This is a genomic window from Arthrobacter sp. P1_C12_2 (assembly GCF_056406415.1).
Genome location: NZ_JBFUAF010000009.1, coordinates 1 through 57671 on the forward strand (window position 1 = coordinate 1; position 57671 = coordinate 57671).

At 67.8% G+C, this 57671-nt stretch carries 46 protein-coding genes, 3 tRNA genes and 1 pseudogene (1 of these 50 running past the window's edge); 23 read left to right on the top strand and 27 right to left on the bottom strand.

The window, feature by feature from the left end; translation table 11 throughout:
* Nucleotides 1–612: 612 nt before the first annotated feature.
* The 6 genes from rlmB to AC1DZQ_RS11270 form a co-directional block, all read right to left on the bottom strand.
* Nucleotides 613–1614: a 23S rRNA (guanosine(2251)-2'-O)-methyltransferase RlmB gene (gene rlmB, locus AC1DZQ_RS11245; RefSeq protein ID WP_091562466.1), complete on the bottom strand. Its 1002-nt coding sequence runs from the start codon at nt 1612–1614 to the stop codon at nt 613–615.
* 122 nt (nt 1615–1736) lie between these two features.
* Nucleotides 1737–3185, bottom strand: a complete 1449-nt coding sequence (cysS, locus tag AC1DZQ_RS11250; RefSeq protein WP_476963593.1) for a cysteine--tRNA ligase — start codon at nt 3183–3185, stop codon at nt 1737–1739.
* A gap of 92 nt (nt 3186–3277) precedes the next feature.
* On the bottom strand, nt 3278–3637 hold the full coding sequence (locus AC1DZQ_RS11255) for a hypothetical protein (protein WP_476963594.1): 360 nt from the start codon (nt 3635–3637) through the stop codon (nt 3278–3280).
* A gap of 93 nt (nt 3638–3730) precedes the next feature.
* Nucleotides 3731–4231, bottom strand: coding sequence for a 2-C-methyl-D-erythritol 2,4-cyclodiphosphate synthase (ispF, locus tag AC1DZQ_RS11260; protein WP_476963742.1), 501 nt, complete (start codon nt 4229–4231; stop codon nt 3731–3733).
* Nucleotides 4232–4233: 2 nt separating this feature from the next.
* Complete coding sequence (gene ispD / locus AC1DZQ_RS11265; protein ID WP_476963595.1) at nt 4234–5064, bottom strand: 2-C-methyl-D-erythritol 4-phosphate cytidylyltransferase; 831 nt, start codon at nt 5062–5064, stop codon at nt 4234–4236.
* 221 nt (nt 5065–5285) lie between these two features.
* On the bottom strand, nt 5286–5768 hold the full coding sequence (locus AC1DZQ_RS11270) for a CarD family transcriptional regulator (protein WP_026266570.1): 483 nt from the start codon (nt 5766–5768) through the stop codon (nt 5286–5288).
* A gap of 326 nt (nt 5769–6094) precedes the next feature.
* On the opposite strand from AC1DZQ_RS11270, the gene AC1DZQ_RS11275 reads away from it, so the two are divergent.
* Nucleotides 6095–6661, top strand: coding sequence for a hypothetical protein (locus tag AC1DZQ_RS11275; protein WP_476963743.1), 567 nt, complete (start codon nt 6095–6097; stop codon nt 6659–6661).
* A 125-nt stretch (nt 6662–6786) separates the two neighbouring features.
* On the opposite strand, the gene AC1DZQ_RS11280 is transcribed toward AC1DZQ_RS11275, so the two are convergent.
* Nucleotides 6787–7467, bottom strand: a complete 681-nt coding sequence (locus AC1DZQ_RS11280) for a response regulator transcription factor (RefSeq protein ID WP_028276348.1) — start codon at nt 7465–7467, stop codon at nt 6787–6789.
* A gap of 11 nt (nt 7468–7478) precedes the next feature.
* Nucleotides 7479–8696 (bottom strand): sensor histidine kinase, encoded by a 1218-nt coding sequence (locus AC1DZQ_RS11285; protein ID WP_476963744.1) that lies wholly within the window; start codon nt 8694–8696, stop codon nt 7479–7481.
* A 207-nt stretch (nt 8697–8903) separates the two neighbouring features.
* On the opposite strand from AC1DZQ_RS11285, the gene phoU reads away from it, so the two are divergent.
* Entirely contained in the window at nt 8904–9566 is a 663-nt protein-coding gene (gene phoU / locus AC1DZQ_RS11290; RefSeq protein WP_476963596.1) for a phosphate signaling complex protein PhoU, read from the top strand.
* 139 nt (nt 9567–9705) lie between these two features.
* On the opposite strand, the gene AC1DZQ_RS11295 is transcribed toward phoU, so the two are convergent.
* Nucleotides 9706–10452 (bottom strand): phosphoglyceromutase, encoded by a 747-nt coding sequence (locus AC1DZQ_RS11295; RefSeq protein WP_476963597.1) that lies wholly within the window; start codon nt 10450–10452, stop codon nt 9706–9708.
* 155 nt (nt 10453–10607) lie between these two features.
* Between AC1DZQ_RS11295 and AC1DZQ_RS11300 the strand changes: the two genes are divergently transcribed.
* Complete coding sequence (locus AC1DZQ_RS11300; protein ID WP_476963598.1) at nt 10608–11456, top strand: class I SAM-dependent methyltransferase; 849 nt, start codon at nt 10608–10610, stop codon at nt 11454–11456.
* 87 nt (nt 11457–11543) lie between these two features.
* Here AC1DZQ_RS11300 and AC1DZQ_RS11305 read toward each other — a convergent pair whose 3' ends face one another.
* A complete protein-coding gene (locus AC1DZQ_RS11305) occupies nt 11544–11903 on the bottom strand; it encodes a DUF2516 family protein (protein ID WP_476963599.1) in 360 nt (119 codons plus the stop codon).
* 131 nt (nt 11904–12034) lie between these two features.
* Complete coding sequence (locus tag AC1DZQ_RS11310; protein WP_476963600.1) at nt 12035–13042, bottom strand: Lrp/AsnC family transcriptional regulator; 1008 nt, start codon at nt 13040–13042, stop codon at nt 12035–12037.
* A 126-nt stretch (nt 13043–13168) separates the two neighbouring features.
* Here AC1DZQ_RS11310 and AC1DZQ_RS11315 point away from each other — a divergent pair, with 126 nt between their 5' ends.
* Both AC1DZQ_RS11315 and AC1DZQ_RS11320 read left to right on the top strand, forming a co-directional pair.
* Nucleotides 13169–14590 carry an MFS transporter gene (locus AC1DZQ_RS11315; RefSeq protein ID WP_476963601.1) on the top strand — a complete coding sequence of 474 codons (1422 nt, stop codon included), beginning with the start codon at nt 13169–13171 and terminating at the stop codon, nt 14588–14590.
* Nucleotides 14587–15786: an amidohydrolase gene (locus AC1DZQ_RS11320; RefSeq protein ID WP_476963602.1), complete on the top strand. Its 1200-nt coding sequence runs from the start codon at nt 14587–14589 to the stop codon at nt 15784–15786. The genes AC1DZQ_RS11315 and AC1DZQ_RS11320 overlap by 4 nt, the downstream gene beginning before the upstream one ends.
* 100 nt (nt 15787–15886) lie before the next feature.
* On the opposite strand, the gene AC1DZQ_RS11325 is transcribed toward AC1DZQ_RS11320, so the two are convergent.
* Nucleotides 15887–17071 carry a trans-sulfuration enzyme family protein gene (locus AC1DZQ_RS11325; RefSeq protein WP_476963603.1) on the bottom strand — a complete coding sequence of 395 codons (1185 nt, stop codon included), beginning with the start codon at nt 17069–17071 and terminating at the stop codon, nt 15887–15889.
* An 87-nt stretch (nt 17072–17158) separates the two neighbouring features.
* Between AC1DZQ_RS11325 and tmk the strand changes: the two genes are divergently transcribed.
* The 4 genes from tmk (at nt 17159) to AC1DZQ_RS11345 (ending at nt 20819) form a co-directional block, all read left to right on the top strand.
* Nucleotides 17159–17839 carry a dTMP kinase gene (gene tmk, locus AC1DZQ_RS11330; RefSeq protein WP_476963604.1) on the top strand — a complete coding sequence of 227 codons (681 nt, stop codon included), beginning with the start codon at nt 17159–17161 and terminating at the stop codon, nt 17837–17839.
* The gene (locus AC1DZQ_RS11335) at nt 17836–18978 is read left to right on the top strand and encodes a DNA polymerase III subunit delta' (protein WP_476963605.1); all 1143 of its coding nucleotides are present in this window, start codon (nt 17836–17838) and stop codon (nt 18976–18978) included. Before tmk ends, AC1DZQ_RS11335 begins: the two co-directional genes overlap by 4 nt.
* Before the next feature lie 70 nt (nt 18979–19048).
* Nucleotides 19049–20632 (top strand): alpha/beta hydrolase, encoded by a 1584-nt coding sequence (locus AC1DZQ_RS11340; protein ID WP_476963606.1) that lies wholly within the window; start codon nt 19049–19051, stop codon nt 20630–20632.
* Between the two features lie 114 nt (nt 20633–20746).
* Nucleotides 20747–20819 (top strand) — tRNA-Thr (locus AC1DZQ_RS11345).
* 203 nt (nt 20820–21022) lie between these two features.
* Here the strand turns inward: AC1DZQ_RS11345 and AC1DZQ_RS11350 are convergent.
* From AC1DZQ_RS11350 to AC1DZQ_RS11370, 5 genes are all read right to left on the bottom strand, one after another.
* On the bottom strand, nt 21023–21838 hold the full coding sequence (locus tag AC1DZQ_RS11350) for a hypothetical protein (protein ID WP_476963607.1): 816 nt from the start codon (nt 21836–21838) through the stop codon (nt 21023–21025).
* 747 nt (nt 21839–22585) lie between these two features.
* Nucleotides 22586–23329 carry an HNH endonuclease family protein gene (locus tag AC1DZQ_RS11355; protein ID WP_476963608.1) on the bottom strand — a complete coding sequence of 248 codons (744 nt, stop codon included), beginning with the start codon at nt 23327–23329 and terminating at the stop codon, nt 22586–22588.
* Nucleotides 23330–23409: 80 nt separating this feature from the next.
* Entirely contained in the window at nt 23410–23589 is a 180-nt protein-coding gene (locus AC1DZQ_RS11360; protein ID WP_476963609.1) for a hypothetical protein, read from the bottom strand.
* Nucleotides 23590–23676: 87 nt separating this feature from the next.
* Nucleotides 23677–23973 carry a hypothetical protein gene (locus AC1DZQ_RS11365; protein ID WP_476963610.1) on the bottom strand — a complete coding sequence of 99 codons (297 nt, stop codon included), beginning with the start codon at nt 23971–23973 and terminating at the stop codon, nt 23677–23679.
* Nucleotides 23974–24191: 218 nt separating this feature from the next.
* On the bottom strand, nt 24192–25808 hold the full coding sequence (locus AC1DZQ_RS11370; protein WP_476963611.1) for a cellulase family glycosylhydrolase: 1617 nt from the start codon (nt 25806–25808) through the stop codon (nt 24192–24194).
* 364 nt (nt 25809–26172) lie between these two features.
* On the opposite strand from AC1DZQ_RS11370, the gene AC1DZQ_RS11375 reads away from it, so the two are divergent.
* From AC1DZQ_RS11375 to AC1DZQ_RS11385, 3 genes are read left to right on the top strand one after another with little or no spacing between them, the layout of a single operon-like run.
* Complete coding sequence (locus AC1DZQ_RS11375; protein WP_476963612.1) at nt 26173–27489, top strand: MFS transporter; 1317 nt, start codon at nt 26173–26175, stop codon at nt 27487–27489.
* Nucleotides 27490–27536: 47 nt separating this feature from the next.
* Nucleotides 27537–28571, top strand: a complete 1035-nt coding sequence (locus AC1DZQ_RS11380) for a hypothetical protein (protein WP_476963613.1) — start codon at nt 27537–27539, stop codon at nt 28569–28571.
* A gap of 36 nt (nt 28572–28607) precedes the next feature.
* Nucleotides 28608–28865 (top strand): hypothetical protein, encoded by a 258-nt coding sequence (locus AC1DZQ_RS11385; protein ID WP_476963614.1) that lies wholly within the window; start codon nt 28608–28610, stop codon nt 28863–28865.
* Between the two features lie 148 nt (nt 28866–29013).
* On the opposite strand, the gene AC1DZQ_RS11390 is transcribed toward AC1DZQ_RS11385, so the two are convergent.
* From AC1DZQ_RS11390 to AC1DZQ_RS11420, 7 genes are all read right to left on the bottom strand, one after another.
* Nucleotides 29014–29859 (bottom strand): aldo/keto reductase, encoded by an 846-nt coding sequence (locus AC1DZQ_RS11390; protein WP_476963615.1) that lies wholly within the window; start codon nt 29857–29859, stop codon nt 29014–29016.
* Between the two features lie 152 nt (nt 29860–30011).
* Nucleotides 30012–30479 carry a hypothetical protein gene (locus AC1DZQ_RS11395; protein WP_476963616.1) on the bottom strand — a complete coding sequence of 156 codons (468 nt, stop codon included), beginning with the start codon at nt 30477–30479 and terminating at the stop codon, nt 30012–30014.
* Between the two features lie 7 nt (nt 30480–30486).
* Nucleotides 30487–31164: a bacterial proteasome activator family protein gene (locus AC1DZQ_RS11400; protein ID WP_476963617.1), complete on the bottom strand. Its 678-nt coding sequence runs from the start codon at nt 31162–31164 to the stop codon at nt 30487–30489.
* A 146-nt stretch (nt 31165–31310) separates the two neighbouring features.
* Nucleotides 31311–31502: a YbdD/YjiX family protein gene (locus AC1DZQ_RS11405; RefSeq protein WP_476963745.1), complete on the bottom strand. Its 192-nt coding sequence runs from the start codon at nt 31500–31502 to the stop codon at nt 31311–31313.
* A gap of 13 nt (nt 31503–31515) precedes the next feature.
* The gene (locus AC1DZQ_RS11410; protein WP_476963746.1) at nt 31516–33810 is read right to left on the bottom strand and encodes a carbon starvation CstA family protein; all 2295 of its coding nucleotides are present in this window, start codon (nt 33808–33810) and stop codon (nt 31516–31518) included.
* 193 nt (nt 33811–34003) lie between these two features.
* Nucleotides 34004–34540, bottom strand: a complete 537-nt coding sequence (locus tag AC1DZQ_RS11415) for a PadR family transcriptional regulator (RefSeq protein ID WP_476963618.1) — start codon at nt 34538–34540, stop codon at nt 34004–34006.
* A 176-nt stretch (nt 34541–34716) separates the two neighbouring features.
* Nucleotides 34717–35700, bottom strand: a complete 984-nt coding sequence (locus AC1DZQ_RS11420; RefSeq protein ID WP_476963619.1) for an NAD(P)H-quinone oxidoreductase — start codon at nt 35698–35700, stop codon at nt 34717–34719.
* A 163-nt stretch (nt 35701–35863) separates the two neighbouring features.
* Between AC1DZQ_RS11420 and AC1DZQ_RS11425 the strand changes: the two genes are divergently transcribed.
* From AC1DZQ_RS11425 to AC1DZQ_RS11435, 3 genes are all read left to right on the top strand, one after another.
* Nucleotides 35864–35951, top strand: a tRNA-Ser gene (locus AC1DZQ_RS11425).
* A 235-nt stretch (nt 35952–36186) separates the two neighbouring features.
* On the top strand, nt 36187–36990 hold the full coding sequence (locus AC1DZQ_RS11430; RefSeq protein WP_476963620.1) for a VOC family protein: 804 nt from the start codon (nt 36187–36189) through the stop codon (nt 36988–36990).
* 374 nt (nt 36991–37364) lie between these two features.
* Entirely contained in the window at nt 37365–41924 is a 4560-nt protein-coding gene (locus AC1DZQ_RS11435; protein ID WP_476963621.1) for an ExeM/NucH family extracellular endonuclease, read from the top strand.
* Nucleotides 41925–42316: 392 nt separating this feature from the next.
* Here the strand turns inward: AC1DZQ_RS11435 and AC1DZQ_RS11440 are convergent, their stop codons facing one another.
* Nucleotides 42317–44470: an FAD/NAD(P)-binding protein gene (locus AC1DZQ_RS11440; protein ID WP_476963622.1), complete on the bottom strand. Its 2154-nt coding sequence runs from the start codon at nt 44468–44470 to the stop codon at nt 42317–42319.
* Nucleotides 44471–44554: 84 nt separating this feature from the next.
* On the opposite strand from AC1DZQ_RS11440, the gene AC1DZQ_RS11445 reads away from it, so the two are divergent.
* The 4 genes from AC1DZQ_RS11445 (at nt 44555) to AC1DZQ_RS11460 (ending at nt 50400) form a co-directional block, all read left to right on the top strand.
* On the top strand, nt 44555–46834 hold the full coding sequence (locus tag AC1DZQ_RS11445; protein ID WP_476963623.1) for a prolyl oligopeptidase family serine peptidase: 2280 nt from the start codon (nt 44555–44557) through the stop codon (nt 46832–46834).
* A gap of 155 nt (nt 46835–46989) precedes the next feature.
* A tRNA-Ser gene (locus AC1DZQ_RS11450) sits at nt 46990–47077 on the top strand.
* Between the two features lie 143 nt (nt 47078–47220).
* Nucleotides 47221–48891, top strand: coding sequence for a phytoene desaturase family protein (locus tag AC1DZQ_RS11455; RefSeq protein WP_476963624.1), 1671 nt, complete (start codon nt 47221–47223; stop codon nt 48889–48891).
* Between the two features lie 39 nt (nt 48892–48930).
* Nucleotides 48931–50400: an MFS transporter gene (locus tag AC1DZQ_RS11460; protein WP_476963625.1), complete on the top strand. Its 1470-nt coding sequence runs from the start codon at nt 48931–48933 to the stop codon at nt 50398–50400.
* On the opposite strand, the gene AC1DZQ_RS11465 is transcribed toward AC1DZQ_RS11460, so the two are convergent.
* Nucleotides 50345–52525, bottom strand: coding sequence for a RecQ family ATP-dependent DNA helicase (locus tag AC1DZQ_RS11465; protein WP_476963626.1), 2181 nt, complete (start codon nt 52523–52525; stop codon nt 50345–50347). The genes AC1DZQ_RS11460 and AC1DZQ_RS11465 overlap by 56 nt on opposite strands.
* 114 nt (nt 52526–52639) lie before the next feature.
* Here AC1DZQ_RS11465 and AC1DZQ_RS11470 point away from each other — a divergent pair, with 114 nt between their 5' ends.
* The 4 genes and pseudogenes from AC1DZQ_RS11470 to AC1DZQ_RS11485 all read left to right on the top strand — a co-directional run bounded on the left by AC1DZQ_RS11470 (nt 52640) and on the right by AC1DZQ_RS11485 (nt 56357).
* Complete coding sequence (locus tag AC1DZQ_RS11470; RefSeq protein WP_476963627.1) at nt 52640–54058, top strand: phosphomannomutase/phosphoglucomutase; 1419 nt, start codon at nt 52640–52642, stop codon at nt 54056–54058.
* A gap of 2 nt (nt 54059–54060) precedes the next feature.
* Complete coding sequence (locus AC1DZQ_RS11475; RefSeq protein ID WP_476963628.1) at nt 54061–54546, top strand: hypothetical protein; 486 nt, start codon at nt 54061–54063, stop codon at nt 54544–54546.
* 20 nt (nt 54547–54566) lie between these two features.
* Nucleotides 54567–55013 (top strand): annotated as a pseudogene (locus AC1DZQ_RS11480) (RrF2 family transcriptional regulator); the annotation flags it as partial.
* A 183-nt stretch (nt 55014–55196) separates the two neighbouring features.
* Entirely contained in the window at nt 55197–56357 is a 1161-nt protein-coding gene (locus AC1DZQ_RS11485) for a globin domain-containing protein (protein ID WP_476963629.1), read from the top strand.
* 118 nt (nt 56358–56475) lie between these two features.
* Here AC1DZQ_RS11485 and AC1DZQ_RS11490 read toward each other — a convergent pair whose 3' ends face one another.
* Nucleotides 56476–57671 carry the 3' portion of an FAD-binding oxidoreductase gene (locus AC1DZQ_RS11490; protein ID WP_476963630.1) on the bottom strand. Its footprint extends 214 nt past the window's final position, so only the last 1196 of its 1410 coding nucleotides appear in the window; its start codon lies off the right edge, out of view — the gene reads right to left on this strand; the stop codon is at nt 56476–56478.

A 57671-nucleotide genomic window follows, 5' to 3' on the forward strand; every position in this document is an offset into this window, starting at 1 on the left:
CATCATGATCCCGAGCGTAAGCCCAAATCCCGACCGCATGCCCCGAAATCCCATACTCACGCAACACCGCACCCTTTTGACCACGCGGGGCAGCCTCGTACTTCTCCAGGATCGAAAGCTTCTCCTCAAGAGTCCGGAACGGCACCTTCCCAGTCGACTTCGTCATGCCCAACCCGCCCGCCTGTCGCGAAGACAATCTGTCTCACGACAGGCTGACAGAGAGGGTATTCGGGTCGCGCGAAGACGTCTGCGCGTCGCAGGAAGAGTTGCGCGTCGTGCGTCGGGGTACTTCCGAGAAACATCTGGACTAGGGGTGCCCCGACTCTGAGCATTAAAGGCAAACGCTCCCCCACGAGATGTGAGGGAGCGTTTGCCATCCACCCGAAAAGGTGAGGGAGACTCATCGCCGGAACCGGAGTTTTGCTTAGGAGCGCATCGCCGACCAGAGACGGTGTAGGCCGCCCGCGGCCGAAAGCGTCGACGGGAGGTGTCTAAGCGACGGCAAAACTTCGGTGCCGGCGGAACCCGACCCCGACGGCGGCAAAACTGCCGTTCCGGCGGACCCAACCACGGCTCAGGTGACGACGAACTGAACCGCCGCCGAAGCGCGGACTACTTAGCGGCGCGCTGGCGGGAGATTTCGTAGAGGGAGATGCCGACGGCCATGGAGGCGTTGAGGGATTCCATGGCGGAGTCGATCGGGATGGAGACGATCTGGTCGCAGTTTTCGCGGACCAGGCGGCTCAGGCCCTTGCCCTCGGAACCGACGACGATGCACACCGGCTCGGTGGCCAAGGCGAGCTCGGGCAGCGAGACATCGCCGTCGCCGTCGAGCCCCAGGACGTAGATGCCCATGTTCTTGAACGCCTTGAGCGTGTTGTTCAAGTTGGCCGCGCGTGCGACGGGGACTCGGACGGCCGCGCCGGCGCTGGTCTTCCAGGCCGAGGCGGTGACGCCCACGGAGCGGCGCTCCGGGACGACGACGCCGTGGCCGCTGAAGGCCGAGACGGAGCGGATGATCGCGCCGAGGTTGCGGGGATCGGTGATGCCGTCGAGCGCAACGAAGAGCGGGGCGTTGGCTACGTGGCCCTTCTTCCAGGCCTCGAGGGTTTCTTCGGCGAGCTCGTAAGCGTCCTGGTATTCGTACGGCGGGATCTGCAGCACGAGGCCCTGGTGGATGGCGTCGTCGGTCATCCGGTCGAGCTCGGGCTTGCCGGTTTCCATCAGCGGGATGCCGCGTTCGGCGGCCAGCTTTAGGGATTCCTTGACGCGGTCGTCCATTTCGATGCGGACGGCGACGTGCAGGGCCTTGGCCGGGATGCCGGCGCGCAAGGCTTCGACGACGGAGTTGCGGCCGGTGACGACCTCTTCGGTGGCGCGGCCCTTGGGGCCGGAGCGTCCGGTGCGGGCGGCGGCGCTGGTGGTGCGGCTTCCGCTGGCGCGCTTGGCTTCGGAGCGTTCCGAGAGCTGCTTGTTCTTGAACGCCTTGTGGTAAGGGCGGTCCTCCGCCTTCGGCGTGGGGCCCTTGCCCTCAAGTGCCTTGCGGCCGTGACCGCCGGTTCCGACGGAGGGGCCCTTCTTCAATTTGACCGAGCGGCGACCGTTGTTGGCCATGAGTTTCACCCTTTAAATACGCGATTCGTTGATAAGTCTGACCTCCAGTCTACTGACTCGAGTTAAATCCTCGACCGGAAGGGACGACGACGGCCCACTTCACCGGCCGCCGTGAACGAGGTTCAGCCGCGCTTGAGGCTCCAGCTCGCCCCGTCCGGGCCGTCCTCGACGACGACGCCGGCTGCGGTCAGGGTGTCCCGGATGGCGTCCGACGCCGCCCAGTCCTTGGCGGCCCGGGCGTGGGCCCGCGCCTCCAGCTGCGCCTCGACCAGGACGCCAAGGGCGGTGTTGGCTTGTTCGTCGGCCGCCGGCGTCGCGGTGGCGTTGAGCCCGAGGACATCCAGCATGGCGGTGACGCTGGCCAACGCCCGACCCGCGGCGTCGAGGTCCCCGTCGGTGAGGGCCGTGTTGCCGGCCCGGACGGTCTCGTGGAGCACCGCCAGTGCCTGCGGGACGTTGAGGTCGTCGTCCATGGCCGAGGCAAAAGCCTCCGGGACAGAACCGGCCGACGCATCCGGCCCCGGGTCAGGGAGGACCCGGCTTGCGCGGCTGAGGAAGCCGTCGATCCGCTCGACGGCGGCGGCGGCTTCCTGCAACGACGTCGGCTGGTAGTCCAGCACCGAGCGGTACTGCGCCTGGCCGAGGTAGTACCGGACAACGCGCGGCGGGGCGATTTCGAGCATTTCCGTCGGGCTGACGGTGTTGCCGATGGACTTGGACATCTTCTCGCCGGCGTAGGTGACCATGCCGTTGTGCATCCAGAAGTTGGCGAAGCCGTGGCCTGCCGCCTGGGACTGCGCCATTTCGTTTTCGTGGTGCGGGAAGCGCAGGTCCAGGCCGCCGCCGTGGATGTCGAACTCGGTGCCGAGGTACTTGGTGACCATCGCGGAGCATTCGAGGTGCCAGCCCGGGCGCCCGTCGCCCCACGGGGAGGCCCAGCTCGCCGTCGTCGGCTCCCCGTCCTTGTAGCCCTTCCACAGCGCGAAGTCGCGGGGGTCCTTCTTGCCGCGCGGGTCGGCGTCCGCGGCACCCTGCATGTCGTCGAGTCGTTGGCGCGTCAGGGTGCCGTACTTGGACCAGGAGCGCACGTCGAAATAAACGTCGCCGGAGTCGTCGAGGGCCGGGTAGGCGTGGCCGCGGTCGATCAGCTGCTGGATGAGGGCGTGCATTTCCGGGATGTGGCCGGTGGCGCGGGGCTCATAGGTGGGGCGGGAGACGCCCAGGGTGTCGTAGGCCTTGAGGAATTCCTGCTCGTAGCGGTAGGCCAGGGCCCACCATTCCTCGTTGCGCTGGGCCCCCGGCTCGTCTTCAAAGTCGGCGCCGAAGGACGCTGCGGACTTGGCGAGGATCTTGTCGTCGATGTCGGTGACGTTGCGGACTGCCGTCACACGGAAGCCGCGGTACTGCAGCCAGCGGGTCAGCTGGTCGAACGCGATGGCCGAGCGGATGTGGCCGACGTGGGGCATGCCCTGCACGGTGGCTCCGCAGTAGTACAGGCTCACGTGGCCAGGTACCAGGGGGACGAAGTCGCGGACTTCGGCGGATGCAGTGTCGTAAAAGCGCAGGGTCACCGCTCCAGATTAGCCGATGGCGCCCCGCGGCCTGACCCGTGGCTTTGCCGGCGGGAGGCAGACCGGCATTCCGGGGCCACCGGCACGGCAACCTACTTGCAGTATTGCCCGATCTTGTTGATCTGCTCCGTGAGCTGGGCGGTCTGTTGGTCGGTCTTGGTTCCGGTGGGGCTCGCCGCAACCTGCTTCATGATCTCGGCCATCTGCTGGATGGGGGCGCCCACCTCCGGGGCAACCTTGTCCGCAACTTCCTGGTAGTGCTGGCCAATCTGCCCGGCCTGCTCCTTCGCGCTCCCGGAGGGCACGAAGGTGTCCTTGTTGAGGAACGTGCAGCTTTCCTCGACGCTGAGCTTCGGCGCGGCGCTTGGCGTCTGGGGCGTCGTCGCCGAGCCGGCACAGCCGCTCAGCATGGTTCCTGCCACGAGTACGACGGCGGTCAGCAGCTTCTTCACGACAGTTCTCCTGGCAGTTCGGAACGGGAAGTCCCGGTTGGGTCCTTCCCTCAAGCGTAGGGGAACGGGGCCGGCGGTGTTTAACCTGCGGTGTTAGCCGGCCGGATAGACGAGCGCCGTTGCCACGGCCGAGATCCCTTCACCGCGGCCGGTGAACCCGAGCCCGTCGCTCGTGGTGGCTGTGACGCTGACCGGCGCTGCGGCAGCGGCGCTGAGGACCCGCTGGGATTCGTCCCGCCGCGGGCCGAACTTTGGCCGGTTGGCCACGAACTGAACGGCGATGTTGCCGATTTCGAATCCGTGGGCGCGGACAATCCGGGCGGCCTCGGCCAGCAGGGTCACGCCGGACGCCCCCGCATATTCGGGCCGGTCCGTACCGAAGTGGGTGCCCAGATCCCCGATTCCGCAGGCGGAGAAGAGCGCGTCGGCGGCGGCGTGCGCCACAGGGTCGCCGTCGGAGTGGCCGGACAGGCCCCGCTCCCCCTCCCAGAAGAGTCCGCCGAGCCACAGCGGCTGCGGCTTGTCTTCGGCGGCGAAGGCGTGGACGTCGATTCCGATCCCGGTCCTGGGGATCAGCGGCGGGTTGGTGGGCATGCTCATCCCTCCACCCAGCGCACGCCCAGGGGCCCTTCGAGGAGGCCTTCGGCCAGGATCAGGTCCAGGGGCGTGGTGATCTTCAGGGACTGGCTGGCGCCGCGCACGGCGTGGACGGGGACGCCGATAAGCTCCACGAGCATCGCGTCGTCCGTGACGAGGGCGGCCTGGCCGGCGTCGAACGCGGCGGCAGCCTCGTGGGCGCGCTGGAGAGTGCTGAAGGCGAATCCCTGCGGCGTCTGCACGGCGCGGAGCGACTCCCGGGGCGCTGTCCCGGTGACCAGCTCGGGGGCCACCGCGGCGCCGTCGCCGGTGGTAGGTTCGACGGTCTTGACGGTGTCGACGACAGGAATCACCGGAATGACGGCCGAGGCTCCGGCGCCGAGCGCCGCTGCCACACGGTGAAAGACGGCCTCCGGCGCCAGTGCCCGGGCGGCATCGTGGACCAGCACGGATTCGGTACCGGGCAGGAGCGCCGCCATCGCGGCGCGGACTGAATCGGCGCGGTTCGCACCGCCGTCGACCACCGTCACGACCGGAACCTGGACGCGCCGGCCCGACGCGGCGCCGCCGTCCCCGGCCGCAAGCTCCTGCGTGAAGGCTTCGCACAGCGCCCGCAGCTCGGTGTCTCCCGGGGGGATCGCAATGCAGATCTGCCGTGCGATCCCGGCGGCCGCCACGCCGCGCAGGGCGTGGGTGAGAATGCTGTCCCCGCCGAGGGGCACTTTTGCTTTCGGCATGCCATAGCCCAGGCGCTGGCCGGAGCCGGCGGCCACAACAATCACCGCTGTGGCGGGACCGGCCGGTGACGTGTTCGTCGGTGCTGTATCCATGGGCACAAGACTACGTCCCCGCGCCTTGGAGCATCCGGTTGCGCTATCAGTTGTGGCTGCGACCCTATGACTTTGCCGCGCCCCGAGGGACCACAAGTGATAGCGCAACCGAGGGGCGGCGGCTGAAAGGCGGCTGAAAAAGGGCAAAAAGAAGCCCCGGCGGCTGACGCCACCGGGGTTCGATTCTTATCTGCGCCGGCCCTGCTTGGGCCGGCCCTGTGCTAGGAAGCCAGAACCTCGTCGAGAACGCTCGCGGCCTTCTCTTCATCGGTCTTTTCAGCCAGTGCCAGTTCCGAAATAAGGATCTGACGGGCCTTGGCCAGCATGCGCTTCTCTCCCGCGGAGAGACCCCGGTCGTGATCACGGCGCCAGAGGTCGCGGACGACCTCGGCCACCTTGATGACGTCACCGGAAGCAAGCTTTTCCAGGTTTGCCTTGTAGCGACGCGACCAGTTGGTGGGTTCCTCAGTGAACTCGGCCCGTAGCACGTCAAACACGTGCTCCAGGCCTTCCTTGCCCACTACGTCCCGAACCCCTACCAGGTCAACGTTTTCTGCTGGAACTTCAATGGTCAGATCACCCTGAGCCACCTTGAGCTTGAGATACATCTTCTCTTCGCCCTTGACAGTGCGCATCTTGATTTCTTCAATTTTGGCTGCACCGTGGTGAGGGTAAACTACTGTCTCGCCGACCTCAAAAACCATGTGGACATTCCCCTTTCCCGCAGACCAGTTTATCACGATTAAGGCATACAACTGGCATCAAAAGGTGCCGGGAACCGCATGAATCCGGGGAAAATGGCCTCAATCCACCCCCTCAAACCCCTTGACGAATGCGGATAATAGTGCCTCCGGCCCTAACTGCCAAGAGGTTTCCGGCCCCCGCCAAGCCGCATCCCGACGCCGGAGACTCACACCTGCGCGCGCTTATGTGTAGGCGCCGAGTCCTTGTTTGAGGCCGATAGCGGATAGGCTATGGCTGAATAATGTTCCAAGACTCTCAAGGAGTGCGTGACGTGCGTTTCACTGCGATGAACCGGGGCCAGCGCGGCAAGCTGGCAATGGCTACGGCTGCACTTGGCATTGGCCTGCTGTCCGTGACCGGCTGTGGCTACATCAACCCCCAGCAGACCTCGGAGCAGTACTCGGCGTCCGACGGAACCCGCACTGATCTCGGAGCGCTGCAGCTGCGCAACTTCATCATCGTCTCCGATGGCGAGGACAAGCCGGGCCGCGTGATCGGCGCCGTGTACAACACCTCCTCCAAGGACGTTGTGCTGACCATCAAGGGCGCGGAAGGCTCGCAGACCCAGGTTCCGGTCAAGCAGAACTCCCACACCCTGCTCAACGACTCCACCGCCCCGGCGATCCTGAGCACCGCCGGCGCCAAGCCGGGGGCCGTGGCCGAGGTGACCATCTCCGAGGACGGCACCAACAAGGACGCCATGTTCAAGGTTCCCGTCATGGACGGCACGATCGTCGACTACAAGACCTACCTGCCGACGGAGCCCACCGCCTCCAGCACGGCTTCGTCGTCCGAGACGGCAACCTCGACCGAGACGGCCACGCCGACGCCGAGCAGCACCGCCGGCCACTAGCTTCAACGGCTGGACCTATCGCAAAAGGAGGGGCACCTGCAGGTGCCCCTCCTTTTGCGTCCCCTGATATTCAACTGCCCTGGACTTCCAGCTGCCCGGCCAGGCCGCCGGCAGCTTCGGCCGCCTTAGGGTTCGAACTTGTAGCCCAGCCCGCGGACGGTGATCAGGTAACGCGGCGCGGAGGCATCCGGCTCGATCTTGCTGCGCAGCCGCTTGACGTGGACGTCGAGGGTCTTGGTGTCGCCCACATAGTCGGAGCCCCAGACCCTGTCGATCAGCTGACCGCGGGTCAGGACCCGGCCGGAGTTCCGCAGCAGCATTTCCAGCAGCTCGAACTCCTTGAGCGGCAGGGCGACCTGCTCGCCGCCGACGCTGACCACGTGGCGTTCAATGTCCATCCGGACGGGACCGGCCTGCACCGTCGTGGAGACAAGTTCCTCCGGCTCACTCTGGCGCCGCAGGACGGCACGGACCCGGGCCACGAGCTCCCGCGAGGAGTAGGGCTTGGTGACGTAATCGTCCGCACCCAGTTCCAGCCCCACCACCTTGTCGATTTCCGAGTCCTTGGCCGTCAGCATGATCACGGGCACCCCGGAGCGCTGCCGCAGCTGGCGGCAGACCTCCGTGCCTGACTGGCCCGGCAGCTGCAGGTCCAGGAGCACGAGGTCGGCGCCGTTGCGGTCGAATTCGGTGATGGCGTCCAGCCCGTTGTCCACCACCTCCACCTCGAACCCTTCTTTACCCAACAGGTAGGACAGTGGGTCGCTGAAGGACTCCTCGTCCTCGACAATCAGAATCCTGCTCAAGCGGTAGCTCCTTACTCATGGACGCCGGCGGCGTCACGTCGTTGCGGTCTGGGGTCCCGAGAGGAAGTGTGGGCAGCGGGCTTGCCCGCCTCGGGGGCGTCGCCGTCGTCCTGCCCTTCTATCTCGGGAAGTCGAATAGTGAACGTGGAACCCTGGCCGAGCCGGGACCATAGAGTCACCTCACCGCCGTGGTTGGCAATGACGTGCTTGACGATGCTCAGGCCAAGTCCCGTGCCGCCGGTCTGCCGGGACCGGGCAGCGTCAACCCGGTAGAAGCGTTCGAACACACGTTCCTGGTCCTCGGCGCTGAGCCCATCGCCCTGGTCCGTCACCGAGACCGCCACGAGGCCGTCCCTGGCCCGGATGCCCACACCCACCTTGGTGTTTCCCGGCGAGTAGCGGATGGCGTTGTCGATCAGGTTGCGCAGGGCGGTCACCAGGAGGTCCTGGTCGCCGTAGACCATGGCATCGGCGTGCCCGCCGACCACCAGCTGGATGTTCTTGCTCTCGGCCGGCAGCTGGGAGCGGTCTACGGCCTCGTTGACTACGGTGTTGATGTCCACGGGGCGGCCCTGCTGCGCGACGTTGGCCCCCTGGAGCCGGGAGAGTTCGATGATGTCCTGGACAAGGGCCGCCAGCCGGGTCGATTCCTTGTGCATGCGCTTGGCAAACCGCTTGACCGCCTCGGGGTCGTCGGCGGACGATTCGAGCGCCTCGGCCAGGAGCGAGATCGCCCCGACCGGTGTTTTCAGTTCGTGGGAGACGTTCGCGACAAAGTCGTTGCGGACTTCCTCGGTGCGGGTGAATTCCGTCCGGTCATCGGCCAGCAGGAGGATATATTCCTCGGTGATGACGGCGGCGCGGACCTGGACAACGATCGTTCCCTGGCCGAGCGGGCCGCGTGGCAGCTCCAGCTGCTGTTCGAGGATGACGCCGTCCCGCCGCACCTTGGCCGTCAGTTCCAGCAGCTGCTGGTGCACCACCGTGTGCCCACGGACCAGGCCATAGGCGTAGGCGGCGGGGCTGGCGCGGACCACGCCGTCGATCCCATCCACCACCACGAAAGCGCGGCCAAGAACGGCGAGCACCTCCGCGGCGCCCTCGGGCAGCGAGGGGTCGTCGACGTCGACGTCGACAATGTGCCGCTGCTGCTCACTCACCCGGAACGCGAGTACGCCGAACATGCCAAACGAGAGGCCGATCAGGCCGGCGATCACGCCGATGAGCATTGGATCCACGGCTCCAGCTTATGCTCTGCCGCGCGACCGAAACCTAAATCTCCTGCGATTCGGGTGCCGGTTCAGCTAACGTTCACCTATTGGGGCGTAACAGTTCACCGGACACTGAAAGAGTTGACAGTTGGAGCGCCGGTAGGTGAACCGGAATGGCCCCGCCACTTCGACTGCAGGCAACATTTCCGAGGAAAGGACGCACACGTGCGTAAGGTTTTTCAGGAGGAGCTCGCCCAGGTAAGGGAACAGCTCGTCGAGATCTCAGCGCTGGTCACAGAGGCCATCGACAAGGCCACGACAGCTTTCCAGGGCGCCGATATCGACCTCGCCGAGGACGTGATTGCCGCCGATGCCCGCATCGACTTCCTGCAGAACAGCCTCGATGAGCGGGCCATCGACATCCTTGCCCTCCAGGGACCGGTGGCGAGCGATCTGCGCATGCTGGTGGGTTCGCTCAGGATGAGCGCCTCGCTCGAACGCATGGGTGACCTCGCCCGCCATCTGGCCCAGCTGGCGCGTCTGCGCTACCCGGCGTCCGTGGTCCCGGATCGGCTGCAGGAGACCTTTAAGAGCTTCGCGGAACAGGACCTGCTGATCGCCCAGAAGCTCACGGAGCTGCTGGCAACCCGGGACCTCGGCGTTGCCCGGGACATCATGAAGGCCAACAACGCCGTCAACGACCTTCACCTCAGCGTTTTCCAGGCGATCGCCAGCAGCGACTGGCAGGAGTCACCGGCCACCACGGTCGACGTCGCCCTGGCCAGCCGTTATTTTGAACGCTTCGCCGATCACGGCGTCTCCGTAGCCCAGAAGGTCACGTACCTGGTGACCGGCGCGTGGCAGCCGCACGCCATCGAACATAACTGACTCTGGCCAACCGCGCCGGCGCAACTGCGCTGATACAACCGCGCTGATACAAACGACGGCGTCCGGTCACCTTGGGGGTGGCCGGACGCCGTCGTTTGTGCTTAGTGCTTTGCTTGGTGCTTTGCCGGGCGGGTAGCGCTTACTTCTTGCCTTGGTTGGCGACTGCCTGGATGGCCTCGGCGGCGGCCTCGGGGTCGAGGTAGGTGCCGCCCGGGTTCAGCGGCTTGAAGTCCTCGTCCAGTTCGTAGACCAGCGGGATGCCGGTGGGGATGTTCAGGCCAGCGATGTCCTCGTCGCTGATCCCGTCAAGGTGCTTGACGAGGGCGCGGAGCGAGTTGCCGTGGGCGGTGACCAGGACGGTCTTCCCGGCCCGGAGGTCTTCCTTGATGTCCGATTCCCAGTACGGCATGAGCCGGATCAGGACATCCTTGAGGCATTCGGTGCGCGGGAGGGCGTCGCCGAGGTCCGCATAGCGCGGGTCCCCCACCTGGGAGAACTCGGAGTCGTCGGCCAGGGGCGGCGGCGGGGTGTCGTAGGACCGGCGCCAGAGCATGAACTGCTCCTCGCCGAATTCGGCGAGGGTCTGGGCCTTGTCCTTGCCCTGCAGCGCGCCGTAGTGGCGCTCGTTGAGCCGCCAGTCACGCTTGACGTCGATCCAGCCGCGGTCGGCCTTTTCCAGTGCCATGTTCGCCGTGTTGATGGCCCGCTTCAACACGGAGGTGTAGAGGATGTCGGGGAGGATGTTGTTCTCCACGAGCAACTCGCCGCCGCGCACTGCCTCGGCACGGCCCTGGTCATTGAGGTCAACGTCCACCCAGCCGGTGAACAGGTTTTTGGCATTCCAGTCGCTGTGGCCGTGGCGCAGCAGAATCAGCTTGTAAGTCATGGATTTCATCCTAGCCGAGCGGTCGGCGGCGGTGCCGAGCGTTACACCGCGCGCGCTTCACCGCACGCTTCACCGCAACGAAAAGTCATTTCCTGCCCACCCCTCTGCCCAGCATGGGCCGGAAGCCACCCCGCGTTGGAGGATAGCCTTGGGCGGTGGTGCAGAAGGCTGAACGGGTGCTGGCCCCCCGGAACCAGGGCGGAACGAGAAGCGGCGTGCGCGGCGGCAGGCCCGTGGGCAACGTGACCCGAGGAACGACGAACCCTAACCGGATGCGCCGCGTGGACCGCTGGCTGACCGGGCCGCAGGCCTGGCGGCTGCGTGCCGCCGCCGATCCCCTCGCCGTCGACCTCGGCTATGGCGCCTCGCCGGCCACCGCCGTCGAACTCTTCGAACGCCTCGCCGCGGTCCGCGCGGACGTACAGATGGTGGGGATCGAAATCGAACCGGAGCGCGTCCGGCAGGCCCAAGCCCTTGAGCGGCCCGGCCTAAGGTTCCAGCTGGGCGGCTTCGAGCTGCCCGTGGCCGGAAAACCCGTGCTGGTCCGCGCCTTCAACGTGCTGCGGCAGTACGAGGAAGCCGACGTGGCGGGCATCTGGCGGCTGGTGCAGGACCGGCTGGCCCCGGGCGGGCTGTTCATCGACGGCACGTGCGATGAAATCGGGCGGCGCGCGGCTTGGGTGGCGCTCGACGTCGAGCGGCCGCTCAGCCTGAGCCTGTCCATGCGGTTCGGTGCCTTCGCGCTGCCCTCCGACGTGGCCGAACGGCTGCCGAAGGCCCTGATCCACCGCAACGTGCCGGGCGAGAAGATCCACGCCTACCTGCAGGCGATGGACAAAGCCTGGCTGGACGCTGCGCCGCTGGCGGCCTTCGGAAGCAGGCAGCGCTTCGGCGCAATGTGCCGTGCACTGCTCGACGCCGGCTGGCCGGTCCAGCACGGCCCGTCCCGGTGGCGGCTGGGAGAAGTGACGGTCGACTGGAAAGCCGTGGCGCCGGGAACTTAAGTGGTTGCGGGTTTTAGGGAGCCGGTGGTGGGCCCACGCCGGCAGGGTTCCCTCAGCGAGCTTGCGAGCTTAGGGAGGTGGTGGGGATCACCAGGGGCCGTAGGGGCCCATGTTGCGGCCGCGGCCACGGCCGGCGTCTTTAACCGCGGGACGGACGTCGGCAAGGTACACGGACGCGGCCGTCACCGCCGCAAGGCCGAAAATGCCAAGCGAACTGGCGCCGCCACCGCTGCCCAGCTGCGAGAGCAGGGAGAACAGGCCCACGGCGAACGCGCCGCCGGTCAGGGCCAGCCAGAAGGTCTTGGTCCGCTTCGATACGGCCTCGAACGCGTTGGCCTTGTGCCGGAGGCAATCGAAAAACGCCCACGCCTCAAGGACAAAGGCCACAACAGCCAGGACCAGGTAAACCCCGGATTCGACAAAGTAAATGAGTAAGCGTCCGTCCACTCCCCCAGCCTAGATGATTAAGTCCTAATGGTCGCAGGCGATGAGTAACGGGTTGCGGGGTGCTCGGTGTGCCAGTTGACCGTCCTCATAGCGGCGCTCGCTCGGCAAGCGTGAAATCGAGGACTTGGCAATCAGGCCCTGACCTCCCGCCACAGCGGAAGAGGGACCACGCTACGGCTGCGGCCGGACTCGTCCAGCAGGTGGCCGAGCCGCTTGTAGGTACGGACTACTGCCTGCCGCGAGATCACGGTGCTTCCCGGGGCCCGGGCTGCAAGCTCCCGCTCGTGCCCTTGGACTTCCAGATAGTCGCGTACCCACAGAGTCACAACCAGATTCTGGGGCCCCAGAACGTATGCGCTCAATCGGCAACTCGGCAGGCTAGCGAAGTACCGGCCGATGGAGTCCACATGGGTCGCGGAAACGTTGAGAATCAGGCTCACTTCCCGCAGATTCTGCTGGACGGCCAATGAGGTGTCGCACCTCATCGTCATGTACCCCGACGACAGAAGTCGTTCCACCCGCCGTCGGGCCGTCTGGGGCGAAACGCCGCAGACGCCACCCAAGTCCGCCCAGCTGGCCCTCCCATCGCTCGCCAGTACTTCAAGCAGCGCCGCATCCAGCCGGTCCGGGGAATAGGCGCCTGGTGCAGACAGTGATTCAGTTGCCATGAGCCGGGCCTGCGCGGGTTCCAGCGTGCCGCTGCGCCACTCCGAGGCCTGGCGGTAGAGCTGAGTGACGAAGACGACCTCCCGGTGCGTCACTCCTGGAAGACCCGCGAAGGCGCCGGTGACAATGGCCATGAGTTCCTCATGGGTCGAAGCGAAACAGTCCACGAAAAGATCGTTGGGTCCAGAAACCAGGGACACTGTGCCGAAGGCGGGCTCTGCGCAGAGTCGTTGGACGAGTGCCTCGTGCTCGCTCGGCATGGATGACAGATGGATAAATGCTGACCGGCCAGCGCTGAGATAACGCGGTCCCGGCGCCGGGGTGATCCACGCGTCTCCCCGTTCCGCGAGCGCGTTCCAGTGGCGGGCGATGGTGGGCCCGGACAGGCCAAGGACGTCCCCAACGCGCGACCAGTCGGCTCTCGGGTTCACCTGCAAGGCGTTTACGATTTCGAGATCTGATTCGGAGATCATGGCCGATTCTTTCAAGACTGTTGGCCGGAAGGGGATTTCGATCAAATTTTAGAGAGGATCTGAGCGGGGCCCTAGCGTAGTGACTCGCATCACTCTAGGTGTGAGTCCCTACCAGAAGGAAGCATTATGGCAAGCAAGACGGCCCTCCCGGCGCCATTGGCCATCACGCGCAGGACGATCGCAGGCATGGTCGTGGCCATGGCTCTGGTCGAATCGCTTAGCGGCGTCACCCAAGGGTATGTGAACCCGATCCTGCCCGCCCTCGGGCCCATCTTCTTGATAGATGATCCGACGATCAACGGCATTTTCCTGATCTCCAACGTCAGTTTCGCCGTGCTCACGCCCATCATCTCGCGGCTGGGCGACAGTTACGGATATCGGCTGGTGCTCCGCTGGTCAACGGCTGTCGTCGCCGCGGGCGTTCTCATGATGGCGCTGTGGCCGTCCCTTTGGACGGTGACCGTGGGTGTCGTCATGCTCACGTGCGTGGTTGGCTTCATCCCGTTGATGATGGGGATCCTGCGGGTCACCAGTCCCGGCCACACCCGTACGGGCGTCAGCGTGATGATCGGCGTGCTCATGATCATGGTCGGCGCAGGGGGGCTGCTGGCGGGGATTGCGGGCGTGAACGACCCCACGCTTGGTTTCTGGGTGGCGGTGCCATTCGCCGTTGCGGCCCTTGCCGCTTCCTTCGTGCTGCCCGACGCCGGAACTCCCACTCGGGAGGGGATCGCCCTGGCCCCCATGTTTGCCTGTTCCCTTGGCCTGATCGGATTCGTCGTCGCCCTCTCGATGGGACCGGACTGGGGATGGCTCGATGCGCGGACCCTCGGATCAGGATTACTCGGACTGACGTCGCTGGCAGTCTGGGCCGTGCTCGACTCCCGGAACACCCGGTCGAGAAACAGGTTCATGGACCTGCGGATGCTTGCCAATCCGCGGATCCGCGCGGTCTCACTGGCCACATTCTTCTTCGGCTTCGCGTCAATCAGCTACTTCGGCACTAACGGCATCTTCCTCCACGCCAACCCGGACAAGACCGGCTATGGATTTGCCCTCAGCCCGCTCATGATCGCCGTCGTTCTCGCCGCCGCCTCCGTGCTCTCCCTTGTGTCTTCCCTGTTGACGTCCCGGGCGCTCAGGGCGTTCGGCGAGCGTGCCACCCTGGCCTTGGCGGGCCTCCTGCTCGCGGGCGGCTTCGTGGTGATGATCGCGGCGCACTCCTCCCTGGCCGGGTACTGTGCAGGCTTCGCCCTATTCAACATCAGCCTGGGCATGTACCAGGCAGGGACCCGCTCGCTGTCAGTCGAGGGCGTGCCACTGGACGAGACCTCGACGGCGGCCGGCCTCAACGAACTGGCCTTGTCTGTCGGCATCGCGGTAGGCGCCGCCGTCGTCAAGCTCATCTCATCGTCGTCGGCCGAATCCGGGCGCATTACTGAGAGCGGCCTCGTCTCCATCTGGGGAATGCTTGCGGTCACAGCCCTGATCGCCGCAGCAGTCTCTGCGCGCTACCCAAAGCGGCAGTCAACGGAGGTCCTGGCATGAAGGCGGCTGTGCTGAGGACCACCGGCCCGGCAACTGGTGTCGAGAGCGGAACTTGGGGCCGCCTCTCCGCTGCTTTGGAGCGCTGGAAGCCTGAAGTCTTGGGCCTGAGCCATGCCATTCATGCCGATCCAGAACTCAGCGGTGAGGAGTTCCGGGCCGCCAAGCGGGTCCGTGCGCTCCTCCGGACGGCCGGATTCAGCTTCGACAGCGCTCAACCGGTGCTTCCGGCGTCGTTCAGCGCACGGTACGGCTCGGGTGAGCTCGTGGTGGCTCTCTGCGTTGAGTACGACGCCCTGCCGGCCATCGGCCATGCCTGCGGACACAACGTTAATGCGGCTTCCGCGGTGGGTGCGGCACTGGCACTGGCGGCAGTGGCCAGTGGCCTTGGTATCACGGTCAAGGTACTGGGCACGCCCGCGGAGGAGACCACCGGCGGCAAGATCGACCTGATCAAGGAAGGCTTCTTTGACGACGTGTCTCTGGCGATGATGGCCCACGCCGGTGCCGAAGACGTCGTGGGCGGCTCGTCACTGGCCATGTCCATGTGGGACGTACTCTACGAGGGCCGGCCAGCGCACGCCGCCGCTGCACCGGAGGAGGGCGTCAACGCCCTGGATGGACTCGTAGTCGCACAAACCGCCGTTGCTTTGGCCCGGCAGCAGCTTCCGGCCGGCTCCATCGTGTCGCTGATCGTCACCGAAGGCGGCCGCTCCGTCAATGTCATCCCGGAGCGTGCCCGGGCCAGCGTGGAGATGCGTTCACCGAGTTTTGCCAAACTGGGCTTCATCGAGGACCGCGTGCGCCGCTGTCTGGAAGCCGGGGCTCACGCTAGCGGAAGCACACTCAGTGTCACGCCCACGGGCAACACCTATGCAGAGCTGCGGCAGGACCGATTCTTGTCCGGCGCCTACCAGGAAGCGATGGCGGCCCGTGGGAGGAACGTCGACTTCAACGACAAACCGACTGCCTCCACGGACATGGGAAACGTCTCCCAGCTAGTACCAAGCATCCACCCTCTGCTCGGCTACGACGTCGGTGGCGCCGCCCATCACACCGCCGAGTTCGCCGCTCATGGCTCGTCTACATCCGCTGACGAGGCCGTGATGGATGGCGCCTTCGGCCTGGCAGCGGCCGCCGCGGCAGCGGCACGAGACCCGCAGCAGCGGGTAAGACTGCTCGGCGGCCGTACCCACTGACAGAAAGAAGCCATCCCCCGCTATTGCGGACCTGGACCGAGGGTGGCCTGCGGAGAACTCCGTAGGCCACCCTCGATCTGGGGCATCGGGACTGGCTCACCTAGCCGTCAAGAGTGCCCAATGCCTGTTCCAAATCGGCCCAAAGGTCTTCGACGTTCTCAATGCCCACGCTCATCCGGACCAAGTTGTCCGGCACGCTCTCCGGCTCGGCCGTGTGCCGGCGTCGGCGTTCGATCAGGGATTCCACCCCACCCAGGGATGTCGCGGGGAGCCAAAGGCGCAGGGCGCGGATCATCCGGTCCGCGGCTTCCGCGCCGCTGCTGCCGCCTGCCGGCGCCACCTCGATGCACAGGACGGAACCGAACCCCTTCATCTGCTCCTTGGCCCGCGCGTGGCCGGGGTCCGAGGCCAGCCCGGGGAAGCGGATGCCGGCAACCTTCGGATGACCGCTGAGCCGTTCGGCCAGGATCTGGGCCGACGCCTGCGAACGCTCGATCCGCAGCGCAAGGGTGCGGAGCCCGCGCAGCGCCAGCCACGCCTCGAAAGGTCCGGCGATCCCGCCGTGGATGGTGCGGTGGTGCAGCAGGGCGGCGCGGAGACCGGCGTCGGAGGTCACCAGCGCACCGAGCACGACGTCGGAGTGGCCGGAGAGGTATTTGGTCACCGAATGCAGCACGACGTCGGAGCCAAGGCTCAGGGGCTGCTGCACTAGGGGTGTGGAGAAGGTGTTGTCCGTGACGACGATCGCGCCGGCCTCATGCGCCGCGGCGGTCAGGGCCCGCATGTCCGCGACGCCGAGCATGGGATTCGTGGGGCTCTCCAGCCAGAGCATGCTGGCGGCGCGCCCGCCGGCCGGGGCAAGTGCGGCTACGACGGCGTCGGTGTCCGCGATGTCCACCGTCCGCAGCTCGAGGAATCCCTTGGCCGCCAGTTCGGTGGCCATGGTGACCGATCCCGCGTAGCTGTGCGACGGCATCACGAGCACGCCCTGGGCCGGCACCAGGGACAGGGCCGAACTCACGGCGGCGAGTCCCGAGGCGTAAAGCAGGCCCGGCAGCTCCGCGCCTTCCAACTGGCCCAACGCCTCTTCAAAGGGGTCCCACGTGGGATTTGAATACCGGCCGTAACCGCGGTCGCCGTCGCCCAGCGGACCGGTGCCGAAGTAGGTCGAGGACAGCACCAGCGGCGGGTTGACCGGTTCGTCGCGGGTGCGCGGCGGGCGCCCGGCCGCCACAACCAGCGAATCCGGCGAAAGCGTGGCGGCCTGTTCTTCAGAAAGACTCATGGAGACAGGGTACGTGGGAGCCCCGCAGGGTACCCAAGCCGTTACGCCGGGCACTATAGTGTCGGTGATTGTCGGTAGTCTTGAACAGTGACTACCCAGAGCCCCGGAGCGTCCCGCCGACTGTTGCCCGGACTGTTTATTGCCTTCGAGGGCGGAGACGGCGCCGGCAAGTCCACGCAGGCGGCTGAACTCGCCAAAGCCCTGGAATCAGGCGGCTTCACGGTGCTGCGGACCCGGGAGCCCGGCGGCACAGCGATCGGCGAGAAGCTGCGCTCCCTCGTGCTGGACCACGGCCACGGCCACATCGATGCCCACACCGAGGCCCTGATTTTCGCGGCGTCCCGGGCCGCGCACGCGAGCCAGGTCATCCGGCCCGCCCTGGAACGCGGCGAGATCGTCCTCACCGACCGGTACATCGACTCCTCGGTCGCGTACCAGGGCGCCGGCCGAGGCCTCGGAACGGAGGCGGTCCGGGACATCAACGCGTGGGCCACCTCGGACCTGCAGCCGAACCTGACGGTACTGCTCGACGTCGAACCCGCCGTCGGCCGGGAGCGGCGGACCGCCGGCGAGGCCGCCGAAGACCGCCTCGAGTCCGAGGCCGACGAATTCCACGCCAAGATCCGGGCGGCCTTCCTGGACCTGGCCTCCGCCCGGCCCGAGGCGTATCTGGTACTGCCCGCCCGCCTGCCCGTCGACGAACTCGCCGCCAGGATCTTCGAGCGCGTCGAATCCCTGCTCGCCGTCACCCAGAGCAGCACAGCATGACGGTCTGGGACGACCTCCAGGGCCAGGACGCCGTCGTGGCCCAGCTGCGCCAGGCGGCCCAGAACGAAGGGCTCACGCACGCGTGGCTTTTCACCGGCCCGCCCGGCTCCGGCCGTTCCAACGCAGCGAAGGCCTTCGCCGCGGCCCTGAACTGTGACCAGGAGGACGTCAGCCTGCGCGGCTGCGGCGAATGCCCGGCGTGCCTGACCATCCTCGGCGAAACCCACTCCGACGTCGCGTTCGTGCGCACGGAGAAGGTCACCATCACCATCGACGAGGCCCGCGAGCTCGTGTCCACCGCCGGGAACCGGCCGTCGTCGGGCCGGTGGCGGATCATCGTGGTGGAAGATGCGGACCGGATGGCCGAGCGGACCACCAACGTGCTGCTCAAGGCCATCGAGGAACCCACGCCCCGCACCGTCTGGATGCTCTGCGCGCCCTCCCCCGCCGATGTCCTGGTGACCATCCGCTCCCGCTGCCGCGCGGTGGCGCTGCGACTTCCGCCGGCCGCCGCCGTCGCGGCCCTGCTGGTCAAGCGCGACGGCGTGGACCCGGCGGTTGCCGAGCGCGCCGCCCGCGCGGCGCAAAGCCACGTCGGGATCGCCCGCCGCCTGGCCCGGGACCCGGAGGCCCGGGAGCGGCGGCTGGAGACGGTGCGGTTCCCGCTGTCCCTTCGCGGCGTCACGGCGGCGGTCATGATGGCCGAGAAACTGGTCAAGATCGCCACCGAGGAAGCCAACAGCTCCAATGACGAGCGCGACGCCGCCGAGAAGACCGCGCTGCTGGCCACCCTCGGGGCGCCCGAAAGCGGCACGCTGCCGCCGGCCATGCGGAGCCAGGTCAAGCAACTGGAGGATGACCAGAAGCGCCGCGCCAAGCGTTCCGTCACCGATTCCCTTGACCGGACCCTGACGGACCTGCTGTCCTTTTACCGGGATGTCCTGATCATCCAGATGGGGAACGCAGTGGAGCTGGTCAACGTTGAACTCAGAAGCGAGCTCGAAGACTTCGCCTCCCGTTCCACCGCCGAAGTGACCCTGGCCCGGATGGACGCCGTCAACAAGGCCCGCACGCGGATCACCACCACCAACGTGGCTCCGCTGCTAACGATCGAGTCCATGGCTTCCAGCCTTATTTGACGGCACCGCCCTCCGACAACACCGTTCCGATGACATCTTCGCTCCGTTCCTATCCTCCAAGGAGAACCGCATGAAGCCTGCTCGACCCCAGTCCGCAAGATCCCGATCCCTGGCGATCGGCGTGCGGGCCGTCGGCGCCGTGGCCCTGGCCCTCACGCTGGCCTCGTGCACCCTTTTCGGCGGCGGGGGCGGCAGCGGGTCCAGCGCCACGACATCGGGGTCAGCGGGCCAGGCGGACCCGTCAATTGTGGCGGCGGCACCGGCCGAACTGCGCAGCTATTACTCCCAGCAGATCGACTGGAAACCGTGTGAGGGCAACTTCCAGTGCGCCAAGATCAAGGTTCCGCTGGATTACAGCAAGCCCGACGGCGAGCGCATTGAGCTTGCCGCCATCAAGCTCGCCACGACCGGCGACAAGAAGGGCACCCTGATGGTCAATCCGGGCGGCCCGGGCGGCTCGGGCTATGACTTCGTCATGAACGCGGCCAACACCAACATTTCGGACAAGGTCCGGTCCGCCTACGACATCGTGGGCTTCGACCCCCGCGGCGTGAAGCGCTCCGCCCCGGTCACGTGCCTCACGGACAAGGAACGCGACGCGTCCCGCGCCAAGACCTACGCCCTGGACACCGACGCCGGACTGGACACGGCCCTGGCCGATAACAAGGCTATCGCCACCGAGTGCGTGGAGAAGACCGGCCCGGTCCTGGCCCACATCGACACCGTCAGCGCCGCGAAGGACCTCGACATCCTCCGCGGGGTGGCCAACGACTCGAAGCTGAACTACCTCGGCTACTCCTACGGGACCCTGCTGGGCTCCACCTACGCGTCGCTGTTTCCGGACAACGTGGGCCGCTTGGTCCTCGACGGCGCCATTGACCCGTCGCTGAGCTACGAGGAACTGACCAGCGGCCAGGCCGTGGCCTTCGACAAGGCCCTCCACGCCTACGTCGCCAAATGCCAGCAGACGTCCGGATGCCCGCTCACGGGAACCACCGAGGAAGGCGTCCAGCAGATCCACAACGCCATCAGCGCCGCCGAGGCAAACCCGCTGCCGGCGAAGGACGGCCGGAAAGTCTCGGGCTCCACGTTTGTCAGCGGCCTCATCATCCCGCTCTACAACAATGACAACTGGCCGATCCTCACCCGGGCGCTCGCGACGGCCCTGACCGGCGACGGCACGGGCATGCTGCGGCTGGCCGACTTCGGCGCCGACCGGGACCCCAGCGGCACCTACACCTCAAACAGCACCTTCGCCTTCAACGCCATCAACTGCCTGGACTACCCGATGGTGTCCGACACCGCGTCCATGCGGGCCGAGGACCAGAAGCTGCGCCAGGAATCGCCCACCCTGGGCTACTACTTCGCGTACGGCGGCAGCAACTGCAAGGACTGGCCGTACAAGAACGTCCGGACCCCTGCCGCGGCGGAGTACAGCGGGTCGGCTCCGATTGTTGTCGTTGGAACCACCGGCGATCCGGCTACCCCGGTGGAATGGGCCAGCTCCCTGCGCAAGCAGCTGGGAAACGCCTCGCTGCTGACCTGGAAGGGTGAGGGCCACACGGCTTACGGCCGTTCCAACACCTGCATCGGCAACGCCGTGGATGACTACCTTGTGGACGGAAAGGCCCCGGCGGACAACACCGTCTGCTAGGTCCGAGTTGGGGCCGCAAGGCGGCTTCTGTCGCTCATTTTGACCCGGACGCCGGGACTCTATTACAGTTGTCTCTTGCATGATCCGCCCGGTTCGCCGGGCATTCATGTGGTTGCTTCCTTAGCTCAGTTGGTAGAGCGTCTCACTCGTAATGAGAAGGTCGCCAGTTCGATTCTGGCAGGAAGCTCGGGAAGAACCCCTGGAAATCAACGATTTCCAGGGGTTCTGTCGTTTTCGTTGACAAATGGTAGAGCTCATGCTTTCCCTGCGTTTTAGGTCGTGGAGCGTTTCATCGGTTCCCCCTGTGGTTGGTGATCCCGATTCTAATTGTTGCTCCGAGTGCCAATGGGCATGACGGTTCGAGCCGCCCGCCGCGTCTCGAAGAGGTCCCTACTTGGCAGCCGGCAGGGTCGTTCCCGCGCGTTCGCCGACCTTGCCGTCGGCGGTGATGCCGAAGATTTCCAGGAGGACGTCCTTGCCGCGCTGGATGTCGGTGAGCGTTACGGAGCGGGCCGACTTTTCAATGCGGCCCACGGGGACCCCGTTGACGGCGACGGCCCAGGAGTCAGCTGTCGGGTCATTGGACTCCCATGTGACCTTCACCTGGGTGCCGTCGGCGGAGACGGCCTGGGCTTTGACGTTGGTCGGAGGGGCGAGCGGGATGCCGTTGGGACCGACACTGCCGATGTGGACCGGGGTCTTCAGGATGTTGGTGCTGCCGAGAGGGCTCGAGACCCGCAGGATCATCTGTCCTTCGAACGGCGTGGCGTAGGCGTGCTTGAGGACCGGCGACGTCGTGGTCTCGTCATAAGTACCGTCCCCGTCCAGGTCCCACTCGTATTTGCCGACGGTGCCCAGGGAGGATGAAGCGTCGTAGGTGATCTCCTGGCCGGGACCGGCCCAGTAGCCGTTGATCGGAAGTTTCGCCTCAACGTCGAGGTTACTGCCGCCCAGGGGGATGGTGTTGACCTGCAGGCCGCCGGCGGGGACCTGGCTTGACTGGGTCTGGTCCGTCGGAGACTGAGTCGCTGCCGGGCTTGCCAGTGCCGAGGCACTGGGTGGCGCTGTCTGGGCTTGGGATCCCGTGGGCGGGCTTCCATCGGGTGCCGCATCCCCTGGCCCTTGTGCGCAGCCTGTGGCCAGCATCAGCGATGCCGTTGCGATGGTCCAGCCTGTTGTCCGGCTCGCTCTCATGATCTCCCCCATTGGTTGATGCTTTCACAACACAACATGCGCAGACGCTCCGCAGCCTCGTCTCGACGGCGTGGCGCCGTACACAGGGTAAGCATCAGAGAAGTCACTTACCGCACATTTCCCGACGGCACCTACGTCCTGGAGGTACTATCCAGCCTTGATCCAGATTGCTGCCGATCGGCATCATCGGCATCCTCCGTTGGTGCCTGGGGCCAGGGGATTCTTGGCGGGGTGGTGATCCGGTGGTGGGCGGCATGCGCGTCGCTCGGCGCCGGACTCATCCATCTGGCCGTCGTCTCCGAGCATGTCTCCGCGTGGTGGCTGTACGGTGTCTTCTTCTTAGTGCTCAGTGTCGTGCAGATGGCGTGGGCCGTGGAGGCCATGGCAAGTGGCCCTTTGCCTGTCCCGCGTCTGTTCGCGGCGATGCATACCGCCGTCATAGGCCTCTGGCTCGTCACCCGCATCGCCGGGCTCATGAGTCCGCGGCTCTCACCAAAGTGCAGCGCCGCATGGTCGCCGTCGGCGCGCTGGTGATAGCCGCCGTCACCGCTGCTGCCCTGGTCACCAGCCAGCCCGTCTTCGGACACGGCCACGATCCGCACGCCGATGGCTCTGCGGTGAGGTGAGAGCCCGCCGTCTCGGGAGGACCGATGTGCAGTGTTCGTCAGGTGCTGAGCAGCGTCAGGCAGAAGCCGATGACACACCTGCAGGCGGGTGCGGCGCGGCCCCATGTAGGACTCAGGGACGCACTGCCGTGGCCTACTTACAGCTCGCCAGGATGCCGGCGATGGCGTCGTGCTCGGGACGGGTCATCCACAGCTTGTACTTGGCCTTCACAGCCGTCTGGCGGGCGACGTATTCGCAGCGGAACGCCTTGTTGGCTGGCAGCCACGCATCGGCGGAGCTATCCGACTTCTGCTGATTCGCCGGGCCGTCAGCCGCCATGAGGTTTAAGGGGTCATTGGCGAGCTGGAGGCGCTGGCCGGCGGTGATCTGCTGGGCTCCGGTCTGCCAGGCCAGGGACAGCGGGATGATGTGGTCGATCTGGACGTCCGCGGAGTTCTCGCCACGAGTGAAATTGATGGTCTTGCCGGTGTATTTGTCGGCAAGCTTCCCGGAGGCGATGACGCAATCTTTGGTGCCCGGCTTGGTCGTCACATCGGTGAGGTCCCGGCGGAGCATGTCGTTGCGCGTGTCGCAGCCGTTGTGATCCACATCGGACCAGGCGGCGCCGAACTGTCCGCGGCTGTAGCCGGTCTTCGGGGCCTTGCCCTTCACCGGAATAGACGCCAGTCTTGCCACGGCGGTGGCGGTCTCGGCGGGGTTGGCCGACCCGGCCGCAGGAGCGCCCGCCGCGGCGGAGGCGCTGTGCACGGCGTCCGCGACTTTTGTGCCAACGTGGGCTGCGGTGTCACAGCCGGAGAGCGAGCCTGCGAGGAGCAGGCCGGTAAGGACGGTCAGGGTCTTGGTGGCGGCGTAGCGAGTGATGTTCATGCCAATCATGTGTGCGGCGAAAAGGATCAGGTTACCCGCATCGGGCCCCTGGCCCGTGCAGGCCGGAGCATGGAGTCGCTCACGCGCAACTAAGGTCGTGTCGTTCCGGGGAAACCTTTAACGGTGGATTTCAATGACTCCAGGGCCGCCAGGTCCTTGTCAGTGGGTTCTGTCCGGTCGATGATCAGCGTCTGCACCGTGTAGCCCAGTTCCACCCTGGTGATGGCGTACATTTCGGCGTCGACCGTGAGGGTCCGTCCATCCGGCACAACAAGGGAACCCCCGGAAATCAACGATTCCGGGGGTTCCCTTGTTTCAGGGACAGCAACGGTGGCTGATCCAGGCGTTCCCTTCGGTCAGGTGCCGGCCCCCGGGGTGAAGTAATTGTGGACGTCCAGATACTTCACTGTGGGCGGCGCGGGGATACCGACTTCGGCGCTGAACGGGCCGATCTGGTCCTTCGCGAAGGCGTCGTAGAGTTCCTTCGTCTGCCACAGGTCGGTGACGAGGATCCCGTCGTCGGTGGCGGCCACCCAGTGTCCGAGGGCGCCAGCCGGTGCGGGCCCTCCCGGGGTCAAGCCCATCTTGCCGATGACCTGGTCATATTGCTCCAGCGTGGCACCGGTAAATTCCATGATGACTGCGACGGCCATTATCTACTCCTCACAGGCGGCAGGCCGCAAGGCAACGGCCTGCAATTGGTTTGATATGGCACGGTCTACGCCCGGGCCGCGCAGTCGTCAATACGTCGCGGACTGAGGACGTCGTGAGTCCCGCGGACCGCCGTCGGGACAGCCGTCAAAAGCGCAGGAGCAGCCCGCTGTCCCAAAGCGGCCGGGTATTCAAACACGCCGCGCCCTTGCGCGGTCGGCTACTTCAGGGTGAGCACCGGGTTGACGGGAGCCTTCAGGGAATCCACCTGCAGGCCCACGGACAGTTTCTGGCCGGCGGCGACCTTAGTGGCCCAGTCCGAGCCGCTGCAGGTCACCGACACCTTGGGGATGACGGTGCAGCTGATGCCCCAGGAGTTGGCCACCCGGGTGACGTTCGGATCGGGCCAGCTCACGCTCCAACCGGGCGCCCCCCGGAGCCCGGTGACCTCGATATTGGCCACGTAGCCGCCGGTCCACGAACTGCCGAGCTTCCAGACCGCGCTGATCGACCCGCCCGACGTCGGCGCGGGAGACGGCGTCGGCGTCGGGGTCGGGGTGGCGGTCGGCGTGACCGTGGGTGACGGCGTGGGAGTCGGGGTGACGGTGGGCGACGGCGTCGGCGTCGGCGTCGGGCTGACGGTCGGTGACGGCGTCGGGGTGCCACTCAGGATAGGCGCGAGCGCGGCCAGTTTGGCAGCCTCCGGGGTGCGCCAGTCCGCCTGGACAAGGCCTCCGGTGATGCCACTGTTCGGGTTGAACGACCAATACGCGAAGCTCATGGAGTTGGTCCCGAGATACGAGACGATTTTCTCCATCCACTGCTTGTCCGACGTGGTTTGCAGCGCGGTCCCGAACTCGCCGAGCAGAACCGGCGCGATGCCCTGCTTCTGGATGTACCCCCAGTTGGCGTCCCACACGGCCGGCAGGTTGTTGGGGTAGCTGGCGTCGCCGAACCACTTCTGCGCATACAGCGACGCCGGATAGTCGTGCGGGGAATAGACCACACGGTTGGGCGTGGCCAGGGTGACCGGCTTGTTCTTGACGTCGGCCAGGCCGCCGCCCCACCAGGTGGAGGTGCCGTTGCCCTGGTTCTCGATGCCCTCAACGAGGATCAGCAGGTTGGGGTTGGAGGCCAGGACGGCGTTGCCGCCGCGGGTGGCCGCGGCCTGCCAGTCCGTGGCGGCGGCCCCGCCCCATGTCGCCGCCCCGGCGGGCTCATTGTGAAGGTCGGCGCCGATGACAGTGGAATCGTTCTTGTAACGGGCGGCGAGCATCTTCCAGTCAGCGATCCACTTCGACTCCGGGTAGGCGGCGGTGTACCAGAGCGGGGACTGGTCGGCGGAGGATGGCCGGTGCCGGTCCAGGATGATTTGCAGGCCATTGGCCTTGGCGCGGGCGATCACCGTGTCCATCAGGACCAGGGGCGTCTTGCCCTCAAGCGCGTAGGCGCGGTTGGCCCAGTAGTTCAGGTTGCCCTTGATGGTTGTCGCGGCCAAGCACTCATTGGAGAACGGCAGGCGGACGGTGTTGAATCCCATCGACTTGATGTTGGCCAGGGCCTCGTCAATGGTCAGGGTCCCCCAGAGGCCGTGCGGCATGCAGTCAGGGGTTTCCATGCCGAACCAGGACGCGGCCTTGATGGTGTACGGGGCGTTGTTCGAGTCCAGGATCATCCCGCCTGAGGTGTGCAGCCATCCGGTGGACGGCGGCGGCGTTGTGGCGGCAGAGGCCAGGGGCGGCGTTGTGGCGGCAGAGGCCAGGGGCGGCGCGGCCACGGCGACGCCGGTAAGAGCCAGTCCGGCAGCCACAGCGATGCCCAGAAGCGCAGCCGTCACGGTGGGGCGCCTTCCCCCGGCGTGACGTGGCGGATTCGAAAACGGTTTCACAGTTCCTCCGTGAGAGTGGCGTGCGGGTGCTGCCTTGGTATTGGTGCGGCTCTTGGCGCGCGGGGCGGCACCGAGGATGAAGGCCCCTTCCGGCTGGTGCCGGCGGGAGCCGTCCGAGCTCATGGATGTGAAGCCTTTCAATCCGTCATTGTGGGTCCCCCCGGCCCGCACAATGCGGATCGGCTCTCAAAAAGTACCAAGCTGCCGCCAAGAAAGATCCCCTTTGGCCAATATTTCCTTCCGCGCCTCGACGCGGCCACAGGCCCCTGACCTGCGTGTTGTCTTTTTCCGGGCCGTCCGCCAGCCTTAGGGAATGGAACGGCCCGGGCGCAGGCCGCCAGCCCGCCAGCAACTCCCGCCGTCGCGGTCCGGAGGCCAAACCGACAATCGGCGGCACCGACTGTGGGGCCCGGTTGTCGGCTTCGGCCTGGTCAGCCTCGCTGCGGACATGGTGTCCGACGGCGCCCGCCCGCTGGGAGGTCCCCTACTCGCCCAGCTCGGTGCGTCCGCGCTTTTCGTCGGCCTCGTGACCGGCGCCGCGGAGGCCGCGGCCCAGGGACTCCGGCTGGTGTTCGGTCCCTGGGCAGACCGCACCGGGAAATACTGGGCCTTCACGATGGCCGGGTATGCGCTCACGGCCGTGTGCATCCCGCTGCTGGCGTTGACGCCGCTCGCCGGGACCGCCGGGATGGCCCTGGCTGCCGTGCTCATCATCGGGGACAGGGTTGGCAAAGCCGTCCGCAGCCCGGCGAAAACCGTGCTGCTCGCTGCAGCGGCCAAGCCGGTTGGCCGGGGCCGCGGCTTCGCCGTCCACAAATCCCTCGATCTGGCCGGGGCGCTCCTGGGCCCGCTGCTCGCTTCGGCGGTGCTGGTTGCCACCGGCTCGCTGCCGGCAGCCTTTGCGGTGCTCGTCATCCCGGCGGCGGCCACGCTGGCAATTCTGGTTTGGTTGCGCCGCCGCATCCGGGATCCCGGCGCGGACGGAGCTGCGCCCGACGCCGCCGGCTTGCCGCCGTCGGACGCCGCGGCGCCGGGTTCGGTTCCGTCCCGCGGGAAATCCGACGGCCGGCCGCCGTCGGCGTTCTCCAGCGTCTTCATTTTGTTTGCCCTGGCCGCATTCTTCTGGAGCGCCGGGCTGGTGGCCTTCGGCATCATCTCCTACCATCTGACGGCCGCCGTCGCGGTCCCCGTCGCCGTGGTTCCGCTGCTGTACGCCGGCGCCATGGGGGCCGGCGCCGTCGGGGCCCTCGCCAGTGGTGTCGTTTACGATCGCGCGGGGGCGGCCGTGCTCCTGGCTCTGCCCGTGCTGATCATGGGGGTGCCTGTGCTGGCCCTGGCGCCGAGCGCCGGGCTCGTGCTCGCCGGCGTCCTGGTCTGGGGCGCGGCCACGGGCATCCAGGACTCCACGGTCAAGGCGTTGGTCGCCGATCTGGTGCCCCAGCCCCGGCAGGGCACGGCATACGGGGTGTTCGCGGCGTTCGAGGGGGCCGGTGCGTTGGCTGGTGGGGTCCTGTACGGGTCGCTCTACGGTGCACAGCCAGCGCTCATCGCTGCCGTGGCCGCACTCCAGGCGACGGCCCTGGTCCTGTTGCTCGTAACGCTGCGCAGGGCCCGGCGCCACCGGGTCTGATGACGGGTAGCGAACTCGTGGCGGGGCCGGACTCCTATGATGCTTGCATGGGATCGCTGGAACTTGCGGGCATTGCCAGGCCGCTCTATGCCTTGCCGTACGGGGAGTTCGTGGCTGCGAGAACGGCCGCAGCCAAAGAAGTCAGTTCCGTGGGCGCCACCGCGGCCGAGCAACGCGCCCTGGCGGCCGAAGTCCGGGCCCTGCCGAAGCCGTCGGTGGCGGCCTGGGCGGTGAACATACTGGCGGCGCACAGCCCCGAACTCCTGCGGGATTTGGCTGGGCTGGGAACGTCGATGCAGGCCGCGCAGGACGCCCTGGATGCCGCGGATCTCCGCCGCCTCGCCCAGCAGCGGCGCCAGCTTCTCGCCAGCGCGGTAAAGACAGCACAGGCACTGGCGGCCCAGCACGGACGGGCCATCAGCGCCACCGTGGCGACGGAAGTGGAGCAGACCCTGCGGGCCGCCACCGCCGACCCGGGGGCCGCAGCCGCCGTGCAGAGCGGCTGTCTGCTCCGGGCACTCTCCGCAGACGGGGTCGACGTCGTCGACCTCGCCGGCGCCGTGGCTGTCCCGGGGAGCCGCGCGGCCGCGGCGCCCGGTCCCGGAGCCGCGCCTGGAACGGCCAGCGTCCGCGGCACAGAACCAGCGCCCGGCGCCCGCGAAACCGAACCGGCGGACCGGGCCGCACATCGCGGCGAGGCTGCCGGCGGAAAATCAGCGGAACAGCCCCGCCTCCGGGCCGTCGGGCCGGCACGGGTGACGCCCACGCCGTCGGTGGTGGAACGGGCGCGGGCGGCCCTCGAGGCGGCCGAAGAGGCCGCCGCGGAGGCCGACGAGGAAGCACTCCGCGCGGCCGCGGAGCTGGCGGAGGCGACGGCGGAAAGCACTCGGCTGGCCGATGAGGCGCGCGAACTCAGGCGGCGGCTGGACGCGGCAGAAACCGGGCTCAAAGCAGCACGGAAGCGTCACGAGCTGGCGGCGGCTATGGCGCAGCATGCGGCACGGGCCGCGGACCGGCAACGCCGCAAGGAAGTCCTGGCCCGGGAACGAGTGCTGCGGCTTGGCAACACGCCGGAGCCGTAAAGTCTTAGTGTCGGAGGTCGGTTGCACACTGGAATCATGGAGAACAACCAGAATTTCCAGCAGAGTTCCCCCCGGGAATTTGATTCAGATTTTGAGGCGGACTTCAACGACGCACAGGATGGCGCACTGTATTTCGCGGTCACCTACCTGGACACCGACTGCGGCCGGATCCGCACCGAGGGCTTCGATGATGCTGCCGCCGCGGACCGCTTCGCCAGCCGGTGCGTTGCGGGCGAAGACGGCTGGGCCGTCGTCGATGCCATCCCGGCGAAAGAGCGCCGGGCCGCCGCCTGACGCCGGAGATTTTCCGGAGCGGCGCCCATGTCCCGTGTGTCGCTGTCCCGACGGGCCGGATTGGGCCGGGCGCGCGAAGGGCCTCCACCCTGTCCGGGGTGAAGGCCCTGTGCGAACGCCCGCTGGCTGCCGGCGTCGTGGGAGTTGCTTAGGCGAAGTCGGAGACAGCCGGGTCCGGGCCGATCCGGCCGGCGTCTTCGGCGGTACGGTCCAGCCCGTTGATGGCCTGGATGTCGGTCTCGTCCAGGCTAACGTCCAGGGCCGCGTAGTTCTCGCGGATCCGGGACTCGGTCACCGACTTCGGGATGACCACGTTACCGATGGCCAGGTGCCAGGCGATGACCACCTGGGCCGGGGTGGCACCGTGCTTGGCGGCAATCTGGGAAATGACGGGGCTCTCGAGGAGCTCTCCGCCCTGGCCCAGCGGCGACCACGCCTGGGTGAGGATGCCCTTGGACGCGTTGAATTCGCGGAGATCGGCCTGGCTGAAGAACGGGTGCAGCTCCACCTGGTTGATGGCCGGAACCACACCGGTCTCGTCGATCAGTCGCTGCAGGCCATCCTTGGTGAAGTTGGAGACGCCAATGGTCTTGACCCGGCCCTGCTTCTGGAGCTCGATGAGCGCCTTCCAGGTGTCAACGTATTTGTCCTGCTTGGGCTGCATCCAGTGGATCAGGTACAGGTCCAGGGTCTCGAGGCCCAGTCGCTCCATGGACTCCTCGAACGCCTTCAGAGTGGACTCGTAGCCCTGATCCGCGTTCCACAGCTTGGTGGTGATGAAAATTTCCTCGGGCTTGAGGCCGGAGCGCTCAATCGCGCGGCCCACGCCTGCTTCGTTGCCGTAGATCTTTGCCGTGTCGATGTGGCGGAAGCCAGCCTCAAACGCCTGCACAACCACCTTTTCGGCCACGTCATCTTCAACCTGCCACACCCCGTAACCGAGCTGGGGGATGGTGTTGCCGTCATTGAAAGTCAGTTCCGGTGAAAAAGTCATATAACTATCCTGCCAACATCCGGGCCGTCCGGCCAGCGACAGGGGCGCCGATAAGCTAGGCGCGTAACCGGGAATACCCGGGATTACCGGCGAATATCGGGAACGCCGGTCATGGGGAGCCGGGCCGCCGCTGCGCTGGTGCGCGGGACGGCTCAGGCCGGCGTCGGCCCTTGGCCGTCAGCCTCCGCAAGCCGCCGCTCGGCGTCGTGGACCTGTTCCAGCACGGACTCGGCGCGCCGCCACACCGACGCGGCACCCGCCGGGACCGGCCCCACGGCGAGGCGGAGCATTGCGGCTGCCTCAGCCGTCATGGCCAGGGAATTGCCAGCCGTCGACAGAGCCCGGTGAACCCCTGCCAGCGGCCCCGGGATGTCCAATCCATTGCTTGGAAAGCGCCGCTGGGCCTCCACGCAGACCTGCCGGACCCGGGGCGCGAGCGCGGAGAGCTGGTTGGCGATCTCGACGAGTTCGCCGTACAGCGCCTCCTCCTCGACCCCCTCGAGGACCTGGTGGTAGCGGTCAAGTCCGCGGTTGAACCGGTCATGGGCGCGCCGCCAGAGGCCCTTGCCGAGTTCGGCGTCGTCCCTGCGGCCTTGCAAGGCTGCGCTGAAGAAGCCCAAGGTCGCGCTAAAGGTACTGGCCCGGACCGTGGTCCGGTTCCGCGCGTTCGGGTGACTCCGAGGAATCCGCGCCGCGACGCGGCGCCGCGGCGCGGACCGGTTCGCCGTTCTCCCCGATGATGACGCCTGGCGCGATCACTGTTCCGGGCGGCAGCTGGCGCAGCTGCATCTGGGCGTAGGCGTGCTCCCTGGCGGCGTGCTGCGCCGCGACGGCCGTCTGGATGCCGTGGAAGAGTCCCTCAAGCCAGCCGACCAGCTGGGCCTGGGCTATCCGGAGTTCCGCATCGGAGGGGGTGGCGTTCTCCGGAAAGGGAAGGTTGAGCCGTTCGAGCTCCTCAACGAGCTCCGGGGCCAGTCCGTCCTCGAGTTCCTTGATGGAACGGTCGTGGATTTCAGCCAGCCGGACGCGGGCCGCGTCGTCCAGCGGCGAGGACTTCACCTCGTCCAGCAGCTGCTTGACCATGGTGCCGATCCGCATGACCTTCGCGGGTTGGTCCACGAGGTCCTGAAGTTCGCTTCCCCGGGGCGGCCTGGGCCCGGATCCGGGTGCGCCGGCGTGTCCGGCCGGCACTGCAGCCGGTGTCACCGACGGCGTCCCGGGCAGGGCGTCGTCCACGGGCGTGCCTTCGACGGGAACGTCGTCGGCGGTTTGGGCGCCGGACTGAGTGTCGTGCTGATCGCTCATGGCTTCATACTCTCACGCGCCGGGCGACGCGGACCCGGCGTCCGCCGCAAGCGGAGAGGCGCCGTCGGACGCACTTGCGCCCAACACCGCCCCTCCCCCGGCCCCGGCCGGCCACCTGCGCAGTAGCGCCTGTGCTGCAGCACCGCTCAGCAGCACCGCCCCTGCGGATTGGTGTCCTGCCGGTCGGTCCGGTCACGCCAGAACTCCCGCTCAGTGAGGGGCGCGCTGGTGTGCCCGGCGGCCTCATGGTGTTCCAGGTACTTCTTGTAGGCATCGGCGCCCAGGACTCCGCCGAGGTACGCGGCAAAGCCGCGGAACCCGGCAAGGACCGCGTTCAGGTCCGGCTCCGCATCAATGGTGCCCGGACTTTTCGAGCCGTTCCCCGGCCGGGAGCTGGTTCCACTCGGCCACGAGGTCACGCTCCGCCGCCGTGGGAACAAAGCCTGCCGGGGCGAAGACACGGGAGGCCCGTGCGGGGTCTTCGTTCTCGGCGTTGGGGAGCCCAGCGGCCGTGTTCCGCAGGGCCTGGATGGTTGCCATCACTGCCGTGATGATGACGATGATGCTCAGCACCACGAAGATGATCGAAAGCCATCCCTGGATCATGGTGTTGCGGACCACGGCCTCCATGGCGGCCTGTGTCTTGGCGGTGCCGAAGGAGGTCTTGCCGTCCGCCAGAGCCTTGGCGAAGGCTGCGTTGTTGGCGAAGTAGCCCACCGCCGGAACGGGCGAGAAGATCTTGTAGAAGCTCGCCGTGATGGTCACGACGGCGGCGAACGCCAGCGGCGCCGCCACGATCCACAGGTACTTCAGTGCGGTGCGCTTGGCGGCAATGGCCAGGCAGACCGAGAGGGCGATGGCCGCCAGCAGCTGGTTGGCGATGCCGAACAGCGGGAAAAGGGTGTTGATGCCGCCCAGCGGGTCGGTGACGCCCATGATCAGGACCGCACCCCAGGCGGCCACCATGATGGCGGTGCAGAGCCAGGCACCCGGGCGCCAGGAGTGCTCCTTGAACTTCGGGACGAAGTTGCCGATCGAGTCCTGGAGCATGAAGCGGGCAACGCGGGTGCCGGCGTCGACGGCCGTGAGGATGAAGAGGGCCTCGAACATGATGGCGAAGTGGTACCAGAACGCCATCATCGCGGTGCCGCCGATGAACTGCTGCATGATGTGGGCAAGGCCGACGGCGAGGGTGGGCGCGCCGCCCGAGCGGGACACGATGCTTTGCTCCCCCACGTCCTTGGCCGTCTGCGCGAGGTCGCCGGCCGTGATGTTGACGCCGGACAGGCCCAGGCCGTTGACCCATGCGGCCGCTGTCTCGACCGTCCCGCCGGTCAGCGCCACGGGGGCGTTCATGGCGAAATAGATGCCGCGGTCAATGGAGATTGCGGCGACGAGGGCCATGATGGCAACGAAGGATTCCATCAGCATGCCGCCATAGCCGATCAGGCGCGTCTGGCGTTCCTTCTCGATCAGCTTCGGTGTGGTGCCGGACGCGATCAGGGCGTGGAAGCCGGACAGCGCGCCGCAGGCGATCGTGACGAACAGGAACGGGAACAAGGCGCCGGAGAAGACCGGGCCGTTGTCGCGGCCGGCGTATTCGCTGAAGGCCGGCACGGTGATCTCGGGGCGGACCACGATGATGGCCAGGGCCAGCATCACGATCACGCCGATCTTCATGAAGGTGGAGAGGTAGTCGCGGGGGGCCAGGAGGAGCCAGACGGGGAGGATGGCTGCGATGAAGCCGTAGATGATGAGGCCCCACGCGATGGTGACCTTGTCCAAGTGGAAGAACGCGGCACCCCATTCGGTGCCCGCCACGGCGCCGCCGCCGATGATGGCGGCCATGAGCAGCACGAATCCGATCAGGGAGACCTCCATGACCTTGCCCGGCCGGATGTAGCGCAGGTAGACGCCCATGAAGAGGGCGATCGGGATGGTCATGCCGACCGAGAAGACGCCCCACGGGCTTTCGCCCAGGGCGTTGACGACCACCAGGGCGAGGATGGCGACGATGATCACCATGATGAGCAGGGTCGCGACGAGGGCGGCGGTGCCGCCGATGACGCCGAGTTCCTCGCGGGCCATCTGGCCCAGGGAACGGCCGCCGCGGCGCATGGAGAAGAACAGGACGAGGTAATCCTGGACGGCGCCGGCAAGGACGACGCCGATGATGATCCAGATCGTGCCGGGCAGGTAGCCCATCTGTGCCGCGATGACCGGGCCCACCAGGGGGCCGGCGCCGGCGATGGCGGCGAAGTGGTGGCCGAAGAGGACGTTGCGGTCCGTGCGGACGTAGTCCTTGCCGTCGGCCTTGTATTCGGCCGGGGTGGCGCGGCGGTCGTTGGGCTTAAGCAGGTAGCGCTCGATGACCTTGGAGTAGAAGCGGTAGCCGATCAGGTACGTGCAGACCGACGCGAACACAAACCAGATGGCGTTGACGGTCTCGCCGCGGATGATTGCGAGCATGAACCAGGCGACGCCGCCGAGCAGCGCGATGGCCGCCCACAGGGCGATCTTGGCGGGCGTCCAGGTGCGGTCAGCGGAGTCGCGGACAGACTCATCCACCGACGTCGGCGGGAGGGACGGATCCGGAACGACCCCGTCGTCGAGTTGTACTGTTCCGTGCGTGCTGACGCCGTGCATGCTCCTGTGCGCGCTGCTGTTTGTGCTTTCGCGTTGTGTGCCATCTGGCATTGTGCCCATGTCTCCTCCTTGAGAAACCCGACTGGGCAGTCCACCGGTACAGAACTGCCTCCCGCACCCTACCAATGCGGCCGCGCCCTGGCGGGGGCCCTGCGCCCGGCGGTGTGGATGGCGCGACAAGCGGTCGGTCCGGTTACGCCTGGAGGTTGCTGAGCTGCATGAGGCGGGCCTCGCAGAGGTCCAGCCAGCGCACTTCGGCTTCGGTCTGGAAGATGAGGGAGTCCAGCACCAGGAGCCTGGCGGTATCGGCCGGGCGCTGGAGCGCAGCCGTGTCACGGCGGGACTTGGTGTACTCCTGCAGCGCCCGGATGGAGACCGCCCGCTGGGCCTGGATGATGGCGCCGACGTCGGTCCCGGGAATCGTGAGGCCCAGGGCGAGCTTGATGGCCAGTTCATTCCGGGGCGGATTTGCGCGGGGTACCGGAGCCGCGAACCAGGCGCTGACTTCAGTCCGGCCGGCCGCGGTGATGCTGTAGATGACGTGCCCGTCGCCGTCGCCGCCGTCGTTGCGGACCAGCCCGTCGCGTTCCAGCCGGTCAAGGGTGGTGTAAACCTGCCCGATGTTCAGCGGCCAGGAGGAACCGGTGCGGTCCTCGAATTCGGTCCTGAGCTGGTAGCCGTAGCGCGGCCGGTCCTGCAAGAGGGCGAGGAGACTCTGACGGATAGACATGGCGCCCCCCCGAAATCAAGAAGTCACGAAACCACACAGCATACACGCGCCCCAAGACGCGTGTATACCGCGTATGGACCTACGGTATCGCTATTGCCGCCCCGACCGCAAAACAGCGCATGCCTGGAACGGAATAGATCGCCCCTGACCTGCGGTTTAAGCCAGCCAGCAGCCGGCTACATGACCAGCAGCACCTTGCCCACGTGGTCGCCGGAATCGAAATAGGTGTGCGCGGCGGCGACCTGGTCCAACGGGAAGGTCTTGGCCACGAGGGGCCTGATCCGGCCGTCGGTCAGCATGGGCCACACGGCGTCGCGGACGGCGTTCATGATCACGGTCTTTTCCTCGACCGGGCGGGGACGCAGTGCAGTGGCGATGATTGCGGCCCGCTTCCGGAGCAGCTGTCCAAGGTCCAGTTCCGCCCTCGCGCCGCCCTGCAGCCCGATCACCACGAGGCGCCCGTAGTCGGCGAGCGCATCGATGTTCTGCTCGAGGTACTTGGCCCCGACGACGTCGAGGATGACATCTGCGCCTTTGCCGCCGTTTTGCGCGCGCAGGCTCGCCGGGAAGTCTTCCTCCGCGTAGTTGATGGCGATGTCCGCCCCGAGGAAGGCCTTGGCGGTGCCGACCTTTTCCGCGTTGCCGGCGGTGGTGGCCACCCGGGCGCCAACGGCCTTGGCCAGCTGGATGGCCATGGTGCCGATACCGCCCGTGGCCCCATGGATGAGGACGGTTTCGCCCGGCTGCAGCTGCGCCGTCATGATCAGGTTGGAATAGACCGTCGCCGTGACCTCGGGCAACGATGCCGCCGTGACCAGGTCCACGCCGTCGGGGATCCGCAGGACCTGCCCGGCAGGCACGGCCACCTGCTGGGCGTAGCCGCCGCCGGCGAGCAGCGCCACCACCTTGTCCCCCACGGAAAACGCCTTGGTCACGCCCGGGCCGAACCCTGCAATCCGGCCGGAGACCTCCAGCCCCGGGATCTCGGAGGCGCCCGGGGGCGGCGGGTAGAAGCCCTTGCGCTGCTGGACGTCGGCACGGTTAAGGCCCGCGGCCACGACGTCGATCAGCACCTCGCCGGGGCCGGCCACCGGGGCCTCAACCTCACGGACTTCCAGGACCTCGGGTCCGCCGGGCTCTGAGATATAGACAGCCTTCATGGAGCACTCCCGATTCCTAACTGGCTCCGCGCACGTTCGCCGCGATCACCAGGTCCGATCAACATCACTCCCCAGAATATGGCGGGGAGCTGCACGCGTCCGCAAGCGCACGGTGTTTTTGGTTTTTGTGGCAGCCGACTGCCTATGAAAGACTACTCGTTAGGGAAGGTTGTCCGAGCGGCCGATGGAGCTGGTCTTGAAAACCAGTGTGCGGTGACCCCGTACCAAGAGTTCGAATCTCTTACCTTCCGCGGACAATGCCCCCGCCTCCTGCAGTTCATGTCGGAAGCGGGGGCATTTTTGCGCGCTGGGTCGGTCCCGCGACGTCGTTTCGCGGGGCCCGCCAGAGGCAGCTCCCCCGGCCGGCCCCATTGAAACTGTCGGTGCCCCGTCATAGTCTCTCTGTGTCTCCATCACCCCGTCTCCACTACAAACCAGAGTCCGGCGGCCGCACGTCCATGGCCGCCACAGAGAGCAGGAGCTCCCATGCCCACACCCGAGCACTCCAACGGCGCACCATGCTGGATCGACCTCATGACTTCAGATGCTGAGAAGGCCAAGTCGTTCTACGGTGCGCTGTTCGGCTGGACATACCAGACCGGCGACGAAGCAAAATACGGCGGCTACATCACCGCCTGGAAGGACGGCAAGTCTGTCGCCGGCCTGATGCAGAAGCAGGAGGATCAGGCCGCCTGGCCGGACATGTGGTCCACGTACCTGCGCTCGGAGGACGCCGCTGCGACCGTCAAGGCCGCAACGGAACACGGCGGCCAGGTCTACATGCAGCCCATGGACGTCCCCGAACAGGGCAGCATGGCCATGATCGCCGACGCCACGGGCGCGTCGGTCGGCGTGTGGCAGCCGGCTGAGATGAAGGGCTATGAGCTGGCGGCCGAGCCCGGAGCCCCGGCCTGGCACGAGCTCCACACCAAGGATTACGCAGCGGCCGTCAAGTTCTACCAGGACGTGTTCGGCTGGGACACCGACGTCATGAGCGACACCCCGGAATTCCGCTACACCACGCTGGGCGCAGGTCCGGCGGCCAAGGCCGGGATCATGGACGCGTCGGCCTATCTCCCCGCCGAGGTCCCGTCCAACTGGCAGGTCTACTTCGCCGTGGAAGACGCCGACGCCTCCATCGAGACGGCAGTGTCTCTCGGCGCCAAGGTGATCGACGGACCCGACGACACCCCGTTCGGCAGGCTCGCCACGCTGACCGACCCCACCGGTGCCATGTTCAAGATCGTGGCTGACACCGGACAGGGCGATCAGTCCGCCGCGGACGCTTAATCGGCCAGGACTCAAAAGCTCCTCCCACCTAATTACAAAAATTGTTGTAGGAAATACCGGCCAGACCCTTCCCCAAGGGCTACTGGCCGGTATTCTGCTGTGGAGCGTCCGGCGGAAGCACCCGGACAATGCTCGCCTGCAACACCAGTCACCATTGCCCGGGGCTTTCGAGCCGCTCCGGGAAGGCTGCGGCGCGTCTCGCTGGGGGACGTCCCGCCGAATGCACGTTTAATCCATACGTTGTTCATTCACCCCTGTTTGGATAGGCCCGGCACGACTTGACCAGGAGTTCATGCCGGCCATAGTCCGCTACACCCTGCGGACGCACTGCACCCTGCCCTTTACCCGGGGCACCCTAATGAGAGTTAGAGCGGATGAAACTAACACCCTGGAAAACAGCGCTGGGCACAGCCGTGTCGGCGGCGCTGATAGCGGCCCCGCTGGCGGCCGTGCCGGCCAATGCCGTGGAGGCCGCCCCGGCAGCAACCGGAACCTCGCCGGTGGTCATCAACGAGGCCTACCTCAGCGGCGGCAGCTCCGGCGCTGCCTTCAAGAACAAGTTCGTCGAGCTCTACAACGGCTCCGACGCCCCGGTCTCGCTGGAGGGCTGGTCTCTCCAGTACCGCTCCGCCACGGGGACGGGGGCGCCGAGCTCCGTTGCGGCCTTGGCCGGCAGCATTCCCGCCAAGGGCTACTACCTGCTCAAGGGCGGCAGCAACGGCACAGCCGGTGCCGACCTGCCGGCAGCCGACGCCACCGCGACCGGCTTCAACCCGGCCGGAGGTGGCGGCACGATCGTGCTGGCCACGCAGGCCGGCGCGCTCAACCCGCTGCCGACCGGCTCGGTCATTGAACCGGCCAATGTCGCCGACCTGCTCGGCTACGGCACGTCCAACACGTTCGAGACCCAGACGGCCGCTGCGCCTTCGGGCAACGCCGACGTCAAGAGCCTGAACCGCAGCAACGGCGCCGACACCAATAACAACTTCGCCGACGCGACGCTGAACGCAGCCATCACGCCAAAGGCCGCCAATGGTGTGGCTCCCGGCCCCGTGGACCCGCCCGTCGATCCAGGCCCCGGCACCCCCCCGGCCGCCAAGTCCATCGCCGAAATCCAGGGCAGCGGCGCCGCGAGCCCGCTGGCAGGAGCATCGGTCATCACGCGCGGCCGGGTCACTGCCACGTTCCCCACCGGCGGATTCGCCGGCTACTACGTCCAGACCCCCGGCACGGGCGGCGATCTCACCCCGGCCAACCACGCGGCGTCGGACGCTGTGTTCGTCTACTCGCCGTCCACGGTCGACTCCGTCAGGATCGGCGACTACGTCGAACTCACCGGCGCTGTCAGCGAATTCTTCGGCATGACGCAGTTGAACGTCGCCGCGGCTGCCGATCTGAAGAAGCTCACCGAGGCCGCCCCCGAGGTCAAGGCCACCGGCTTCGCCCTCCCCGCCGACGAGACCTTCCGTGAGTCCCTCGAAGGCATGCTGCTCACCCCGCAGGGTCCGGTCACCGTGGCGGACAACTTCTCGCTGAACCAGTACGGCGAGATCGGCCTGGCCGGCGGCACCACCGCGCTGGAGCAGCCCACCGCCGTCGCGCCCTTCGGCTCCGCGGAGTACACCGCCACGGCCGCGGCGAACGCCGCCCGCGGCATCAAGCTCGACGACGGCGCCACTACGAACTTCCTCAAGGACGCCGCCACCAAGGCCCAGGTGCTCCCGTACCTGACCACGGCCGACCACGTCCGGGTCGGCGCGCCGGTGACATTCAAAACCGACGTGGTGCTCAGCTACGCGAACAACGCCTGGAAGTTCCAGCCCCTGACCCAGCTGACGGCCGCCAACGCAGACACCGTCCAGCCGGCAAGCTTCGGCGCCACCCGCGCGGACACCCCGGCAGCCGTGGGAGGCAACCTCAAGCTCGCCTCCTTCAACGTGCTGAACTACTTCCCCACCACGGGCGACCAGATCGCCGGCTGCAAGTTCTACACGGACCGCGACGGCAACCCCATCACCGTCAAGGATGGCTGCAACGTCCGCGGCGCCGCGAACGCCGAGAACCTCAAGCGCCAGCAGGACAAGATCGTCGCCGCCATCACCAAGTCCGGGGCCGACGTCGTCACCCTGATGGAGGTCGAAAACTCGGCCCAGTTCGGCAAGACCCGGGACGACGCGCTCGCCAAGCTGGTGGATGCGCTGAACATCGCCACACCGGGGATCTGGGACTATGTCCGCACGCCCGCCAACGCACCCCCGCTGTCCGACGAGGACATGATCCGCACCGCGTTCATCTTCAAGAAAGCCGCGGCGGAACCGGTGGGCGAGTCCATCATCCACAACGACACGGTCGCTTTCGCCAGCGCCCGCAAGCCGATGGCCCAGGTCTTCAAGCCCGTCGGCGCCGCCGATGACAAGAAGTTCATCGCGATCGCCAACCACTTCAAGTCCAAGGGCTCCGCCGCCACGCCGGAGGACACCGACAAGGGCCAGGGCGCCTCGAACCTCGCCCGCACCGCCCAGGCCAAGTCCCTGCTGGCGTTCTCCGACGAACTGCAGAAGTCCAAGGGCACGGACAAGGTGTTCCTGATCGGCGACTTCAACTCCTACGCCAAGGAGGACCCGATCAACGTCCTCACGGGCGCGGGGTACGTCAACCAGGATGAAAAGGCGAAAAACGCCGACGGTTCCGCCAAGCATTCCTACCTCTTTGGCGGCCTCGTGGGCTCGCTGGACCACATCCTCGCCTCGCCGGCGGCCAACGCCGCCGTCACCGGCGCGGACATCTGGAACATCAACTCCGTGGAGTCCGTGGCGCTGGAGTACAGCCGCTACAACAACAACGTCACCGACTACTATGCTCCGGACCAGTTCCGCGCCAGCGACCATGATCCGGTGGTGGTGGGGCTGAACCTGCCCGTCACGCCGGCCAGCGTGGAGCTGAATTTCCTGGGCATCAACGATTTCCACGGCCGCATCGATTCCAATACCGTGTTCTTCGCGGGGACCATCGAGAAGCTGCGTGCCGCTGCCGCCCCGGGCGCCACGGCGTTCATCTCGGCCGGTGACAACATCGGCGCTTCGCTGTTCGCCTCCGCGGTGGCCAAGGACCAGCCGACCATCGACGTGCTGAACGCCCTGGACCTGCGCTCCTCTGCGGTGGGCAACCACGAGTTCGACGGCGGCTGGGCGGATCTGCGCGACCGCGTCACCGCCGGTGGGACCAACGCCAAGTTCCCGTACCTGGGCGCCAACGTCTACGCGAAGGGCACCACCACCCCGGTCCTGCCGGAGTACACGGTTCTGGACATGAACGGCGTGAAGGTCGCCGTGATCGGCACCGTCACGCAGGAAGTGCCCTCCCTGGTCACGCCGTCGGGCATCGCGGACCTTGAGTTCGGCGACCCCGTCGACGCGATCAACCGCGTTGCGGCGAAGATCAAGGCGGACAAGCTCGCCGACGTCATCATTGTGGAGAACCACGACGGCGCCGGGTCCGGCGCGCCCGACGGCGCCACTTTGGAGCAGGAAATCGCCGCGGGCGGCCCCTTCGCCAAGATGGTCCAGAAAGTCACCCCGGATGTTGCGGCGATCTTCAACGGCCACACCCACAAGCAGTACTCCTGGGACGCCCCGGTCCTGGATGCGGCGGGCCAGCCCACCGGCAGGACCCGCCCGATCGTCCAGACCGGTAACTACGGCGAGTTCATCGGCCAGATCCAGCTGACCATCGACACCAAGACCATGTCGGTGACCGGCTACAAGGCCGGCAACGTCCAGCGGACCACCAGCGCAGCGCAGCCGGCCGCCGATCTCGTGGCGCAGTACCCGCGGGTCGCGGCCGTCAAGGCCATCGTGGACAAGGCCCTGGCCGACGCCGCCGTGGTCGGCAACCAGCCTGTCGGCAAGGTCACCGCGGATATCACGACGGCGTTCGCCGGTTCCCCGGCCGTGCGCGATGACCGGGCCAGCGAGTCCACCCTCGGCAACCTGGTGGCGGACTCCCTTGTGGATGCGCTGAAGGCGCCGGACCTCGGCGCCGCCGAAATCGGCGTCGTCAACCCGGGCGGTCTGCGCAACGAGCTGTTCTACGCACCCGACGGCACCATCACCTACGCCGAGGCCAACGCGGTGCTGCCGTTCGTGAACAATCTGTGGACCACGTCCCTCACCGGTGCGCAGTTCAAGACCCTGCTCGAGCAGCAGTGGCAGACCAACCCGGACGGCACGGTTCCCAGCCGCGCGTATCAGCAGCTGGGCCTGTCGAAGAACGTGAACTACACCTACGACGCGGCCCGCGCCGCCGGTGACCGGATCACCTCAATCCGGGTCAACGGTGCGCTGGTCGACCCGGCGAAGTCGTACCGGATCGGGACGTTCAACTTCCTGGCCACCGGCGGCGACAACTTCCGTGTCTTCAAGGCAGGCGCAGGCACCAAGGACTCCGGGCTCGTGGACCGCGACGCGTGGATCAAGTACCTGCAGTCGCACAACCCGGTCTCGCCGGACTTCGCCCGACGCTCGGTGGCCGTTGTGAACACGACGGCGGCCGAGGTCAAGGGCGGCGAATCCATCACCCTGGCGGTTTCGAAGCTGGACCTCACCTCGCTGGGCAGCCCGGTGAATGCCTCGCTGCGCGCCGAGTTCACGGATGCGGCCGGCACTGTGACGGACCTTGGCACCGTGCCGGTGACCGCCGGCGCCGCTCAGGTGGACGTGAAGGTTCCGGCCGGAGCCGCCGCCGGTGCGGGCACCTTGGTGCTCACCGCCGTCGAATCCGGCACCGTGGTGAAAGCGGCCGTGTTGGTCGCAGCCAGCGTCCCGGTCCCGCCGAAGTGCACGCCTCCGGTCAAGCCGACCAGGCCCGCGGACGTCGTGGGCCAGGTGAATTACGGGACAGCCATGGCCGCCTACCGGAAGTGCCTGAATGGCTGATGCCGTAACCCGGGCTTCCTAGGCCCACACCACGGCACATGCCCTCCCCTGGCCCGCAGCCCTGGACATAAGCACCAAGTGTCCATTGCCCGGCCCCAAGGGAGGGCATGTCCATTTTTGCGAGGCGGGCGAAGGCGGCCTAGCCGGAGGGCATGCCCATTTTTGCGAGGCAGGCGAGTCACAGGGCATGCCCATTTCTGGCGCGCAGCACTGGACATAAGCACCAAGTGTCCATTGCCCGGCCCCAAGGGAGGGCATGTCCATTTTTGCGAGCCGGGCGAAGGCGGCCTAGCCGGAGGGCATGCCCATTCCGGGCGCGCAGCACTGGACATAAGCACCAAGGGTCCATTGCCCGGTCCTAAGGGAGGGCATGTCCATTTTTGCGAGGTGGGCTAGTGGGCCAGGATGTCGCGGGCGATCTCGTCGGCGTCGCGCAGGGTGCGCTGGCCGCTGCGGTAGACCGGTCCCGACTTCGGCCGGGCCTCGGCGGCGATGGCCGTGCCCCATTGCGCGGCGGAGAGCTGGAGCCCCAGCACGTAAAGTCCCGGCGTCACGGACCCGTTGGCGCCGAGCGGCCGGTACGGATGCGGGACGACGTCCAGCCCGGAGGTCTGCACCGGGACCCCCTCCACGGTCATCATCAGACGCGGCCGCACCAGCCCCTCGGCCAGCAACTGTTCCAGCAGTGGCGAGGAGTTGACGGCCACCCGGTTGGCCGGTGCCAGCGCCTCGATCATCGCCGCCGCGGACACGGCGCCCACCACCGAGCCCGAGCCGGAGCCCGCCACTGCGTTCGCCGTCCCGGGGGCAGCACCGAGCACGCCGGCACTGCCCACAAAACCGCCCACGGCAGCACCGCCCGCGGCGACACTGCCGACGCCGGCAGGCTCCATTGCGGTACTTCCCGACCCGCCGTCGGCGCTTTCATCGGCTCCGCCGCCCACCCACGGCGACGCCGCGGTGAACGTCCGGGCCCGGCGATCCACGCCGAACTTTGGGTCCGGGCCCACGAAGCGGACTACCCCCGCCCGCGCCAGCGCCGCGAGCTGCGCAGAGCGTAACGCCGGCGGCCCGCTCGCCAGGCCTTCCACGAAGGATTCAAACCAGCCCCGGAGGCCCGCGACCCAGGATTCGTCCGTGATGCCACTGTCGGCCACAGCGGTCTTCAGTACCGCCCTGCCGTGGTGCAGCGCGCCGATCGCCATCTTCACGGGGTCGTCCTCGCCAAGTGCCGAGCGCCGGGCGTCGTCGAGCAGATAGTCGACAACGGCGGCGTCCAGTTCAGCCCGCGAGTCGAACGAGCGCCCAGCCAGAGGCGCCGCGAGGCCCAGCAGGTCGAGGCGGCGAGTTGCCCGGACATGGACGGAAATCACCGAATCCGTGGCGTTCTCCCACTTCGCGGTCGAATGCGCGTGCGGCCGCAGGGACTCGTCCAGGGCGCGCAGGAACTCGCCCGGGCCGGTCAGGATGGCATCGGGCTGCGAGCGCGCAAGCGTCGAGTAGTAGGCCCAGATCGCATCCCGGTGCAGGAGCGGCCAGAGGTCGAAGTCGAAGGAGGGCCGGATTCCGGAGTCGGCGAACTTCGCGATCGCATGCTCGGTGCAGTACCGCAACTGGACCTCGCCCGGGTAGTAGCCGGTGAGCGTCGCCTTCGCCCGGTAAGGGGTTCCTCGGCGTGAGGCTGCGATGATGAGCGGTTCGCGGCCGGACGGCAGATACGTCAGTTCACCGTTGCTTTGCTCGTCAACGAACCGGCCGCCCCGTCCTTCCGTCAGCTGTCCCATCACGTCAAAGAAGTTCAGGCCCATGCCGCGCACCAGGACAGGTTTGCCGGCCGGCACCCGGGACCAGTCGACGTCGGCGGGCGCCGCCGGCGGCACGTACAGGAGACCGAGCTCCTCCGCCGCGGAGAGCAGCTCCCGCTGTTCGGGGTTCAGCCGCGCGTCGAGGTGGCCCACGGCCAGCACCACGGAGTCGACGGTAAGCACCGAGCCGTCGTCGAGCACGACGTCGAACCGCACCGATTGTCGCTCAGGCGCGGCCACCGGGCCGGCCGGCTCCGCGGCGGCGTGGCGGATGGACGTCGCCTTCGCCGGGTGGAAGTCCACGCTGACGCCGGCGGGCAGCACGGTGAGCAGTTCCTCGAGGGTGGACCGCAGGTAGCGGCCGTAGAGCGCCCGGCTGGGGAAGTCCGCCTCGCCGAGCCTGGAAACCTCGGCGCGTTCCTCGTCAGTCAGTGATGGGTGCGGGTGGGCCTGCTGGAGTTCGCGCCACTGGTCGAACGTGTGCCCGGCCAGGGGCGGCGCGAGCTCCGGATCCTCGGGGACCACGGTGGGATAGAACGACTGTGTGTTCATCAGGTACAGCCGCGACTGTCCGGGCTGCCAGACGTGCCCCGGGCCCGCCGGGTAGGGGTCGATCACGTCGATGTGCAGGGTTCCCGCGAAGCCGGCGGAGGCCCAGTTGGCGAGGAGCCGTTCCAGCACACTCGTGCCCCGGGGACCGGCGCCTATCACTGCCGTCCGGATGCTTCGAGATATGCCCACGGCATCCAGCGTATCGGCAACCCGGCCGCGGGCTTGACTTCCGCGTGACTTGCCACTGCCGCACCGATGTTCTTGGATGGGGAAATGACCACCACAGAAGCTGACCACCCGTCCGCGTCCGGCCAAGCCACCGGTGCCCTCCCGGCTGCAGGGACTTCCCCCGAACCCGTCGACGAGAACATCTGGCTGGAGGACATCTACGGCCAGGAGCAGCTGGCGTGGGTCCGTGAACAGAACGCCCGTACCGAGGAACTCCTCGAAGATGCCGACTATGCCGACCTGGAAGGCAGGATCCTGGAGGTCCTCGACTCCACCGACCGGATCCCCATGGTGGGCAAGCACGGCGAGTGGTACTACAACTTCTGGAAGGACCGGGACAACCCCAGGGGCCTGTGGCGGCGCACCAGCTGGGACAGCTACCGGGCCGGGACCCCCGAGTGGGACATCCTGCTGGATGTCGACGCCCTCGCCGCCGCCGAGGGCCAGGACTGGGTCTTCCACGGCGCCAACTTCCTCCGCCCGGCCCCGGGTGAACCCCACCGGCTGGCCCTGCTGGCATTCTCCCCCGACGGCGGGGACGCGAACCGCCACCGGGAGTTCGACGTCGAGGCCCGCGGCTTCGTGGACCCGGCCGACGGCGGCTTCGATCTCCCGACCGGCAAGGGCAACGCCTCCTGGCTGGACGGGGACACCCTGCTGGTCGCCACCACCGCCCAGGACCTGCCGCGGACCACCTCGTCCTATGCCCGGACCGGGGTGAAGCTGCGCCGGGGCGACTCCTTGGCGCAGGCCGAGCAGCTGTTCGACATTCCCGAGGACCACATGATGGCGATCGTGGCCCACGACTCCACTCCGGGCTTCGAACGCACGTTTGCCGTCGACTGGATCAGTTTCTTCGAGAAGAACACCTCAGTGCTGCGCGATGGTCAGTGGGTGCAGATCGACGTGCCCGCAGACGTGAACCTGAGCTCACACCGCGAATGGCTCCTGTTCCGCCCGCAGCGTGACTGGAGCGTCAACGGCACCACCCACCCGGCGGGTTCCCTGCTCGCGGCCGGGTTCGAGGACTTCCTCGCCGGCTCCCGGGACCTCGCGGTGCTCTTCACGCCCGATCCTCACACCTCCCTGCAGTCCTGGAGCTGGACGCGGGACTTCCTGCTGCTGAACCTGCTCCGGGACGTGTCCTCGGAAATCCTCGTCCTGGATCCGCGGCGCCCGGGCACGGACGCGGCGTGGGAGGCCACCGTGCTGGACGCCTGCCCGCCCCTGCACGACGTCAATGCCTTCGCGGTGGATGACGAAGACGACGCCGAAGGCTCGGACGACGACGGCACCGGCGGCGCCGCCTCGGTGGCCGAGGGCGAGGCGCCGGGCGCAGGGAACGACTTCTGGCTCGTGGCCACCGGCTTCACGACGCCCACCACCCTGACCCGCGGGACACTCGCCCGCGACGGCGGCTCGGTAACCAGCACGCACGAGGTGATCCGGACCTCGCCGTCGTTCTTCAACGAGGCCGACTACGAAGTCCAGCAGCACTTCGCGGTCTCCAGCGACGGCACCAAGGTTCCGTACTTCCAGGTGGCCGCCAAGGACCTGGTGCTGGACGGCCAGAACCCCACCCAGCTGTCCGGCTACGGCGGCTTCGAGATATCGCGGACGCCCGCGTACAGCGGCGCGATCGGCCGGGCGTGGCTGGAGCGACGCACCGCGGAGTCCAGCGGCGCCGAGGGTGAGGCCCCGCACCGCCGCGGCGGCGTCTACGTGGTGGCGAACATCCGCGGCGGCGGCGAGTACGGGCCGGCCTGGCACCGCGCCGCGTTGCAGGGCAATCGCCACCGCGCGTACGAGGACTTCGCCGCCGTGGCGAAGGACCTGATCTCCCGCGGTGTCACGTCCCGGGAGCGGCTCGGCTGCGTGGGCGGCTCCAACGGCGGACTGCTGGTGGGCAACATGCTCACTCAGTACCCGGAGCTGTTCGGCGCCGTGTCCTGCGGGGTCCCGCTCCTGGACATGCGCCGGTACACAAAACTTTCCGCGGGCTATTCCTGGATTGGCGAATACGGCGACCCTGACGTGCCGGAGCAGTGGGAGTTCCTGAAGACGTTCTCGCCGTACCACCTGCTCAAGGACGGCGTGGACTACCCGGAGGCGTTTATCTGGACGGCAACCTCGGATGACCGGGTGGGGCCGGTCCAGGCCCGGAAGATGGCGGCCCGCATGCAGGCCATGGGCATCCCCAATGTCTGGTTCCACGAGGCCCTCGAGGGCGGCCACGCCGGGGCCTCGGACAACCGGCAGGCGGCGGCCCTGCAGAGCCGCAGCCAGCATTTCCTGTGGCGGGCCCTGGCCGGCCAGGAGGCCTGACCCAACACCCCCGAAAGCACCAGGGAACGCGGGGTCGCTTCGCGCCCATCCGGCGCCGATTCATGGGCCGGAAGTGACCCCGCGATGTTCCGGGCGGGCCGTTTTGCACTGCGTGGCACCTTCTGCGTATCCTTGGTTGGCTAGTAATAGCAATTGGAGACGTGCCAGAGCGGCCGAATGGGCTTCACTGCTAATGAAGTGTGGGGCACAACTCCACCGGGGGTTCAAATCCCCCCGTCTCCGCGTTTGGCCCCGGTCCTCGGACCGGGGCCTTTTGCGTTCCCGGACAGATCAAGCGCCTCCCTGCGTCGCCTGCGCCAACCGGCGCACGTCCGGTGGCCGGACACCTCACGCCCGCCGGCCGATCCGGATGGCAGGATAGGCCCATGTCGAGCAACAACGAATTTGACGCGATCATCGTCGGCGGCGGCCACAACGGCCTGGCCGCGGCCGCGTACCTGGCCAAGGCCGGGCGGGATGTCCTGGTCCTGGAAAAGCTGGAACACCCCGGCGGCGCCGCGGTATCCGCACACGCGTTCGACGGCGTCGACGCCCGCCTCTCGCGCTACTCGTACCTCGTCAGCCTCCTGCCGCAGCAGATCATCGACGACCTCGGCCTGCGCATCACGCTGGCCCGGAGGCGCTATTCCTCCTACACCCCGGACCCCGCGGACGGCCGCCGGGCCCTGCTGGTGGACAACGGGGACGAGGCCGCCACGGCCGCGTCCTTCGCCGCCGTCGGCGCTCCCGACAGCGAGTTCCGCGCCTTCACCGCGTTCTACGGCGCCTGCCGGCAGCTCACGGAGGCGCTCTGGCCCACTATGACCGCGCCGCTGCTGCCGCGGTCCGACGCGCGGGCCCTCGCCGCCCGGGCCGGCGCCGCCGAGGCGTGGCAGGCCATGATCGAACATCCCATCGGGCACGCCATCAGCAAGGAACTGGGCAGCGACCTGGTCCGCGGCGTGGTCCTGACGGACGCCCTGATCGGGACCTTCGCCCGGGCCGACGACGCGGACCTCCAGCAAAACATCTGCTTCCTCTACCACCTGATCGGCGGCGGAACCGGCGACTGGGACGTGCCGGTCGGCGGCATGGGCGCGGTCTCCGGCGAGCTCGAGCGGGCCGCCCGCGACGCCGGCGCGACCATCCTGACCTCCGCGGACGTCACGGCCGTCCGGCCCGGCGGCGTCGTGGACTACCGCCACGGCGGGCAGGGCCACTCGGCAACCGCCCGGTGGGTGCTGTCCAATGTGGCGCCGGTAGTCCTGGACCGGCTGCGCAGCCGGCCGCGCGACCGGCCTTCCGCCGTCGCCGCCACCGGCGCCAATGCCGGTGCCGCCGTCAATTCAGCGGGCGCCGCCACCAACCCGAACCACCGCCGCGAGGGCGCGCAGGTCAAGGTCAACCTCCTGCTCAAACGGCTCCCGCGGCTGCTGGACGGTTCCGTCAGCCCCGAGGCCGCCTTCGGCGGGACGTTCCACATCAACGAGACGTGGTCCCAGCTCGACGCCGCCTACCGCACCGCCGCCGCCGGATCCGTGCCCTCGCCGCTGCCGTGCGAAATCTATTGCCATTCCCTGACCGACCCCAGCATCCTGTCCCCGGAACTGCAGGCAGCCGGCGCCCAGACGCTGACCGTCTTTGGCCTGCACATCCCGGACCGGCTGGTCACGGCGGAGAACAACGAGGACCGCCGCGCCGAACTGCAGGCAGCCGTCCTGGCCTCCCTGAACTCCGTCCTGGCTGAGCCCATCGAGGATCTGCTCCTGACGGATCCGGACGGGCGGCCCTGCATCGAAACCAAGACCACTTTGGACATTGAGCGCGCCGTCGGAATGCCCCGGGGCAACATCTTCCACGGCGGCCTCGACTGGCCGTTCGTGGAGGACGGCGAACCGCTGGACACCCCGGCGCGCCGCTGGGGCGTGGCGACGGACGATCCGCAGATCCTGTTCTGCGGCTCCGGCGCCCGCCGCGGCGGGGCCGTCAGTGCCATCGGCGGGCACAATGCCGCCATGGCCGTGCTGGAATCGGACCCGCCCCTGCGCCATGGCTGAACCGGCGCAATGGGTGACTCTGAACTCGGAGACACGCGCATGAACGCCTCCCCGCAGAGCCCCGTACCGGCCCAGGGCAGTTGGAGCCCGCGGCTGGCCCTTCTCGTGGCCGCGACGTTCTTCATGGAATTCCTCGACGGGACCGTCCTGACCACGGCCATACCCAGTATCGCCGCCGATTTCTCCGTGCCGGCCGCCGACGTCAACATCACCATGACGGCCTACCTGATGACGGTGGCGATGGGCATCCCGCTCAGCAGCTGGCTCGCGGAGCGGCTCGGTGCCCGTCGGGTGTTTTGTCTCGCCATCGCCATCTTCACGGCGGCGTCGCTGCTCTGCGCGCTCAGCCAGGACCTGACCATGCTGACCCTGAGCCGTGTCCTGCAGGGTGCCGGCGGCGCCATGATGGTCCCGGTGGGCACGCTCGTGGTGCTCCGCGGCACCCCGAAGAAGGACCTGCTTCGGGCGACCGCCTTCCTGGTGTGGCCCGGACTGCTGGCCCCGGTCCTCGCCCCGCTGGTGGGCGGAGCGCTCACCACCTACCTGTCCTGGCACTGGATCTTCCTGGTCAACCTCCCCCTGGGCCTGGCGGCGTTCCTGGCCGCGCTGCGCCTGGTCCCCACAGTCCGGGGCGACAGCACGCGGCGCCTGGACTGGCTGGGCCTGGTTTTGACCACGCTCGGCGTGGGCGCCCTGCTGGTCGGCCTGGAATTGATGGGCGGCCGGGACGCCGGGCTGCTGGCGGCCGCGGGGATCGTGGCCGGCGTGCTGTTCCTGGCCGCCGCCGCGGCCTGGATGCGGCGGGCCAGCACGCCGCTGTTCAATCTGTCCGTCTTCGGTGCGCGGACGTTCCGCGCGACGGCCACGGGAGGCTTTGTGTACCGCCTGACCATCAGCGCGGTGCCGTTCCTGCTGCCGCTGATGTTCCAGGTCGGTTTCGGCTGGGACCCGCTGCAGGCCGGGGCGATGGTGTCCGCCGTGTTCGTGGGGAACATCGGGATCAAGCCCGCCACGACGCCCCTGATCCGGCGCTTCGGGTTCAAGCCCGTCCTGGTGTTCGCGTCGCTCGCCTCCGCGGCCACGTTTGCGCTGTGCGCGCTGCTCAACGCCGGCACGCCGGAGCCGCTGATTGTCGCGGTGCTGGTGGCCAGCGGAGCATTCCGTTCGATCGGGTTCTCGGCCTACGCCTCCGTCCAGTACGCCGACGTCGCCCCGGCCCAGCTGCCCTCCGCCAATGCCGTCTCCGCGACGCTCGTGCAGCTCGCCACCGCGGCCGGGATCGCCGTCGGGGCGCTCCTGCTGCGGGTTTTCGAGGCAGGCAGCCACGCAGGATCCGCCGGGGCCGCCGCCGATCCGGCGGCGCCGTACCGGGCAGCGTTCGTGGCCATCGCGGTCCTGATGCTCCTGAGCACGCTGGACAGCCTGGCCCTCCCCCGCCACGCCGGCGCGGAAGTCAGCCGGCCTGGCCCAGCACCAACGGCAGCACGGCGCCGGCGCCCGCGAGCCTAAGGGCCCGCCCGGAGACGGTCAGGGTCCAGCGGCTGTCCACGAGGTCGTCCACCAGCATGACGCTCTGGCCCCGGATTCCAGCCAGGGCCTCCTCCAGCTCCGGTCCCACCGCCACGCGGTCCCAGACGCCGGCGAGCCGGTAGGCGCTGTTCCCGCCGCGGCCGCCGGTGGGTCCGCCGTGGTTGAGCTGCAGCTGGCCAAGATACGGGATGCGGCCGATCTCGGAGATCCCGCGGGCCAGGGAATCCACCAGCAGCGGCTTCCCGCGGGAGGGCAGGCTGATGATCGCGGCCGGCCGGCCGGCCCCGCTCCAGCCCGGGGTCCGGGCATCCCCCGCGCCCCACTCCCGGAGCACCTGGACGCAGGCCTGGAGCATGCCGGGGTCCACGGCCCGGTCGGCCGCACCGGCGGCGAAGGCCTCCCGCAGGGCCCCGCCCCAGCCAAGGTCCGTCAGGCGCGCCAGCACCCGGCCGTCCGCCAGGGCTTCATCCGGCTTGATCTTGCCCTTGACCGGCACGCCCAGGCGGTCCATGCCGCTGGGCCACTGCAGCCGCGGTTCCAGGACGACGCCGGCCCGGCGCAGGGTCTGTCCGGCGGTCTGCGTGGCGTCCTCGGCGATATCGGCCCGGAACCAGCGGCCCGCGCAGTTGTCGCAGCGGCCGCAGGCGCGGGCGGTTTCATCGTCCAGCACCGAGGTGATGTATTCCATCCGGCAGCCGGCCGTGTCCTGGTAGATGACCATCGAGTCCTGTTCATCCACCCGGGCCTCGGCGATCCGGCTGTACCGCTCGGCGTCGTAGTTCCAGGGCTGTCCCGTGGAGCGCCAGCCGCCGCCGACGCGTTCGACCGCGCCGTCCACGGCCAGGACCTTCAACAGCAGCTCCAGCGGGGTGCGGCGCAGGTCCACCCGGGCCTCGAGCGCCACCGTGGACACCGCCGTGCCTGCCTCGGCGAGGGCCGTCAGGACCGCGGCAGCCTTCTCCTCGGACGGCATGGAGGCGGTGGCAAAGTACTGCCAGATATCGCGGTCCTCGGAACCTGGCAGCAGCAGGACGTCGGCGTTAGCCGCGCCACGGCCTGCGCGGCCCACCTGCTGGTAGTACGCCACCGGGGACGACGGCGCGCCAAGGTGCACCACGAAGCCGAGGTCCGGCTTGTCGAAGCCCATGCCGAGCGCGGACGTGGCTACGAGCGCCTTGACCTGGTTGTCCTTGAGGAGCTGCTCGGCGCGTTCCCGGTCCGCGGGGTCCGTGCGGCCGGTGTAGGCGAGCACCTCGTGCCCCGCCTCGGCCAGGAGGCGGGCAGTGTCCTCGGCGGCCGAGACCGTGAGTGTGTAGATGATGCCGCTGCCCTGCAAATCCTGCAGGTGGGTCAGCAGCCAGCCCAGCCGTTCGCGGGAATCGGGCAGGGTCAGGACACCGAGCCTGAGCGAGTCCCGGCCCAGGGCGCCCCGGATGGTGAGCACGTCCTTGCCGAGCTGCTCCTCGATGTCATGCACCACCCGGGAATTGGCCGTGGCGGTGGTGGCGAGCACCGGGACGGTCTCCGGGAGCTGCGTGATGAGGTCCGCGATGCGCCGGTAATCGGGGCGGAAATCGTGGCCCCAGTCCGAGATGCAGTGGGCCTCGTCGATTACCAGCAGCCCGGTCCGGCGGACGAGCTCGGGGAGCTGGTTTTCCCGGAAGGACGGGTTGGTGAGGCGTTCCGGCGAGACCAGCAGGACGTCCACTTCATCGGCGGCGAGCTGCTCGCGGACGGTGTCCCAGTCCAGCTGGTTCGCGGAGTTGATCGCGACCGCCCGCACCCCGGCCCGTGCCGCGGCGGCGACCTGGTCGCGCATGAGCGCCAGCAGCGGGGACACGATCAGGGTGGGGCCGGCGCCGCGGCGGCGCAGCAGCAGGGAGGCGACGAAGTACACGGCCGACTTCCCCCAGCCGGTGCGCTGCACTACCAGGGCCCGCCTGCCGCCGTCGACCAGGGCCTCAATGGCCTCGAACTGGCCGTCATGGAACTCCGCCTCGGGGTGGCCCACGAGCTCCCGCAGTACGTTCTGGGCCTGTTCCCGGGTCGAGGACGTGGTGCCGGCTAGGGCGGTGCTGGAAAGGGCGTTCTGGTTACTGGCCATTGCTTCAGTATCCCAGTCCCCTCCGACAGCCATGAAGCCGGGGCCCGCTATGTGCACAATCCCAGGCGCTGGACACACGACACCGCATCAAGGCCGCAACGTAAGATAAGACGCGTGACTACGGACAAGACAAAGACTTTTGACCTCTCCACCTCGTTCAAGGCCTACGACGTGCGCGGAATTGTGGGGCAATCCATCACCGCGGAGATCGTCGAAGCCGTCGGTGCCGCCTTCGTCGACGTCCTGGAACTCACGGGGCAGACCGTGCTGGTGGGCGGGGACATGCGCCCCTCCTCCCCCGAGTTCGCCAAAGCCTTCGCCAACGGCGCAGCCACCCGCGGAGCCAACGTCCAGCTGCTGGACCTGATCTCCACCGACGAGCTCTACTACGCGTGCGGAGCCCTCAACGCCGCCGGCGCCACGTTCACCGCGAGCCACAACCCGGCCGAATACAACGGCATCAAGATGGCCAAGGCCGGCGCCGTGCCCATCTCCTCCGAAACCGGGCTCATGGAGATCCAGGCCCGCGCCGAGGAATACCTCAACGCCGGCACCATCCCCGCGGCCGGCAGCATTGGCCTGATCGGCGTGCAGGACGTCCTCAAGGGCTACTCGGAGTACCTGCGCAGCCTGGTGGACCTGCGCGGTTCACGGCCGCTGAAAGTTGTGGTGGATGCGGGCAACGGCATGGCCGGCCTCACCACCCCGGCCGTGCTTGGCGATGCCCTGCTGCCCAAGCTTCCCTTGGAAATCGTCCCGCTGTACTTCGAGCTCGACGGATCCTTCCCGAACCACCCGGCCAACCCGCTGGAGCCGGAAAACCTGCGCGACCTGCAGGCCGCCGTCGTCGAGCACGGCGCGGACATCGGCCTGGCCTTCGACGGCGACGCCGACCGCTGCTTCGTGATCGACGAAAAGGGCGAGCCCGTCTCGCCGTCGGCCATCACCGGCATGGTGGCCCGCCGTGAAATCGCCCGCGCGCAGGGCCTCGGTGAAGACACGCCCACCGTCATCCACAACCTGCTGACCTCCCGCGCGGTTCCGGAACTCGTGGAACGCCACGGCGGCCGGCCCGTCCGCACCCGCGTCGGGCACTCCTTCATCAAGGCCGTCATGGCCGCGGAAGGGGCCATCTTCGGCGGGGAGCACTCGGCCCACTTCTACTTCCGCGACTTCTGGAATGCGGACACCGGCATGCTGGCAGCCATGCACGTTCTGGCGGCCCTCGGCGAACAGGAGGGTCCACTCTCCGAGCTCGGCCGCGAATACGAGCCGTACCGGTCATCCGGCGAGATCAACTCCGAAATCGAGGACAAGGCCGCCGCAGTCGAGCGGGTCCGCAAGGACTTCCACGACGACGACGTGGAGGTCGACTACCTCGACGGCAGCACCTTCATCGCCGCCGACGGCAGCTACTGGTTCAACCTGCGCCCGTCCAACACCGAACCGTTCCTGCGCCTCAACGTCGAAGCCACGGACACCGCCACCATGGAACGCGTCCGCGACCGCGTCCTGGCGCTGGTCCGGGGCTAGCCGTGGCAGCACACCCGGAAGAATCGTCCAACACCGGATCCTGGCGCGATTCCGTGCCGGACGCGAGTGCCACGGACCTGGAGAACCTGCTCGGCACCGGCGTTGGCGCCGCGCAGGAGCAGCTGGAGCGCAACGGCGGCTTCCTGCCCTTCGCGCTGGTGGTGCAGAACGACGGCGAAGTCCGGCTGGTTGCCGTGACACCCGCGGACGCGAGCGACGGATCGGACGCCGACTTCGACGCGGACGCCATGATCCGGGACCTCCACGAGCTGCTCCGGCAGCACCGGGAGGAGTTCCGGGCCGCCGCCGTCGTCTGCGACATCACGCTGCTCGAGGAAGACTCGGACGCCATCCACGTCGCGGCAGAGCACCAAGACGGCTCCCTGTTCGCCGCCGTCCTGCCCTACGCCGCGAACGCCGGGACGCACGAACTCGAATTCGGCCAGCTGGCCGCCGACACCAACGAGCCCGCCGTCTGGGTGGACTAGACCGCCTTTAGGCTGGGGATATGAAGATCAATGCGTTTGCCGATGTGAGCCTGCGCGCTCTGCTGGTGCTCGCGGCCGCTCCGGACGGCGGGCTCCTGACCACCCAGAGCATCGCCGACGCCGTCGGCACGCCGTACAACCACGTCAGCAAGGCGATGGCGAAGCTGCGCGCACTGGGACTGATCGACGTCGAACGCGGCCGCAACGGCGGATCCCGGCTGAGCAGCACCGGCCGGACCGCCACGGTAGGCCAGCTGCTGCGGCAACTCGATACCCGCCTGGACCCGGCCGACTGCATCGCCGCGGGCGGGACCTGCCCGCTCATCACCGAATGCCAGCTCCGATCCGCGCTTGCCCGGGCCCGCGAGGCCTTCTACGGCGAACTCGACGGCATCGTCATCGCCTCGCTGCCGACCCCGCGGCAGATGGCACCCGTCTTTGCGGCGATCGGACTGCGCCCGGGCCTCGAAGCCCGGACGTTTCCCGACCGGACTCCACCGGACTCCGCCGAATCCCACCGAACCCAGCAGGCCGATTTGCCTCCCATTTCTACAACGTGTAGAAATGAGTTGTAAATACTCGCATTCCAAATGACAGTATTACATCGCGGTCCGGTTGAAGACCCCCGGGCCTCTATCTCAGGAGTCAACATGCTCTCGGACAAATCCTTCCCCGTCATCGAGGCCACCCTGCCGCTGGTCGGTTCCCGGATCGGGGAGATCACCCCCAAGTTCTATGCGCGCCTCTTCGCCGCCCACCCCGAATTGCTGGACGGGCTCTTCAGCCGCTCCAACCAGCGCTCGGGCGACCAGCAGCAGGCCCTGGCCGGAAGCATCGCCGCTTTCGCGAGCCACCTGGTCAGCAACCCGGGCACCCTGCCGGAGACCGTGCTCGCCCGCATCGCGCACCGCCACGCCTCCCTCGGCATCACGGAGCCGCAGTACCAGGTGGTCTACGAGCACCTCTTCGCCGCCATCGCCGATGACCTGGCCCTCGTCATCACCCCGGAAATCGCCGAAGCCTGGACCGAGGTCTACTGGCTCATGGCGGACGCGCTGATCAAGCTCGAGAAGGGCCTCTACGCCGCCCAGGCCAACGGCAAGATGTGGACCCCCTGGAAGGTTGCCGCCAAGGCCCCCGCCGGCACCGGTTCCATGACCTTCACCCTGGAACCGGCCGACGACACCCCCATCACCGCGGCACTGCCCGGCCAGTACGTCAGTGTCAAAGTCACCCTGCCGGACGGACTCCGCCAGGTCCGCCAGTACTCTCTCTCCGGCGACGCCGGTACCAGCCGCAGCTTCACCACCAAGCTCGACGACGGCGGCGAGGTCTCCCCCGTCCTGCACAACAACGTGAGCGTTGGCGACGTCATCGAAATCTCCAACCCCTACGGCGAGATCACGCTCAAGGAGGGCGACGGCCCGGTGATCCTGGCTTCTGCCGGTATCGGCTGCACGCCGACGGCGTCCATTCTGCGCTCCCTGGCCGAGTCCGGCTCGGACCGTCAGGTCCTGGTCCTGCACGCGGAAAGCACCCTGGACAGCTGGGCGCTGCGCTCCCAGATGACGGACGACGTCGAACGCCTCGACGGCGCCGACCTGCAGCTCTGGCTGGAGCAGCCCGAGGCCGGGGCCAACTCCGGGTTCATGTCCCTGCGCGAGGTGGACCTGCCCGCGAACGCCTCCCTGTACCTGTGCGGTCCGCTGCCGTTCATGAAGAACATCCGCAACGAGGCCATCAACGCCGGCATCCCGGCCACGAAGATCCACTATGAGGTCTTCGGCCCGGACATCTGGCTCGCCAGCTAACCCAAACAGAGTCACCCTCCGCATGGACACCGGGCTCGCATCCTGCGAAAGGATGCGGGCCCGCCGTCGTGAACGTGGCGAAGTTCCCGGACGGAACCTCACGGAACCTCGCTGAACATCACCCCGCGGCGGGCACACCGGTGATCGCGTGGCCGAAGCGCAGGAGATTGCTCGGGTCGTACGTGGACTTCGCGGACCGCATCCGCTCGTAGACCGCGGGAGACCACGCCCTGGCCCGGTCGGCCTCGTCGCCCGGCTCGCCATGGAAATTGATCAGTGTGTATCCGGTGGAGTGGGGGGCCATCGCGGCGACGATCTCCCGGATGGAGGCCGCTACCGCCTCGGCAATGGGCGGCACTTTCAAGCCGACGAGGAACAGCAGGAAGGCCGCGTCCCGCCCCGACACCGCATCCGACACCGCATCCGGCAACGCATCCGGCCCGGCGGCTGCCCGGGCCAGTGCGCCACCGAGCGGCCGGACCTCCACCAGCAGCAGTGGGCAGCCCGAACCGTCCCCGGTGAGCTCGAGCAGGTCCGCCACAGTCTCGTCGCCGAAGTCCTTCAGGAGCGCGCCACCGTCCGTGAAGGGCAGCGGGTCCGCCGGGTCCATGTGGATCTGGTCGACATCGAGGTAGCTCATGGGTCCGGCCGTGTCCATCAACGGCGTCGAGACCGCGCGCATCGGGGCAAGCAGCGCGTCGCCGGCCTCGCGGTTCCCCAGGAAGGCAAAACGCAGGTGCACGACAAACTGGTTCCGCAGCGGCTCGGGAACGAAGTCCATGTCCGGAAGACGCAGCAGGGAGATCGATGGTGCGGCATCCTCGGGCAGCGTGGGCAGCCATTGACGGAAGGCAGCCAGGATGGCGGCCGCATCCGCCCCGGGATAGATGATGCCACCCCCGTAGAACTCACTGAACGGAAAGAGGTTGAACTCCAGTGCCGTCACGATCCCGAGATTGCCCTTGCCCCCGCGCATCAGCGCAAACAGCTCGGCCTCGGCGCCGGCGTCGATCCGGCGCAGCGCGCCGTCGGCGGTGACGATCTCCATGCTGCGGACATGGTCCGCCGCGAAGCCATGGGCCCTGCCGAGCACGGGCAGCCCGCCGCCCAGCGTGTACCCGACGACGCCGACGTCGGTGCTGGAGCCATGCAATCCGAGGAGCCCGTGCGGCACGCTGGCCTCCAGAACAGTGCGCCACTTCACGCCGGCACCGACCCGTGCGGTGCGTTCAACCGGATCGATCTGCAGGTCCTGCAGCCGGCGCGTGTTGATGAGCAGGCCGCCATCGATCGCTGACTCGGCGCCGTGCCCGG

Excerpts from the sequence above, each read along its gene's own strand:
- rlmB (WP_091562466.1), bottom strand. The coding sequence starts at position 1,614 with ATGGCCAACAACGGTCGCCGCTCGGTCAAATTGAAGAAGGGCCCCTCC.
- ispF (WP_476963742.1), bottom strand. The coding sequence starts at position 4,231 with ATGCCCACCAACCCGCCGCTGATCCCCAGGACCGGGATCGGAATCGAC.
- ispD (WP_476963595.1), bottom strand. The coding sequence starts at position 5,064 with ATGGATACAGCACCGACGAACACGTCACCGGCCGGTCCCGCCACAGCG.
- AC1DZQ_RS11270 (WP_026266570.1), bottom strand. The coding sequence starts at position 5,768 with ATGGTTTTTGAGGTCGGCGAGACAGTAGTTTACCCTCACCACGGTGCA.
- AC1DZQ_RS11275 (WP_476963743.1), top strand. The coding sequence starts at position 6,095 with ATGAACCGGGGCCAGCGCGGCAAGCTGGCAATGGCTACGGCTGCACTT.
- AC1DZQ_RS11285 (WP_476963744.1), bottom strand. The coding sequence starts at position 8,696 with ATGCTCATCGGCGTGATCGCCGGCCTGATCGGCCTCTCGTTTGGCATG.
- AC1DZQ_RS11295 (WP_476963597.1), bottom strand. The coding sequence starts at position 10,452 with ATGACTTACAAGCTGATTCTGCTGCGCCACGGCCACAGCGACTGGAAT.
- AC1DZQ_RS11310 (WP_476963600.1), bottom strand. The coding sequence starts at position 13,042 with ATGATCTCCGAATCAGATCTCGAAATCGTAAACGCCTTGCAGGTGAAC.
- AC1DZQ_RS11315 (WP_476963601.1), top strand. The coding sequence starts at position 13,169 with ATGGCAAGCAAGACGGCCCTCCCGGCGCCATTGGCCATCACGCGCAGG.
- AC1DZQ_RS11320 (WP_476963602.1), top strand. The coding sequence starts at position 14,587 with ATGAAGGCGGCTGTGCTGAGGACCACCGGCCCGGCAACTGGTGTCGAG.
- AC1DZQ_RS11325 (WP_476963603.1), bottom strand. The coding sequence starts at position 17,071 with ATGAGTCTTTCTGAAGAACAGGCCGCCACGCTTTCGCCGGATTCGCTG.
- AC1DZQ_RS11335 (WP_476963605.1), top strand. The coding sequence starts at position 17,836 with ATGACGGTCTGGGACGACCTCCAGGGCCAGGACGCCGTCGTGGCCCAG.
- AC1DZQ_RS11340 (WP_476963606.1), top strand. The coding sequence starts at position 19,049 with ATGAAGCCTGCTCGACCCCAGTCCGCAAGATCCCGATCCCTGGCGATC.
- AC1DZQ_RS11350 (WP_476963607.1), bottom strand. The coding sequence starts at position 21,838 with ATGGGGGAGATCATGAGAGCGAGCCGGACAACAGGCTGGACCATCGCA.
- AC1DZQ_RS11355 (WP_476963608.1), bottom strand. The coding sequence starts at position 23,329 with ATGATTGGCATGAACATCACTCGCTACGCCGCCACCAAGACCCTGACC.
- AC1DZQ_RS11365 (WP_476963610.1), bottom strand. The coding sequence starts at position 23,973 with ATGGCCGTCGCAGTCATCATGGAATTTACCGGTGCCACGCTGGAGCAA.
- AC1DZQ_RS11375 (WP_476963612.1), top strand. The coding sequence starts at position 26,173 with ATGGAACGGCCCGGGCGCAGGCCGCCAGCCCGCCAGCAACTCCCGCCG.
- AC1DZQ_RS11380 (WP_476963613.1), top strand. The coding sequence starts at position 27,537 with ATGGGATCGCTGGAACTTGCGGGCATTGCCAGGCCGCTCTATGCCTTG.
- AC1DZQ_RS11385 (WP_476963614.1), top strand. The coding sequence starts at position 28,608 with ATGGAGAACAACCAGAATTTCCAGCAGAGTTCCCCCCGGGAATTTGAT.
- AC1DZQ_RS11390 (WP_476963615.1), bottom strand. The coding sequence starts at position 29,859 with ATGACTTTTTCACCGGAACTGACTTTCAATGACGGCAACACCATCCCC.
- AC1DZQ_RS11400 (WP_476963617.1), bottom strand. The coding sequence starts at position 31,164 with ATGAGCGATCAGCACGACACTCAGTCCGGCGCCCAAACCGCCGACGAC.
- AC1DZQ_RS11410 (WP_476963746.1), bottom strand. The coding sequence starts at position 33,810 with ATGCACGGCGTCAGCACGCACGGAACAGTACAACTCGACGACGGGGTC.
- AC1DZQ_RS11415 (WP_476963618.1), bottom strand. The coding sequence starts at position 34,540 with ATGTCTATCCGTCAGAGTCTCCTCGCCCTCTTGCAGGACCGGCCGCGC.
- AC1DZQ_RS11420 (WP_476963619.1), bottom strand. The coding sequence starts at position 35,700 with ATGAAGGCTGTCTATATCTCAGAGCCCGGCGGACCCGAGGTCCTGGAA.
- AC1DZQ_RS11430 (WP_476963620.1), top strand. The coding sequence starts at position 36,187 with ATGCCCACACCCGAGCACTCCAACGGCGCACCATGCTGGATCGACCTC.
- AC1DZQ_RS11435 (WP_476963621.1), top strand. The coding sequence starts at position 37,365 with ATGAAACTAACACCCTGGAAAACAGCGCTGGGCACAGCCGTGTCGGCG.
- AC1DZQ_RS11445 (WP_476963623.1), top strand. The coding sequence starts at position 44,555 with ATGACCACCACAGAAGCTGACCACCCGTCCGCGTCCGGCCAAGCCACC.
- AC1DZQ_RS11455 (WP_476963624.1), top strand. The coding sequence starts at position 47,221 with ATGTCGAGCAACAACGAATTTGACGCGATCATCGTCGGCGGCGGCCAC.
- AC1DZQ_RS11460 (WP_476963625.1), top strand. The coding sequence starts at position 48,931 with ATGAACGCCTCCCCGCAGAGCCCCGTACCGGCCCAGGGCAGTTGGAGC.
- AC1DZQ_RS11465 (WP_476963626.1), bottom strand. The coding sequence starts at position 52,525 with ATGGCCAGTAACCAGAACGCCCTTTCCAGCACCGCCCTAGCCGGCACC.
- AC1DZQ_RS11485 (WP_476963629.1), top strand. The coding sequence starts at position 55,197 with ATGCTCTCGGACAAATCCTTCCCCGTCATCGAGGCCACCCTGCCGCTG.